General features: G+C 63.0%; 44 protein-coding genes and 1 pseudogene (2 of these 45 cut by a window edge). 26 read left to right on the plus strand and 19 right to left on the minus strand.

Going from position 1 to position 57,671, the window contains the following annotated elements; translation table 11 throughout:
• The 3 genes from IEX43_RS13385 to IEX43_RS13395 form a co-directional block, all read left to right on the plus strand.
• Positions 1 to 143 carry the 3' portion of an ABC transporter ATP-binding protein gene (locus IEX43_RS13385; RefSeq protein WP_229666455.1) on the plus strand. 1,582 nt of this gene lie to the left of the window's left edge, so the window shows 143 of its 1,725 coding nt (coding positions 1,583-1,725); its start codon lies beyond the left edge, outside the window; the stop codon is at positions 141 to 143.
• A gap of 105 nt (positions 144 to 248) precedes the next feature.
• Complete coding sequence (locus IEX43_RS13390) at positions 249 to 656, plus strand: chorismate mutase (RefSeq protein WP_066277345.1); 408 nt, start codon at positions 249 to 251, stop codon at positions 654 to 656.
• A 2-nt stretch (positions 657 to 658) separates the two neighbouring features.
• Positions 659 to 1,726, plus strand: a complete 1,068-nt coding sequence (locus IEX43_RS13395; RefSeq protein ID WP_188811928.1) for a uroporphyrinogen decarboxylase/cobalamine-independent methonine synthase family protein — start codon at positions 659 to 661, stop codon at positions 1,724 to 1,726.
• 24 nt (positions 1,727 to 1,750) lie between these two features.
• Here IEX43_RS13395 and IEX43_RS13400 read toward each other — a convergent pair whose 3' ends face one another.
• Genes IEX43_RS13400 through IEX43_RS13425 form a run of 6 tightly spaced genes read right to left on the minus strand, consistent with a single transcriptional unit; the run spans position 1,751 to position 7,662 of the window.
• Entirely contained in the window at positions 1,751 to 2,464 is a 714-nt protein-coding gene (locus tag IEX43_RS13400; protein ID WP_188811750.1) for a DUF4166 domain-containing protein, read from the minus strand.
• A 46-nt stretch (positions 2,465 to 2,510) separates the two neighbouring features.
• Positions 2,511 to 3,803, minus strand: coding sequence for a DUF58 domain-containing protein (locus IEX43_RS13405; RefSeq protein WP_188811751.1), 1,293 nt, complete (start codon positions 3,801 to 3,803; stop codon positions 2,511 to 2,513).
• On the minus strand, positions 3,803 to 4,798 hold the full coding sequence (locus IEX43_RS13410) for an AAA family ATPase (protein WP_188811752.1): 996 nt from the start codon (positions 4,796 to 4,798) through the stop codon (positions 3,803 to 3,805). Before IEX43_RS13410 ends, IEX43_RS13405 begins: the two co-directional genes overlap by 1 nt.
• On the minus strand, positions 4,795 to 5,988 hold the full coding sequence (locus IEX43_RS13415; RefSeq protein WP_188811753.1) for a DUF4350 domain-containing protein: 1,194 nt from the start codon (positions 5,986 to 5,988) through the stop codon (positions 4,795 to 4,797). The genes IEX43_RS13410 and IEX43_RS13415 overlap by 4 nt, the downstream gene beginning before the upstream one ends.
• Positions 5,985 to 6,662, minus strand: a complete 678-nt coding sequence (locus IEX43_RS13420; RefSeq protein ID WP_188811754.1) for a DUF4129 domain-containing protein — start codon at positions 6,660 to 6,662, stop codon at positions 5,985 to 5,987. Before IEX43_RS13420 ends, IEX43_RS13415 begins: the two co-directional genes overlap by 4 nt.
• The gene (locus IEX43_RS13425) at positions 6,652 to 7,662 is read right to left on the minus strand and encodes a DUF7847 domain-containing protein (protein ID WP_229666456.1); all 1,011 of its coding nucleotides are present in this window, start codon (positions 7,660 to 7,662) and stop codon (positions 6,652 to 6,654) included. Before IEX43_RS13425 ends, IEX43_RS13420 begins: the two co-directional genes overlap by 11 nt.
• Positions 7,663 to 8,176: 514 nt before the next feature.
• Here IEX43_RS13425 and mtrA point away from each other — a divergent pair.
• The 7 genes from mtrA to secA all read left to right on the plus strand — a co-directional run bounded on the left by mtrA (position 8,177) and on the right by secA (position 18,429).
• On the plus strand, positions 8,177 to 8,851 hold the full coding sequence (gene mtrA / locus IEX43_RS13430) for an MtrAB system response regulator MtrA (protein ID WP_104184998.1): 675 nt from the start codon (positions 8,177 to 8,179) through the stop codon (positions 8,849 to 8,851).
• 139 nt (positions 8,852 to 8,990) lie between these two features.
• Positions 8,991 to 10,736 (plus strand): MtrAB system histidine kinase MtrB, encoded by a 1,746-nt coding sequence (gene mtrB / locus IEX43_RS13435; RefSeq protein WP_192043853.1) that lies wholly within the window; start codon positions 8,991 to 8,993, stop codon positions 10,734 to 10,736.
• Positions 10,733 to 12,451, plus strand: a complete 1,719-nt coding sequence (locus IEX43_RS13440) for an LpqB family beta-propeller domain-containing protein (RefSeq protein WP_188811757.1) — start codon at positions 10,733 to 10,735, stop codon at positions 12,449 to 12,451. Before mtrB ends, IEX43_RS13440 begins: the two co-directional genes overlap by 4 nt.
• A 99-nt stretch (positions 12,452 to 12,550) precedes the next feature.
• A complete protein-coding gene (locus IEX43_RS13445) occupies positions 12,551 to 13,474 on the plus strand; it encodes a ComF family protein (protein ID WP_188811758.1) in 924 nt (307 codons plus the stop codon).
• 144 nt (positions 13,475 to 13,618) lie between these two features.
• Positions 13,619 to 14,344 (plus strand): ribosome hibernation-promoting factor, HPF/YfiA family, encoded by a 726-nt coding sequence (gene hpf, locus IEX43_RS13450; RefSeq protein ID WP_104184996.1) that lies wholly within the window; start codon positions 13,619 to 13,621, stop codon positions 14,342 to 14,344.
• Positions 14,345 to 14,376: 32 nt separating this feature from the next.
• Positions 14,377 to 15,606, plus strand: a complete 1,230-nt coding sequence (locus tag IEX43_RS13455; protein WP_188811759.1) for a winged helix-turn-helix domain-containing protein — start codon at positions 14,377 to 14,379, stop codon at positions 15,604 to 15,606.
• An 84-nt stretch (positions 15,607 to 15,690) separates the two neighbouring features.
• Positions 15,691 to 18,429 (plus strand): preprotein translocase subunit SecA, encoded by a 2,739-nt coding sequence (secA, locus tag IEX43_RS13460; RefSeq protein WP_188811760.1) that lies wholly within the window; start codon positions 15,691 to 15,693, stop codon positions 18,427 to 18,429.
• 92 nt (positions 18,430 to 18,521) lie between these two features.
• Here secA and IEX43_RS20315 read toward each other — a convergent pair whose 3' ends face one another.
• Together IEX43_RS20315 and IEX43_RS13470 are read right to left on the minus strand one after the other, a co-directional pair.
• The gene (locus IEX43_RS20315) at positions 18,522 to 19,019 is read right to left on the minus strand and encodes an Rv3235 family protein (RefSeq protein WP_229666458.1); all 498 of its coding nucleotides are present in this window, start codon (positions 19,017 to 19,019) and stop codon (positions 18,522 to 18,524) included.
• A gap of 41 nt (positions 19,020 to 19,060) precedes the next feature.
• Positions 19,061 to 20,035: a LysM peptidoglycan-binding domain-containing protein gene (locus tag IEX43_RS13470; protein WP_188811761.1), complete on the minus strand. Its 975-nt coding sequence runs from the start codon at positions 20,033 to 20,035 to the stop codon at positions 19,061 to 19,063.
• A 96-nt stretch (positions 20,036 to 20,131) separates the two neighbouring features.
• Between IEX43_RS13470 and IEX43_RS13475 the strand changes: the two genes are divergently transcribed.
• Positions 20,132 to 20,704: a hypothetical protein gene (locus tag IEX43_RS13475; protein WP_188811762.1), complete on the plus strand. Its 573-nt coding sequence runs from the start codon at positions 20,132 to 20,134 to the stop codon at positions 20,702 to 20,704.
• 40 nt (positions 20,705 to 20,744) lie between these two features.
• Here IEX43_RS13475 and IEX43_RS13480 read toward each other — a convergent pair whose 3' ends face one another.
• Positions 20,745 to 20,960, minus strand: a complete 216-nt coding sequence (locus tag IEX43_RS13480) for a helix-turn-helix domain-containing protein (RefSeq protein ID WP_045729765.1) — start codon at positions 20,958 to 20,960, stop codon at positions 20,745 to 20,747.
• 148 nt (positions 20,961 to 21,108) lie between these two features.
• On the opposite strand from IEX43_RS13480, the gene IEX43_RS13485 reads away from it, so the two are divergent.
• From IEX43_RS13485 to IEX43_RS13500, 4 genes are read left to right on the plus strand one after another with little or no spacing between them, the layout of a single operon-like run.
• On the plus strand, positions 21,109 to 21,753 hold the full coding sequence (locus IEX43_RS13485; RefSeq protein ID WP_188811764.1) for a hypothetical protein: 645 nt from the start codon (positions 21,109 to 21,111) through the stop codon (positions 21,751 to 21,753).
• Complete coding sequence (locus IEX43_RS13490; RefSeq protein WP_188811766.1) at positions 21,750 to 23,057, plus strand: AAA family ATPase; 1,308 nt, start codon at positions 21,750 to 21,752, stop codon at positions 23,055 to 23,057. The genes IEX43_RS13485 and IEX43_RS13490 overlap by 4 nt, the downstream gene beginning before the upstream one ends.
• Positions 23,058 to 23,114: 57 nt before the next feature.
• Positions 23,115 to 27,968 (plus strand): NAD-glutamate dehydrogenase, encoded by a 4,854-nt coding sequence (locus IEX43_RS13495; RefSeq protein WP_188811768.1) that lies wholly within the window; start codon positions 23,115 to 23,117, stop codon positions 27,966 to 27,968.
• Positions 27,969 to 27,996: 28 nt separating this feature from the next.
• Positions 27,997 to 29,463 carry a sensor histidine kinase gene (locus tag IEX43_RS13500; RefSeq protein ID WP_104184989.1) on the plus strand — a complete coding sequence of 489 codons (1,467 nt, stop codon included), beginning with the start codon at positions 27,997 to 27,999 and terminating at the stop codon, positions 29,461 to 29,463.
• Between the two features lie 122 nt (positions 29,464 to 29,585).
• Here the strand turns inward: IEX43_RS13500 and IEX43_RS13505 are convergent, their stop codons facing one another.
• Positions 29,586 to 29,834 (minus strand): WhiB family transcriptional regulator, encoded by a 249-nt coding sequence (locus tag IEX43_RS13505; RefSeq protein ID WP_015937605.1) that lies wholly within the window; start codon positions 29,832 to 29,834, stop codon positions 29,586 to 29,588.
• A gap of 347 nt (positions 29,835 to 30,181) precedes the next feature.
• On the opposite strand from IEX43_RS13505, the gene IEX43_RS13510 reads away from it, so the two are divergent.
• Entirely contained in the window at positions 30,182 to 30,553 is a 372-nt protein-coding gene (locus IEX43_RS13510; protein ID WP_377102681.1) for a hypothetical protein, read from the plus strand.
• A 20-nt stretch (positions 30,554 to 30,573) separates the two neighbouring features.
• Here the strand turns inward: IEX43_RS13510 and IEX43_RS13515 are convergent, their stop codons facing one another.
• Together IEX43_RS13515 and IEX43_RS13520 are read right to left on the minus strand one after the other, a co-directional pair.
• On the minus strand, positions 30,574 to 32,607 hold the full coding sequence (locus tag IEX43_RS13515) for a hypothetical protein (protein ID WP_188811771.1): 2,034 nt from the start codon (positions 32,605 to 32,607) through the stop codon (positions 30,574 to 30,576).
• An 18-nt stretch (positions 32,608 to 32,625) separates the two neighbouring features.
• A complete protein-coding gene (locus IEX43_RS13520; RefSeq protein WP_188811774.1) occupies positions 32,626 to 34,746 on the minus strand; it encodes an FtsK/SpoIIIE domain-containing protein in 2,121 nt (706 codons plus the stop codon).
• A 268-nt stretch (positions 34,747 to 35,014) separates the two neighbouring features.
• Between IEX43_RS13520 and glf the strand changes: the two genes are divergently transcribed.
• Genes glf through IEX43_RS13540 form a run of 4 tightly spaced genes read left to right on the plus strand, consistent with a single transcriptional unit; the run spans position 35,015 to position 39,824 of the window.
• Positions 35,015 to 36,202 (plus strand): UDP-galactopyranose mutase, encoded by a 1,188-nt coding sequence (gene glf, locus IEX43_RS13525; RefSeq protein ID WP_188811776.1) that lies wholly within the window; start codon positions 35,015 to 35,017, stop codon positions 36,200 to 36,202.
• Positions 36,199 to 38,220 (plus strand): glycosyltransferase, encoded by a 2,022-nt coding sequence (locus IEX43_RS13530; RefSeq protein ID WP_188811778.1) that lies wholly within the window; start codon positions 36,199 to 36,201, stop codon positions 38,218 to 38,220. Before glf ends, IEX43_RS13530 begins: the two co-directional genes overlap by 4 nt.
• Positions 38,217 to 39,098 (plus strand): ABC transporter permease, encoded by an 882-nt coding sequence (locus IEX43_RS13535; protein ID WP_188811780.1) that lies wholly within the window; start codon positions 38,217 to 38,219, stop codon positions 39,096 to 39,098. The genes IEX43_RS13530 and IEX43_RS13535 overlap by 4 nt, the downstream gene beginning before the upstream one ends.
• A complete protein-coding gene (locus tag IEX43_RS13540; protein WP_188811782.1) occupies positions 39,099 to 39,824 on the plus strand; it encodes an ABC transporter ATP-binding protein in 726 nt (241 codons plus the stop codon).
• 344 nt (positions 39,825 to 40,168) lie between these two features.
• Here IEX43_RS13540 and IEX43_RS13545 read toward each other — a convergent pair whose 3' ends face one another.
• The 6 genes and pseudogenes from IEX43_RS13545 to IEX43_RS13570 all read right to left on the minus strand — a co-directional run bounded on the left by IEX43_RS13545 (position 40,169) and on the right by IEX43_RS13570 (position 46,037).
• Positions 40,169 to 42,151, minus strand: a complete 1,983-nt coding sequence (locus IEX43_RS13545) for a DUF6541 family protein (protein ID WP_188811784.1) — start codon at positions 42,149 to 42,151, stop codon at positions 40,169 to 40,171.
• Between the two features lie 56 nt (positions 42,152 to 42,207).
• Positions 42,208 to 43,071 carry a glucose-1-phosphate thymidylyltransferase RfbA gene (rfbA, locus tag IEX43_RS13550; RefSeq protein WP_188811930.1) on the minus strand — a complete coding sequence of 288 codons (864 nt, stop codon included), beginning with the start codon at positions 43,069 to 43,071 and terminating at the stop codon, positions 42,208 to 42,210.
• Positions 43,072 to 43,126: 55 nt separating this feature from the next.
• On the minus strand, positions 43,127 to 43,999 hold the full coding sequence (locus IEX43_RS13555; RefSeq protein WP_229666459.1) for a glycosyltransferase: 873 nt from the start codon (positions 43,997 to 43,999) through the stop codon (positions 43,127 to 43,129).
• Positions 44,000 to 44,034: 35 nt separating this feature from the next.
• Complete coding sequence (locus tag IEX43_RS13560; protein ID WP_188811785.1) at positions 44,035 to 44,931, minus strand: glycosyltransferase; 897 nt, start codon at positions 44,929 to 44,931, stop codon at positions 44,035 to 44,037.
• Positions 44,932 to 44,933: 2 nt separating this feature from the next.
• On the minus strand, positions 44,934 to 45,320 hold the full coding sequence (locus IEX43_RS13565; protein ID WP_188728216.1) for a DUF2304 domain-containing protein: 387 nt from the start codon (positions 45,318 to 45,320) through the stop codon (positions 44,934 to 44,936).
• Positions 45,320 to 46,037: pseudogene (locus tag IEX43_RS13570) on the minus strand (glycosyltransferase family 2 protein). Before IEX43_RS13570 ends, IEX43_RS13565 begins: the two are co-directional and overlap by 1 nt.
• A 275-nt stretch (positions 46,038 to 46,312) precedes the next feature.
• On the opposite strand from IEX43_RS13570, the gene IEX43_RS13575 reads away from it, so the two are divergent.
• The 5 genes from IEX43_RS13575 (at position 46,313) to IEX43_RS13595 (ending at position 53,016) form a co-directional block, all read left to right on the plus strand.
• The gene (locus tag IEX43_RS13575; RefSeq protein ID WP_188811786.1) at positions 46,313 to 47,062 is read left to right on the plus strand and encodes a glycosyltransferase; all 750 of its coding nucleotides are present in this window, start codon (positions 46,313 to 46,315) and stop codon (positions 47,060 to 47,062) included.
• Between the two features lie 65 nt (positions 47,063 to 47,127).
• Positions 47,128 to 48,126: a dTDP-glucose 4,6-dehydratase gene (gene rfbB, locus IEX43_RS13580; protein WP_188811787.1), complete on the plus strand. Its 999-nt coding sequence runs from the start codon at positions 47,128 to 47,130 to the stop codon at positions 48,124 to 48,126.
• Between the two features lie 3 nt (positions 48,127 to 48,129).
• Positions 48,130 to 49,554: a sugar nucleotide-binding protein gene (locus IEX43_RS13585; protein ID WP_188811788.1), complete on the plus strand. Its 1,425-nt coding sequence runs from the start codon at positions 48,130 to 48,132 to the stop codon at positions 49,552 to 49,554.
• A 12-nt stretch (positions 49,555 to 49,566) separates the two neighbouring features.
• Entirely contained in the window at positions 49,567 to 51,747 is a 2,181-nt protein-coding gene (locus IEX43_RS13590) for a glycosyltransferase (protein ID WP_188811789.1), read from the plus strand.
• A gap of 15 nt (positions 51,748 to 51,762) precedes the next feature.
• Positions 51,763 to 53,016 (plus strand): oligosaccharide flippase family protein, encoded by a 1,254-nt coding sequence (locus tag IEX43_RS13595; protein WP_188811790.1) that lies wholly within the window; start codon positions 51,763 to 51,765, stop codon positions 53,014 to 53,016.
• Between the two features lie 712 nt (positions 53,017 to 53,728).
• Here the strand turns inward: IEX43_RS13595 and IEX43_RS13600 are convergent.
• A complete protein-coding gene (locus tag IEX43_RS13600; protein WP_188811791.1) occupies positions 53,729 to 55,786 on the minus strand; it encodes a lysozyme in 2,058 nt (685 codons plus the stop codon).
• A 683-nt stretch (positions 55,787 to 56,469) separates the two neighbouring features.
• On the opposite strand from IEX43_RS13600, the gene IEX43_RS13605 reads away from it, so the two are divergent.
• A protein-coding gene (locus IEX43_RS13605; protein ID WP_188811792.1) for a CpaF family protein crosses the window boundary here: on the plus strand, positions 56,470 to 57,671 show its 5' portion. It continues 22 nt past the right edge of the window; the window shows 1,202 of its 1,224 coding nt (coding positions 1-1,202); it begins with the start codon at positions 56,470 to 56,472; its stop codon lies off the right edge, out of view.

The raw sequence follows: 57,671 nt of genomic DNA on the forward strand, positions 1-57,671 counted from the left end.
TCGTGGAGCAGGGGATCGGCAGCCAGGTGATGGGAAACCCGCAGCACGACTACACCCGGCGGCTTATCGCGTCCCTGCCCGTACCGGATCCGCAGGAACAGGCGAAGCGGAGGGAAGCGCACCGCGCCCTGCTGGGCATCTGAGCGGCAGGACTCGGCGCCGCGTCGGAGCCCGAAGCGCCGGTGCCGGATACCGGCACCGGCGCTTAACACCCGGGTGATTCCGGTGCCTGCCCATAGACTTGAACCATGACGCAGCACAACCTTCACACTCCTGACGCCGATGACTACGACCCCTCAGCAAGTTCGCTGGCGGACCAGGTGGACCAGTCGGTGATGGCTGAACTGCTCTCCATCCGTTCAAGCATCGACAACATTGATGCCACCCTGGTCTACCTGCTGGCCGAGCGCTTCAAGGCCACCCAGAAAGTGGGCTTCCTCAAGGCCGCCCACCGGCTCCCCGCCGGGGACCCCGGCCGTGAGGCCGCCCAGATCGCCAGGCTTCGCCGCCTCGCCGAGGACGCCCACCTGGACCCTGCCTTTGCCGAGAAGTTCCTCAATTTCATCATCGGGGAAGTCATAAGGCACCATGAGGCCATCGCGGAAGACCACGAGGCAGCCTCGGGCCAGCACCCGCAGGCATCAGCCCTCGCGTGAGCATGGTCGAAAGGCATGAACCCCGTGGCGGTGCCTCCTCACCGGCGCCCGCTCCGCCGCGGGAAGTGACGGCCACTGCGCTGGGACCGTGGCCGGGCGAAGACCCCGTGGAGGCCGCCCGGATCATCCGGGGCGAACTCGGCAGCCCGCACCTGCCCTTCCTCGCCGAACTGCCGGACCGCGGAGTTGGTTCCGATGCCCTGGGGCGTACGGCCAGCCTCCTTGCCGAGCTGGCCGTCGACGTCCAGCCCTATGGGTGGCGGCTGGTCGACCGTCCCGGCAAGGACTTCCGCCGCGCCGCGTCAGCCCTGGCCACGGACATCAACGTCCTCGCCGACGTGGCCGGAGCCGAGGAACGGCCTGCCGCAGAGATCAAGGTCCAGCTGGTGGGGCCCCTGAGCCTGGCGGCCGGGCTCCACCTGCACAACGGCGAGCGTGCCCTCCTCGACTACGGCGCCCGGCGGGACCTTGCGGCCTCGCTTGCCGCGGGTGTGGGCGGGTACCTCTCCCGGGTGGCGGCCGCCGTACCGGGCGCGCGCCTGGTAGTCCAGGTGGACGAGCCGGAGATCGCCGCGGTGCTGGCCGGCACCATTCCCACCTCCAGCGGCTACCGCACCCTCCGGGCGGTGCCGGCGTCTGAAGCACGCGAATCGTGGCGGCTGGTCCTTGACGCCCTGCGGGCCGCGGGCGCCGCCGAAGCGGTGATCGCCGTTCCCGAGGTGGAAGCTCCCTTCGAACAGATCCTGGCTGCCGGAGCGGACGGCATAGCTGTTCCTTTGAAAGCCCTGACGTCCCGGCAGTGGGAGCAGCTGGCTGGAGCGGTGGAATCAGGCTCAAGCCTGTGGCTCGGCGCCGTGGAGGCAGCCGGCGGGGCGCTGCCCAAGGTCGCTGAATCGGTGGAGGCCGTGTGGCGGCCCTGGCGGCAGCTGGGCCTTTCGGCACACACTCTGGCCTCCATCCGGGTGACACCATCGGCCGGGCTCGCCGGCGGCTCGCCGTCGCAGGCCACAGCGGTGCTTGGCAGGCTTACCCAGCTTGCGGACGGGCTGAACCAGCTCGCCCAGGGCTAGCCGGCGCGGCTTTCGCCAGCGGCGTCAGACCCGGTTCTCCCAGCGGTCCGGCTGCGCGTAGCGCGGCAGGAAGCTTTGGGCTGAGCTGCCGCCGCTGTAGGGGCGCAGCCGGTAGTCGAAGCTGCCGGCGTAGACCAGGACCAGGCCGATCTGCGGCTGGATGACCTTCACCTGGATCCGGTGTTTACCGGCGGGACCTTCTGCCGGGTCCCACCACTGTTCTGCGTATGCTTTGGCGTCCAGGGCGGCAGGAAGGGGGATACGGAGGGGACCCAGGAGGAGCCGGGATGCTTCCGATACGCCCCGGAGCCGGCCCTCTGCCGTGACACTCAGGTTCAGGTCGGTGACCAGCCGCCGGTACCGGCCCACGTAATCCACCAGCTGGGGTGCACCGTTCCGGCGGGCGGCGCTTGTGGTGTCCTGGAAGATGCGGGTGCGCCCAGGGAACCGGATCTCACGGCGGGCCGTGAGGCTGGAGCGGCCAAAAGGGTCCTGGTGGGCGTGGTTCTCGATGCGGAACGGAATGTTCTCGCCGTACTCGGGAAAGAAGGCTTCCTCCCCGCTGGTCAGCCGCAGCAAAGGCCGGAGCCATTCCTGACGGCAGCCCACGACGTCGAACGTTCCTTCTCCCACGCCGTAGCGGCCCGAGCCCGGCACCAGGGAGAAGTAGTCCTGCAGCTCGGGCTGCAGGCGCGAAAAGTCCGCGCCGAGGGCCTGCTGGTAGATGGGAACGTTCATGGGGAACCTCCTGCTGGGAAAGCGGCTGGAACAAGGTGCTGTGACCTCACAATGTACCGGCAGCCTTGAGCCTGATGTACATGTCAGCGAGCCGCGGCGGCAGTTGGTGGGGTTCGGCGTCCACTACTGATACGCCGTGCTGCCGGAGCTCTGCGCTGATCGCCGCACGCTGCAGGAGCGCCCGCTCGGCCGCTGCGGCCCGAAAGACACCGGTGGCGTCGCCGCGTTCTCCCAGCATGGTTCCCAGCTGCGGGTCCCGGACCGCCGCAACCACCACCACGTGCTGCCGGGCCAGCTGGGCCGCGACGGGAAGCAGGCCTTCCTCGGGCGCGCCGCCGTCCAGCGAGGTGAGCAGCACAACGAGGGACCGGTGCGCGGAAACGGCGCGGACCTGCGCCGGGACGGCCGGCCAGTCCATCTCAATGAGTTCGGCCTCCAGCGGTGCCATGGCCTGGACCAGCTGGCCCAGGAGGTTTCCCTGCCCGGAGGATCCTGCCCTGGCGCGCGTCCGGCGGTCAAAGGCGAGGAAGTCCACCCGGTCCCCGCCCCGCTCCGCGAGGACACCCAGCAGGAGTGCCGCTTCCATGCCCGTGTCCAGGCGCGTTTCGTCGTCGATCCTTGCCGCCGATGTCCTGGAGGTATCGAGGACCATGACCACACGGCGGTCCCGTTCGGGCCGCCAGGTGCGAACCACCACCGCGGACCGGCGTGCCGTGGCCCGCCAGTCAATCGACCGGACGTCGTCGCCCCGCACATAGTCCCGCAGGGAATCGAACTCGGTGCCCGCGCCGCGGATCTGCACCGCGGCCTTGCCGTCGAGCTCGCGCAGTTTCCGCAGCTTGGACGGCAGGTGCCTGCGGGAGTGGAAAGGCGGCAGCACCCGCAGCGAGCCCGGGCACGGCACGGTCCGCTGGCGCGCCGCCAGCAGCAGGGGGCCAAACGAGCGGAGGGTGGCGTGCGGTGCCCGGAGGTCTCCCCGCCGGACGGGACGCAGCCGTACCGTGACGCGCCTGCTCTCATTGGCCGGAACCTCAATGTCCTGTACGGCGTTCTGCGCTCCCGCCGAGGGCTGCCAGGCGTCGCGCAGGACGCCGCGGAGCCGGCGCCCGCCGTCGTTCCGGACCGTGAGCACAGCATCCACCGCCGCGTGCAGGGTGACGTTTCCGGGCTGAGTGCGCAGCAGGCTGACCGTCCGCAGCGGGGCCGCTGCCAGAAGGTCGACGGCGGCAAGGGCTGCCAGCACCCCGGACACCAGCAGCACCGTTCCCCAGCCGGGCAGCAGGATGACCGGCACCACCCCCAGCAGCACCAGCAGCACGAAACGCCCGGAGATGGCCATCAGCGGGGAACGGGAACGGAGGCCAGGATGCTGCCCAGCACGTCATCCACCCGGACCCCGTCCATCTGGGCTTCCGGCTGAAGCGCCACACGGTGCCGCAGGCAGGGGAGTGCGAGGGCCTTGACGTCGTCCGGGGTCACGAAGCTCCGGCCTGACAGCCAGGCCCAGGACCGGGACGTGTTCAGCAGTGCCGTGGCCCCGCGGGGAGAGACTCCCAGCAGGAACGACGGGGCCGAGCGGGTGGCGCGCACCAGATCCACGATGTAGCCGATGATTTCAGGATCCACCGCCACTGACGCCACGGCCTGCCGGGCTTTCGACAGGTCTGCCGCACCTGCTACTGCCCTGACCCCCGCAGCCGTGAGGTCGCGCGGGTCAAAGCCGGCAGCATGGCGCCGGATGACCTCCATTTCGTCCTGGCGCCCGGGCAGCGGCATGGTCAGTTTGAGCAGGAACCGGTCCAGCTGCGCCTCGGGCAGGGGGTAGGTACCTTCATACTCAACAGGGTTCTGCGTGGCAGCAACCAGGAACGGTGCTGGCAGCGGCCGGGACACTCCGTCCACGGAAACCTGCCGTTCCTCCATGGCCTCGAGCAGGGATGCCTGCGTTTTGGGCGGCGTCCGGTTGATTTCGTCTGCCAGCAGGATGTTGGTGAACACCGGCCCTTCACGGAACGTGAATTCGGAGGTGTGGGAGTCGTAGACCAGGGATCCCGTGACGTCTCCGGGCATGAGGTCCGGGGTGAACTGCACGCGCTTCGTGTCCAGGCTCAGGGCCGCAGACAAGGCACGCACCAGCAGCGTTTTGGCGACGCCCGGAACCCCCTCCAGAAGCACGTGGCCCTGGGAAAGGAGTGCAATCAGCAGTCCCGTGACGGTGGCGTCCTGCCCCACGACGGCCTTGGCCACCTCGTGCCGCACGTCCAGAAGGGCCTGCCGGGCGGAATCATGATCCATGTGGTCCAGGACCCGGGGGCTGCTGCCTTGCTCGCTCATCGGCTCTTGACTTCTTTCTCTAGGGTGTCCAGCTCCCGGGACCAGGCCACAAGCCTCGCCTCGGTGCCGGGACGTTCGTTGATCAGTTCGCGGAGCTCCGGGGCGGGCTTGCCGAGGAGTTCGGCAGCTGCGTCGATGACCTGGCCGGCGGTGGCCCCTGGCCCGGTCCGCAGATGCCCGGAAAGCCGCACCAGGGTGCCGGCCCGAAGGTTGTCCCTCGCCTGGTCCACGGCGCGGGAGTCCTGATAGAGCCTCGCCCGGCCCTCTGCAGTCTCCGCTGCCTTCACCACAACCGGCAAGGGCTCAAACACCAGCGGGCCCAGGCGCCTGCCGCGCCAGGCTATCGCCGCCACGGCAACCAGGGCGAGCCACGGGCCCAGGAAACGCGCCCAGCCGGGGGCCAGTTCGTCGAGGCTGGCGGGGCTGCCCCCGGTGTCCAGGTCCTCAAGGGTAGGGATGTACCACACAAGGTCAGGAGACGGGCCGAGGGTCCGGATGGCCAGGGCGGCATGCCCCAGGCTGTCCAGCTGTCCGTTGCTGAAGACGGCGGTGCTGCCCACCACGGTGAGCTGACCATCGCTGCCGACGGCTACCAGCCCTGCGCTGGAGCCGTCCGGCCGGTAGCAGGTCGTCCCGCCGTCGTACAGGAAGCCGGACTCTCCGGAAACCGTACCTGCGGCCTGCGGGTCAGGCAGGCTGCAGCCGGGATCCAGCACTGGAGACGCTTCCGGCACAACCCCTGCCTGCCGGATGCCGGCGTCGAGTGCGTCCAGGGTCTGCAGCCGGGGCGATACCACCACCACCCGCTGGGCGGACGCCGCCAGGCTGCGGAGCCGGGGCCCGTCCAGGAAGCCGTTCCTGTCGTACAGCAGCAGTGTGGGCGAAGAACCGGCCTCCAGTGCTGCCATGGCTGCCCCGTAGTTTCCTGCATCGTGGACGGCCACTCCGTGCCGGCCCAGGATCTGCGCCACCGCGCGGGCGCCGTCGGGACCGGCGTTGTGGACCGACATCGGAACGGCGTCCCCCTTGGGACTGAGTTGCGCCCAGAGAACCAGGACCAGCGCGGCAGCCACCACGGCGGCACAAGCCACAAAGGCGCGGTGCCGCCGGAGCCACCCAGTCCTGCGGACGGATGCCTGGTCCGCATAAGTGCCTCCCTGCACCGCAGAAGCCGGAACCGCCCCGGTCATGGCAGTACCGCCGGGCGCGGTGCCTCATAGTCCTGGTGGCCCTCGTCCCGATTGCCCGGCCGGCGGACGGGCTTGAGGGCTTCGAGCGCGTCATCCAGGCCGGCCATCGCCCGGTAGTCGCCGGCGTCCGCCGTCCTGTTCCCGTAGCGGATGGCATCGAACATGCCCGCCGCCCTGTCCAGGCGCTGCCCTGCGGTGCTGAAGGGGAGCGCCAGGTCCCGGGCCACCTCATCGGCTGTCCGCCCGGGCTGGGGGTCCAGGATGGTGCGGTCCTCGGCAGAGCGGACCAGAGCCCGGAAACGGTCCACGACGGCGTCCCCCCACCTTCCAGCCGCCGCGGAGGTCTCCGCGCGCTGACGGTAGTCGCCGGCCGCCAGCTCGCCCTCGGGTTCGAACACCTCCTTGACCTGCCGCGCTTTGGGGTTCAGCCGGGGCTTGGCAATGATCACCGCGGCAGCGATGATCACGGCGATCACGAGCCCAATGACGGGGCTTGGCACGGTGCTGCCTGCATCCGCGGATCCGTCCAGGGTAGAAAGCCAGTCCAGGAAGTTCTCCCACAGCGTCTCGACCCATCCCGGGGCAGCGTCACGGTATTCAGGTTGGGAAAGCTCCTCTGCTGCCCAGCGGCGGGCTTCCTCCGCCCCGGGCAGCACCGGGGGTTCAGCGGCCATCCGGCCATGCCCCCGGCGCAGGCCCGGTGCCGGGGTTCCAGCCACCGGGGTAACCTCCGGGCCGGGCCGCCGCCTGGCCGCGGCCCGGGATGCCGTCCGGATCCGCACCGGACTCCATCATGCGAAGCAGCGAGATATCGAGTCCGTCCTTGCGCATCCGGAGGTCCATGTAGATCAGCGCCATGACAGACGTCTGGAAGGCATAGCCCAGCGCTCCTGCCAGTGCACCGAGGACGGCGGTGATGATGCCGACGGCGACGGCGATGGACACGTCCTGCCCGGCGCCCCCATGGGGCGAAAGGAAGCCTGCCATCAGCGGGGCTACAAGGCTCACCGGGATCATGACCACCTGGCTGATGACGCCCACCATGATCCCCACCACCACGGTGATTCCAAGGATCCGCCACCAGTTGGCCCGGGTCAGATCCCAGGACCGGCGCAGGGCATCGAATGCGCCCAGTTCCTCAACTACTACGGCGGCCGGGGCCACCAGCAGTTTGACGTAGATCCACACGGACAAGGCAACAAAGCCCAGGAACATGGGAATGAGCAACAGGACGCCCATCCGTTCCATGCTGGCGATCAACGCGACGGCAGCCGCTGCCGGGACGAGGATGGCAACCAGCCCGGCAACCATCAGTAGCGCCGCCAGCCGCATCAGTGCCCCGACCCGCGGCCTCGCCAGGACCCACATCTGCTTGAAACCGGTAGGGCGGTTAAGGATGGACCGCGCCACCGGCACTACCATGGCTCCCTGCAGGACGGAGGCGATGAAGATGGTCAGGACGGCAACCAGCACAATGGCGGCAACGAAGCCCAGGCCGAGCGACGTGAGATCGGCGGGGCTGGCGCTCTCCGCCCAGGCTTCGATGGAGCCCATCGACGTTGCCGTGGCTGCTGTAAGGACAGCCGTCAGGATGGCGGCGAGGGACTGCGCCAGCAGCGAAGCGCCCAGCATGGCTTTGGCATTCCGCCTGATGGTCTGGAACGAACCGTCCATGATCTCCCCGAACATCAGGGGGCGCAACGGAACAATGCCCGGTTTGGGCGGAGCGACATATCCTGGCTGGCCGTACGGGTGGCCCTGGGAGGGATACCCGGGGCTGGGGTACTGAGGGCCCTGCGAGCCCGGATATGACGGACCCGGCTGGCCCCATGGCTGCTGCCACGCCGGCGGCCCCCAGGGACGCTGCTGATCCGCCGGCGGCGGCCAGCCTGGCGGCTGCTGCTCCGGGTGGTGCCCTCCCGGGGGCTGGTGCTGCGCTGGAGTTTGCCCCCAGGCAGGCAGGCCCGGCCCTCCGGGCTCCTCCGCGTCGTAATCCTTTGGTGACACGATGTTCCTTCCCCCCATCCAGTCCGCCGTCGGCCTGGCGCCGGCTTCGCAATTCCGGCGTGGCGCTCGAAACGTCCGGCGTGGCACCAGCCTATAGTTCCGGCGTCGGGCATCCTAGCGCCCCGCCATGCCGGAGGGCGCTGAACAGGACAAAGCCATCCTGATAAGGGAATATATAACTATGAAGGCACGCATTCTGGTGGTAGACGATGATGAAGCGCTGGCCGAAATGATTGGAATTGTCCTCCGCAATGACGGCTTCGAGCCGGTCTTTTGCGCGGACGGCGCCCAGGCGCTCGACATTTTCCGGTCATCGCGGCCGGACCTGGTTTTGCTGGACCTCATGCTTCCGGGCGTGGACGGCATCGAGGTCTGCCGGCAGATCCGGGGAGAGTCGGATGTGCCCATCGTCATGCTCACCGCCAAGTCGGACACGTCCGACGTCGTCCGCGGACTTGAGTCCGGCGCCGACGATTACGTGCCCAAGCCCTTCAAACCCGCTGAACTGGTGGCGCGCGTCCGCGCCCGGCTCCGCCCCGGCGACCAGAAGGCGCCGGAAACCCTCCGCATCGCGGACATCACCATCGACGTCGCCGGACACACGGTCAGCCGGGGCAGCGACCGGATTTCGCTGACGCCCCTGGAGTTCGACCTCCTGGTGGCCCTGGCACGGAAACCATGGCAGGTGTTCACCCGGGAACTGCTGCTCGAGCAGGTCTGGGGCTACCGTCATGCTGCTGACACGCGCCTGGTGAACGTCCATGTCCAGCGGCTCCGGTCCAAGATCGAGCAGGATCCGGAAGCTCCGGAAGTCGTGTTGACGGTGCGTGGTGTCGGCTACAAAGCAGGGGCCTGAACCCGCGGCACAGGACGGTGCGCCCGGTTCGGGCGCGCCCGCTCCCGCGGGCAAGTCCGCCGCCGGACATCCCGGCGGGTCCGGCCTGCCCCCTGGCCCCGAACACACCGCCGCCGTCAGTGCCCGTCTCCGGGACCTGATGTTCCGCGCCCATCTCTGGCAGCGGCGCGCCCTGATCGTCAGCCTGCGCGTTGCACGGCTGGTGAGGACCGGATTCCGGCGGTTCCTGCCGGCGCTGCGCTTCATCGGCCGGTCCCTTCACCGGCGGTGGCGCCGGTCGCTGCAGTTCCGCACCGTCCTCACCACGCTCCTCCTGGCCGTCACCTCGTTCGCGGTTGTGGGCGCCTACCTGTCCAACCAGATCGCCAACAACCTTTTCCAGGAGCGGCTGGCGCAGGCCGAGTCCGAAACCAGCTACCACGTCAAGCAGGTGCAGGACACGTTCGACGGCGCGCAGGTCACCGACCAGGCCAGCGTCATCACCCTGGTGTACGACACCCTCAACGCGGTGGAAGGCCGCGGTTCGGTCATCCAGCGCAGGTACGTCTTTGAGGCCATGCCCGAACAGACGAAGCCCAGGAACCGCTGGGTCGAATCCCGGGCCTCGGACCAGCTGACGGTCAGCGTCATCCCGCCCGAACTGCGCAAGGCCGTGCAGGAGTCGGGGAAGGACCAGTATTGGGCCTCCACCGTCATTCCGGTGGGCACCGAAGACCGCCCCGGCATTGCAGTGGGCAACAAGGTGACGTTTAACGGCACCGTCTACGAGCTGTACCTGATCTACGACCTGAACACCGCGCAGCAGACCCTGGACGAGATCCAGAGCGTCCTCTGGGCCGGCGGCGCCGTGCTGGTCCTGCTGATCGGTGCCGTCGCCTGGTACGTCACCCGCAACGTGGTCAGCCCGGTCAGCCATGCGGCCATGGTGTCGGAGAAACTCGCTGCCGGCCAGCTGCAGGAACGGATGGTTGTCAGGGGAGAAGACGAAGTTGCGCGCCTGGGTGCATCCTTCAACCACATGGCAGCCAGCCTCCAGGAGCAGATCACCCAGCTGGCAACCCTTTCGCAGATGCAGCAGCGATTCGTCTCCGACGTCTCCCATGAACTGCGCACACCGCTGACCACAGTCCGGATGGCGGCGGAAGTCCTGTACGACGCGCGCCACGACTTCGACCCCATTAACAAGCGCTCCGCCGAGCTGCTCTACAACCAGGTTGAGCGCTTCCAGTCACTGCTGTCGGACCTGCTTGAAATCTCCCGCTTCGATGCCGGTGTGGCAGTGCTCGACGCCGAAGCGGAAGACATCCTGCAGGTGGTCGCACATGCCATTGAGGGTGCTGCGCCGGTAGCTGCTGAATATGGTTCGGAGATTGTCCTCAGGGCGCCGGAAGGTGCCGTCATCGTGGAGATGGACGCACGGCGCATCGACAGGATCATGCGGAACCTGATCCTCAACGCCGTGGAGCACGGCGAAGGAAAGCCCGTCACCGTCACGGTCGCAGCCAGCCAGACCGCCGTCGGGATTGCCGTCCGGGACCACGGAATCGGAATGGCTCCGGCAGAGGCAGCGCGCGTCTTCGACCGTTTCTGGCGGGCCGACCCCGCCCGCGCCCGCACTACCGGTGGAAGCGGCCTTGGCCTGTCCATCGCCATGGAGGACACCAAGCTGCACAACGGCTGGCTCCAGGCGTGGGGCAAGAAAGGCAGCGGGGCCAACTTCCGGCTGACGCTGCCCCTGCGCCAGGGGGAAGAAATCGACAAATCGCCGGTCCAGCTCGAGCCGGAGGACATCGTGATGCCCGGAGAGCCGGGGAACAGCAACATGCTGGTCCTGGGAACAGGCGCCGCGGCCGGAACGGTACCTGCACAGGAGGAGAGAACATGACGGGCCATGCCGGCCGACAGGCGAAACTGTCCGCTTCCCTGCTGGTCCTCCTGCTCGTCCTGCTGGCCGGCTGCGCCAGGATTCCCACGTCAGGGCCGGTGGGCAAGAGCAGCGAGGGCAGCGCAGGGAACCTCAGCGCGCCGGTTTTCCTGCCGGCCGCACCACAGCCGGGCGCCTCACCCGAGACCATCATCGATTACTTCTACCGGGCCGGCAGCGGCTACGAAGACGACTACGCGGTGGCGCGACAGTACCTGACGCAGGCATCCTCCGTGTCCTGGAAACCGGATCAGCGTGCCCTCGTCTACCGGGAAGCGCGGGTGGTGGCAACCGGCACGGAGAACGTCTACAACTACGAGCTGGACGTCGCCTACACGGTGGATGCTGACGGCATTGCCACGCAGTCGCCGGAGGGGACGATTGAAAACATCCCGGTGACCGTCACCCAGGTGGACGGTGAGTGGAGGATCTCCGCCATCCCGGACGGCACCGCCATCGCGGAGGAAACCTTCAAGGTAATCTACGGCGCGTTCCCCATCTACTTCTACGATCCCTCCTTTACGTTCGCGGTCCCGGATGTCCGCTGGTTCATCAAGAACAAGACGGTCAAAGCGATGACCAGTGCCCTGCTGGCCGGGCCGGCACCCTACCTGCGCGGCGCCGTCGCAAGCGCCTTTCCCTCCGGCATCAAGCTGGCCCGCGAGTCGGTCCCGGTGGTTTCCGGTGCCGCGCAGGTGGACCTGACGGCCAAGGAACTCATGGAGACGTCGCCGGAGGACCGGCTGCGGATGCAGATGCAGCTGACGTTGACGTTCCGCAGCCAGCCCGACGTCGTCAACGTCGAGCTGCGCGCCAACCAGGACCTGGTGCGGGTGGAAGACAACGGGTCCGTGCTTCCGCCGGTGCAGGACAAGAACGTGCCGTCCCGCCAGATTGCCATCAGCGGCAACGACCTGGTGCGCTACGAAAACAACAGGGTTTCACCGCTGCCCGATATGCAGCCCGTGTCCTCCCTCAACCCCAGGCTTCCCGCAGAATCTCCCGTGTCGCAGACGGCTGCCTTCCTCAATGAGAGCCGCACCACGCTGTACAGCATCAGTCCCGGGCAGCCGGCCAGGGCGCTCACCACCAGGAGCACCCTGAGCCGGCCATCCTTCGGGCTCAATGAATGGGTCTGGTCGGCCGGGCCGGGAGGTTCGGGGGACACCGAAGTGGTGGCTTACCGCCCGGCCGGGATCGCCGAGGGTGCCACCGTACCTTCGGTCACCCTGACGCCGGCCTGGCTGGCCGGCCGGACAGTCAAAGAGTTCCGGATTTCGAGGGAAGGAGTCCGAGCGCTGGTGATTTCGGAGCAGAACGGTAAGACCCGAGTCCAGGTGACCGGCATTATCCGCGGCGGCGACGGGACACCCCGGGAGCTGACGCCGCCCATCACCCTGGCAACCGGCAGTGACCCCGACCAGGGCGCGTGGGTCACCGATACGACCATCGCGGTCATGAAGGGCTCAGCGGCGTCGAACGTCACGCCGGAGCTGCTGTCACTCGCCTCCGGGCAGCCGCAGCAGCTGGCGCCCTGGCCTGGCCTCGTCGCCTTGAGCGCCGGGAACGGGCCCGAGGACATTTATGCCCAGTCGGCAGAGGGCATCTTCCAACGCCTCGGCAACGGGTGGTCTCCACAGATCAAAGGCCCCACCGACCCCTCGTTTCCAGGCTAAGAAACCCTCTCCCGGAGGCTTGGTCCTGCAGTCAGGGCTTTGTCCACATGTGGCAGCCGGGTGTTGTGATGGCACCGCCGCAGGGCGGATAGTCGGGGAGTGGCCACCAGAACAGGATCGCGTGACAGGGCAGCAGCACCTGTCCGTCTGGACCCCGATCTCACCCCGCCTCCCGGGTTCAGCGCCAGGCACCGCGGAGAACACGGCAGCACAGTCTTTGGCATCCTGGAGCAGCTCGCGGGGGCGGCGGCGGACCTGATGTCCCTGGCAGTTCCCGTGGACTGCGTGTGCTGCGGAGCCGAAGACCGGGCGCTCTGCATCCGGTGCGACCGCCACATCCGGCGGCTCACCGCGGCGCCGTTCCGCGCGGAAAGCGGAGCCCCCGCGCTGATGGACGTGACGGGGACGGTGCTGCTTCCGGTGGTCGCAGCCGGCGTGTACCGCGAAGAGCTGGCCCAGGCGCTGCTCTCCTTCAAAAGGCATGGGCAGCACCAGCTCAAGGGAAGCCTGGGACGAGCTCTGGGCGGAGCGGTCCGTGCGGCCACGGAAGGTTCAGGAGAGTTCCTCCTGGTCCCTGTCCCCACCAGCACCAGGGCGTATCTGAACCGTGGCTTCAGCCCCGTCCATTTGCTCCTGCGCGGCGCGGCAGGACGGCTGCCCGGGCTGGATGTTGCAGACGTCCTCACGAAAGCACGCGGGGCAGGGCTGCAGCTGCCCGGCGGGCAAAAAGGCCTCGGCCGGGGTGCCCGGGCACAGCGCGTACGCGGGTCCATGCGGGTCCGCCGGCGGGTCCGGAGCATCGTCGCCGGACACCCCTGCATCATCGTCGACGACGTGCTGACCACCGGAGCCACGCTGGCTGAAGCAGCCCGGGCACTCCATGCGGCGGGGGCACAGGTGGCGGGTGCCGTCGTGCTCGCGGCGACACGCCCGCCGGATGCCGATGGCGGCACCGCTGCACCCGCGCAGGCCCGCGGATCCTGCCATGACTTAGAAAAAAATAAACCGGGAAAGGATGAATAACGGGTGCCTATGAACTAACGTCGGTGGTGGGTACCAAGAACAGAATGTACCTTTCGATGGCGGCTCGGAGAGGGGCTCGACTGTCAGGCAGATCGGCCCAGGGAAGCGCCGCCGTCGTGTCACCGAAGTCATTTGGAGGGCACCATGGAGTTTATGATCAGCGGACGAAATCTGACAGTTTCAGACCGGTTCCGCGAATACGCCGGGGAAAAGATCTCGAAAATCGAATCGCTTGGGGACAAGGTCCAGCGGGTCGATGCGAAAGTCTCCAAGGAGACCAATGCCCGGCAGACCGGCGATCAGCTGACCGTTGAGGTGACAGTCCTGGGCAGGGGGCCCGTGATCCGCGCTGAGGCCAGCGCCGCTGACAAGTTTGCAGCATTCGACCTCGCCTACAACAAACTGCTGGAACGGCTCCGGCGCGCCAAGGACCGCAAGAAGGTCCACCATGGACGGCACACACCCAAGGCTGTCCGCGAAGCTACCGCCTCCCTCGAACCCGCCAGCCCGAACGAGCCCCTCTACGTCGAGGCAAGCCACCGGAACGAGGCCGTGGCCGCCCCCGAAGACAAGTCTCCCTACGATGTCGACAACGACATCCCGGCCGGAAATTCCCCGGTCCTGATCCGTCGCAAGGTCTTCCCCGCCGCTTCGCTCTCCCTCGACGACGCCGTGGACAACATGGAACTTGTGGGCCATGATTTCTACCTTTTCGTGGATAAGGCCACCAACACGCCGTCCGTCGTGTACCGCCGCCGCGGTTGGACCTACGGGGTGATCACCCTGGACCACGAGTGCGAACCCGGAGACACCGTGGTGGAGGAAAAAGTCCTGGCGTACCGCTCGGACGACACCCCGGCCAACGCCTAGGCTGGTGAAAACCATCAACAGAGAGGACTGATGTGCCGGCGACGCTGAGCCTGGACCAGGCACGGCGGATCGCTTTGGCAGCGCAGGGACTCGACAAAGGACGGCCCGCCGGCCCCGTGACATCACGGACGGTGGGCCGCACCTTTGCCCGGATCCAGCTCGTCCAGATCGATTCCGTCAATGTCGTTTCCCGGAGCCACTTCCTTCCGTTCTTTTCCCGGCTCGGCAACTACGACCGCACGATCCTCCAGCGGATGTCCGCCGTCAATCCGCGGCGCATGGTGGAGTACTGGGCGCACGAGGCAAGCTACATCCGGCCGGAACACTATGCGGATCTCCTGTTGTGGCAGAAACGGACCTGGGTGGGTGCGTCCCGCATGGACCCCGGGCTTCGTGCTGACATCACCGGGCGTATCCTCGACACCCTCGCACGGTCCCGCCCCCTGACCGCTGCTGAGTTGACCGCCCGGATAGGCCACGTCGAGGAAACGCAGACGGCGAACTGGGGGTGGAACTGGAATGCGGTGAAGAGGGTCCTGGAACACCTGTTTGAGGACGGCACGGTCTGCGCTGCATCTCGGACGGAACAGTTCGAGCGCAGGTACACGCTGGCTGCCAAGGTGCTGCCGCAGCTTTCCTTCGGTGAAACAGGCGCCGACGCTCCGGCCGAGGCGATGCACCGCCTGATCGATGCCGCCGCGCAGGCCCACGGCATCGGAACCGTACGGTGCTTCGCAGACTACTTCCGCACGCCCGTCAAAGCGGCAGCGGACGCCGTAGCGCATCTTGTGCAGCAGGGAAGGCTGGAACCGGTGACTGTGCCGGGCTGGGACCGTGCCGTCTTCCGCCATGCCGACGCAACTTTGCCCCGGCGGGCCACGGGCCGCGCGCTGCTGAGTCCCTTCGATTCACTGGTCTTCGAACGCCGGCGGCTTGAGGAACTGTTCGGCTTTCACTACCGGATCGAAATCTATACTCCTGAGCACAAAAGGCGGTATGGCTACTACGTCCTTCCCTTCCTCCTCCGGGACAGGATCGTGGCGCGGGTGGACCTCAAGGCTGACCGAAAGGCAGGGAAACTGCTGGTGAGGTCTTCCTTTGCCGAACCTGGCGCGCCGCCGGACACCGCCGTCGAACTAGCTGCAGAGATCCGCCTCATGGCCGACTGGCTGGGCCTGCCCGACGTTGAAGTTTTCCCCGTTGGCGACCTGGCCGGCGGCCTCGCCCGTGCCGTACGCACCGAATCGGACTATCCGCTCTGAGGGAACAAGCGGGCACCTCGGCGGTGTCTCTCCCGTAGACTAAAAACGCCAGAATTCGGCGGCAAAGACTGGGAGCATCTTCACGTGGCATCACTTATCGAAAAACTTCTCCGCACCGGTGATAAAAAAACCCTCCGGCAACTGCGGAACTATGCCGACTCCATCAATGCCCTGGAAGATTCCTTCAAGACGTTTACGGACGCCGAACTCCGGGAGGAAACCGACCGGTTGAGGGAACGGCACCAGGACGGTGAGAAGCTGGACGACCTGCTTCCGGAAGCGTTTGCCGCCGTCAGGGAAGCTTCCTCCAGGACCCTGGGGATGCGCCACTTCGATGTCCAGATGATGGGCGGCGCCGCCCTGCACCTGGGCAACATCGCGGAAATGAAGACCGGTGAAGGCAAGACCCTGGTGGCGACCGCTCCCGCCTACCTGAACGCGCTCACCGGCAAGGGCGTCCACGTGATCACCGTGAACGACTACCTCGCTGAGTACCAGTCGGACCTGATGGGACGTGTCTACCGTTTCCTGGGCCTGAGCAGCGGGTGCATCCTCTCGAACCAGGATCCTGCGGTCCGTCGCCAGCAGTACGCCGCTGACATTACATACGGCACCAACAACGAATTCGGATTCGACTACCTCCGCGACAATATGGCCTGGGACAAGAACGAGCTTGTCCAGCGCGGACACCACTTCGCCATTGTTGACGAAGTGGACTCCATCCTCATTGACGAAGCCCGCACACCGCTCATCATCTCCGGGCCGGCGCAGGGGGACACCAACCGCTGGTACAGCGAATTCGCCAAGGTGGTCCTCCGGCTCCAGCCTGACAAGGACTACGAGGTCGATGAAAAGAAGCGCACCGTCGGCGTCCTGGAGAGCGGCATCGAGAAGGTGGAGGACTACCTCGGTATCCAGAACCTGTACGAGTCGGCCAACACACCCCTCATCGGGTTCCTCAACAACGCCATCAAGGCCAAGGAACTTTTCAAGCGGGACAAGGACTACGTCATCCTGGACGGGGAAGTCCTGATCGTCGATGAACATACCGGCCGCATTCTTGCCGGCCGCCGCTACAACGAGGGTATGCACCAGGCGATCGAGGCCAAGGAAGGCGTCGAGATCAAGGCCGAGAACCAGACCCTGGCCACTGTGACGCTGCAGAACTACTTCCGTATGTACCAGAAGCTTTCAGGCATGACCGGTACTGCCGAAACCGAGGCAGCGGAATTCATGAGCACCTACAAGCTGGGCGTGGTGGCCATTCCCACCAACCGCGACATGCAGCGCATCGACCAGCCGGACCTGGTCTTCAAGAACGAAACGGTAAAGTTCGACGCCGTTGTGCGGGACATCGCAGAACGCCACGAAAAGGGCCAGCCGGTCCTGGTGGGCACCACCAGCGTCGAGAAGAGTGAATACCTGTCCCGCCTCCTTGCCAAGGAAGGCATCCGGCACGAGGTGCTCAACGCGAAAAACCACGCACGCGAAGCTGCCATCGTCGCCCAGGCCGGACGCAAGGGCGCCGTCACGGTGGCAACCAACATGGCCGGCCGCGGTACGGACATTATGCTCGGCGGCAACGCTGAATTCACCGCCGTGGCCGAGCTGGCCAAGCGCGGGCTGGATCCTGAGGAGAACTCCGAGGAGTACGAGTCCGCCTGGCCGGCAGCACTCGAAGCCGCAACGCAGTCAGTCAAGGACGAGCACGAGGAGGTGCTGAACCTCGGCGGACTCTACGTCCTTGGAACCGAGCGCCACGAATCACGTCGCATCGACAACCAGCTTCGCGGACGTTCCGGCCGCCAGGGTGACCCTGGCGAGTCGCGCTTCTACCTGTCGCTGACCGATGACCTCATGAGGCTCTTCAACTCGGGCGCCGCGGAACGGCTCATGAACAGTTCCGTGCCCGACGACGTCGCCCTGGAATCAAAGCTCGTGTCCCGGGCGATCGCGTCAGCGCAGGGCCAGGTTGAGGGCCGCAACGCCGAACAGCGCAAGAACGTCCTGAAGTACGACGACGTCCTCAACCGCCAGCGTGAGGCAATCTACAGTGACCGGCGGCGGATCCTCGAGGGAGACGACCTCCACGAGAAAGTTCAGTTCTTCGTCGAAGACACCGTCACTGCGCTCATCGACGCAGCAACGGCAGAAGGCAACGGCGATGACTGGGACTTCAACCAGCTCTGGACCAATCTCAAGACCCTCTATCCCGTGAGCGTCACGCCGGAAGAGATCATCGAGGAGGCCGGAGGCAAGTCCAGGCTTACGGTGGAGTTCCTGAAGGAGGAACTGCTCTCCGATGCGCGACTGGTGTACCAGGCGCGGGAGGAAGCCCTGGGCTCGGAAAGCATGCGTGAACTTGAGCGCCGAGTGGTCCTCTCCGTCATTGGCCGGAAGTGGCAGGAGCACTTGTATGAGATGGACTACCTCAAGGAAGGAATCGGGCTGCGCGCCATGGCCCAGCGTGATCCGCTGGTTGAATACCAGCGTGAGGGCTTCATTCTCTTCCAGGGCATGATGGAAGCCATCCGGGAAGAGAGCGTCGGATTCCTGTTCAACCTTGAGGTTGAGGTCACGCCCGCCCAGGACGTGGTGGTCGCGGACGACGCCGGCGAACACACCGAGCATGTGCAGCCGCAGGTTCACGCTGCCGGGCTCGAAGCGCCCGAGAAGCCGGCCCAGCTGCAGTACACCGCACCCAGCGAAAGCGGTGGAACGCAGACCCGCGTGGAGACGCGCTCCTCGGGCAGGTCAGGGAATCCGGCCAAGGCGGCAGCCCAGGACGCGGCCAAACGTCCCGCGAAGAAGAAGCGCCGCTGACGGTGGTTTGAGCTGCCCGTCGCGGCTTGGTAAAAGATGGTGAGGGCAGGGCCGGGAACAGTGTTCCCGGCCCTGCCGCGTTCTGTTGCCTTTCAGCCGATGACAAGTTCAGTCACCCGCCACACCTGTTTGCTCCGCTCCAGCCGGACGGCTACTGCACGTGCGCGCACGTCGTCCACCACCACCGCGCTGGCTTCGTAGACACCATCGCGGACTTCGCAGACGCGGACGGAGCGGACCGCGGAGTTGCGGTGGAGCCGGGCGAGCGCCGGATTGCCGGTCCGGGTGATTTCCCGCCTGATCAACGCGGCTCGGTGCTGCAGTGCGGCAAGGCAGCGGGGGTCTAGTCGTCGTGCGAGCTGATGGATCGGCCTGATGCCGGCAAGGACTTCCATTGCCGCCTGGACTGTGCCGCGGGTGACTGCGCGGACTTCCGCCATGGGGTCCACCGGGCGCAGAGGCGCCGGACCTCCGTCGCGGAAAGGCACCACGGGCGCAGTTGCCGACTGCGCGTTAGGTGGCTGGTCCGGCTCTGCTGCTCCGGGAGCAGTCCTGCCCCGAACCGCGTGTAGTGGTATTGCTGCAGTCATTGGTCTTCCCCTTACTTTGTTGGCGACTGGTCCGGGCTGGGCTATTTTCGTCCAGCCAGCGGTGGCTGAAGAATCTGCCCTGGGAGCAGCACATCGGGATCCTGTCCGATGACTTTCCGGTTGGCCTCGTACCAGCGAGGCCAGTGAAGTGCGATGTCCAGGTCGGACACGCCGGGTCCCAAATATCGGGCCGCTATGTCCCACAGGGTGTCTCCGGCGTGGACGGTGACACCCTCGTCCTGCGGCCCGTGTCCCCCTTCAGCGGCACGGTGGGCCGGAGCCGCGAGCATTCCCGGGTCCGTGACAGGTGTGGCAGGCTGCCAGCCGGGGTGGAGGGTTGACGGGGGAGTTGCTTCCATCGCTCCAGCCAGTTCCGGTACAGAGGCGTGTTCCGGTGCGGTGGTCAGCTCCGGTTCAGTGGCGTGTTCCGGTACGGTGGCAAGTTCCGGTGCGGTGGTCAGCGGCTCACCGCTGGCCCGCGGGCTATGGCCCCGAGTAGGGGCTGCGCCGGGTGTGCCCGATTCCCCTTTTCCTTCGGTGGCAGGGACGGCAGGAGCCGAGGAGGATTGCCTTTGCGTCGGAGCCCATTCAGGCCCCGGGCCGGTGACTGCGGCATGGGCTGCCGGTCCCGCCAGAAGGTGGACGGACAGTGCGCCCAGAACCAGTCTCTGCATGAACGCAGGTGAAAGTCTTCGGGTGGCTGCTGCTGCGCGGGGACGGCCCTTCCGCTCCAGAATGGCCGTGACGGCAGCACATGCCAGTGACAGGATCCACCACGCCACAAGGCCTGCGCCGGCAGCAGCTGCGCCCACCCCGAGGAGTTCCTCGACACCCGTTTCCTGCTTCCGGGCGGAAGCGTCCCCCAGCTGCCCAAGGAGGCCTGACCCGATGAAGCATAGAAGAAGGCCCAGGAGCAGCACGCCCAGCGCTGTCAGGAGATCAACGGACTGCCCGGGAGCCCCTGCCTTGGCGCTGATGACGTCATTTGATGTAGTTTGACGCTGTTTGGTTCGCATAGACTTATTTTGGAGTCGATGGCTGAGGTTTGTCCATACGCTGGAGAGAAGTTTCTTTGGGTTGACCGGCCTCCCGCAGGGTCCTACGCTGACGCAATGCGCTGGGATTCCCTTTTCAATGACATGGAAAGCCAATTTGCCGAGTCAGAGCGGTTGGCGCTTGACGCAGAAATCAATGACCGCACGAGGGCCGAGATGGTGGCTACGGAACTCGCAGATCGGCTGCGGGGAGCGCTTGGCTGCCGGCTGGCCGCGCATCTCGGCTGTGGGGAAGTCGTCCGGGGCGCACTGAGCCATGCAGGCGCGGATGCCCTTGTAGTAGACGAGGAGCAGCACCAAGTACTTATTCCGTACGCATCGGTTATGTGGTACGAAGGGCTGGGCCGGATAGCGGTGGCAGAGCCGTCACAGGTGCGCAGGGGTATTGGACTTGCCCACGCACTGCGCGGTCTCGCAAGGGACCGCGCGGAACTGTCAGTGACATTGAGGGGGCAGGGTTCCGGACCTGTCAGGCTCACGGGAGTGATCGACAGGGTGGGGAAGGACCACCTGGACCTGGCCGTCTACACTCCCGGGGAGTCGCGACGCAGCAGTCAGGTCAACCAGGTATCCGTCATCCCCTTGACATCCCTGGCTTCCATCAGGTCCCGGCGGTCCGGCGAACTCTAATGGCCTCGTCCACTGGGCCAGTGAATGGTCCAGGCGGGTATCAGACGGACTTGGACTTCGACTCCTGGATCATCCGGCTTGCCTCGGCGTAGCGCTCCTCGATGTACTGCTCCAGCATCTTCTCTTCCACGCGCCACTGACCCCTGCCGCCAACCTGGATGGCTTTCAGTTCACCGCTGCGGACCAGTGCGTACGCGGCCGGAGAATTGATCTGGAGCTGCTCGGCAACATCTGCGAGCGTAAGGAACCTGGGCATGCTTCCATTTTGCCATCGAATGGCCGCAGGTGCTGTTGTTATCCACAGATTGGCCTTGTTTGCAGTGATGACTTTTGTTCCGGCGTCCCGGCGGTAACAATGAGGGTGAAACGGCGAGCAGGGCCGGCTTACGGGGGGAGAAAACTAGATGGTGCCTGAAGTATCTGCCACAGCGGCACGGCTGAAGCGGCCGTCCTGGAAGGATCCCCGGCTGCTGGCGGGAATCCTCCTGGTCCTGGTTTCCGTGGCCGGTGTCGTCTTCCTCGTCGGCAGCGCGGACCGGACAACCGAAGTTTTCGCGGCGCGTGATGGTATCGCAGTAGGGGAGCGGCTGACCCAGGACAACCTGGTGCGTGCGAAAGTGCGCCTGGGGGACACCGAGAGCCAGTACATCACGGCAGAGTCGGGGCTCCCGGAGGGCGTCGTGGCGGTTCAGCGCATCGGAAAGAACCAGCTGGTTCCCCGTGCCAGCCTTGGCGCGGTAGACGAACTCGACCGAAAGCCGGTGGCGCTTTCCATCGATGAAGCGCTCCCGGGGCAGGCAGTAGCCGGAGCCAGGGTGGACGTCTGGGTTGCCCAGGCGGACGCCCGAAACGGCTTCAGCGAGCCGAAGCTCCTCCTGTCCGGTGCTGAGATCGCCGAGGTAACAGCCGGCTCCACGGCATTGGGATCATCGAGGAAAACCGTCCTCATGGTGCTGGTGGAGGACAGTCACATGCCTGCGCTGCTGGGAGCCCAAGCAAACGGGGCAAAGATCTCGGTGGTCTGGAACCCGGGCGGCGGCGCCAAATGAGCATACCGGTGGTCACCGTTGGCCAGAGCCGGGAAGATCTGGTCGGTGGGCTGGAACGGTTGCACGGTCCTGTCACTGTGGTCCGGAGATGTACGGAACTTACCGAGCTTCTTGCTGCATGCCAAAGCGGGCTGGCGCGGGCGGCGGTCGTAGCGGAGGGGTCTGAGGGGCTGACGTCCTCGCTGGTGGACCGGCTCTCAGCTGTTGGGGTGGCCATTGTTGCCCTGACTGACAACGCCGATGAAGCGGCCAGGCTGCGGGCGATAGGGGTAGATTCCGCGCTGACCGGCGTGGAGTCCGCTGCACTGTCGGACCGGATTGCCGAGGCCGTGTCCCAGCTGTCGGGATCGGGACTGCGCACTGCCCCCAGGAGCAGTCCGGCTGATCCCGGCGGTGCTCTGAAGCCGGTCCCGGTGGGGCCGCTTCCAGGCCCGGAGGAACCTGGGCAGGGGAGGATCATTGCCGTCTGGGGTCCGGCTGGAGCGCCCGGCCGGACCACCCTGGCTGCGAACATGGCAGGCGAACTGGCGGTGGATGGAAAAGGAGTGATTCTTGTCGACGCTGACAGCTACGGTGCCAGCATTGCAGCCGTGCTCGGGCTCCTCGATGAGTCCGCTGGCCTGGCGCAGGCCTGCCGCCTCGCGGACCAGGGCCTGTTGGATCGGGAGGCACTCGAAAAGATTGCAGCTCCGGTGGCAACCAAGTCCGGCACTTTCAGGGTGCTCACGGGCATCACGCGTGCGGACCGATGGACGGAGCTTCGCGCCTCAGCCCTCGCGCTCGTCCTCGACCGCGCGCGGGAATTAGCTGAAGTGGTGGTGGTGGATGCCGGGTTTTGCCTTGAAGCGGATGAGGAGCTCAGCTTCGACACGATGGCGCCGCGCCGGAATGCGGCAACCCTGCGGTCCCTGGAACTTGCCGATACGGTTTACGCGGTCGGCGCCGCCGATCCGGTCGGGGTCCCACGGCTGGTGCGCGGCCTCACCGAACTGGACGAGGCTGTCCCAGGTGTTTCGCCCATTGTTGTGATGAACAGGGTGCGTGCTTCGTCCGTGGGCAGGGGGCCGGAACGCCAGTTGAGGGACGCCTGGGAACGATACGGCCCGGCTTTCGAACTGAAAGGGTTCCTGCCCCATGACCCTGCGGCGGCGGACGCCGCCCTCCTGGGTGGCTCGCTGCTGCTTGAAGCTGCCCCCGATTCCCCGCTCCGCCATGCCATCCGCGAACTCGTTTGTGCACCCGCCCAACAAAAGCGAAAATCCTCTGTCTTTTCTTCCACAGCAAGGCGCCGGGCGAAGGACTAGGCTCGCCATAAGAGCTGCAATGGTGCAGCAAATATTTCGTGATGGAGGCGTTTGTCGATGTCGTCTGGATCCAGCGTGGAGGATCAGCCCCTTTCCATTGAAGGCGATGAGGGTTTCATTGGGGACTACTACCAGCACCTAGCTGAAGAGGACGCCCGGGCCTACCCGCGGGACGTGCTGGTGGCACGGGCGGACCATCACCGGGACGTTGCCTCGGTCCGGCAAAGGGGCCAGGCGAAAATTGCCATCATGGACGAGGAAGACAGCAGCGTCGTCTTCGTTGTTACCGATGACATGCCATTCCTGGTCGATTCCGTGAATGCCGAGCTTGTCCGGCAGCATGCCGCCATCAAGCTGGTACTCCACCCACTGTTCGTGGCGACGCGTAACCGGGAGAGCGGCGAGCTCGCCAAGGTCAACAGGGTCCCTGCGCACCTCGGGATATCCAGCGGCGACACGGCTGCCATGCCCAACCTTTCGCACCTGATTGCCCAGGGCGGGAATGCCTCCCACATGGAGTCCTGGATCGCCGTCGAGATTAACCGTGTCTCACAGGAGGCAAAGGCAGCCCTCCTCGAGGGACTGGAACGTGTGCTCAAGGATGTGCGCGCCGCCGTCGAGGACTGGCCCAAGATGCGCCAGAGGGCCGTCCAGATCGCCGAAAGCCTGGACCAGATCGCAAATCCTGCACAGATCGCGGAGCTCCGGCAGGCGAAGGACCTGCTGCGCTGGCTCGACGACGGGAACTTCACGTTCCTTGGCTACCGGGAGTATGACCTGGTGAACGTCGACGGCGAAGACGTCCTGGAGCTGCGCGACAACAGCGGCCTGGGGCTGCTTAGGGACTCCGAAGACTCGCCCCACATCCAGCACCTCACGGATACAGGCCGGAAAAAAGCGCGGGAAAAGCGTGCCCTGGTCATCACCAAGGCAAACTCCAGGTCAACCGTCCATCGTTCGGCGTACCTGGACTACATCGGGGTCAAGAGCTTCGACGCCGAGGGCAACGTCAATGGCGAGCGCCGCTTTATTGGACTCTTTGCCACCAGCGCCTACACCGGCTCCGTCCGGGACATTCCCATCGTGCGGGAAAAGGTCGATGCGGTGCTCCAGAGCGCCGGCTTCCCGCCGGACTCCCACTCCGGGAAGGACCTGCTGGGGATCCTGGAAACCTACCCCCGGGATGAGTTGTTCCAGATCGAGATCCAGGATTTGGCCGCAACGGCCCTAGGGATCCAGAAGCTGCAGGAGCGCCGCCGCACCAGGCTCTTCCTCAGGCCGGACATCTACGGCAGGTTCATGTCCGCTGTGGTCTACCTCCCCAGGGACAGGTACACCACCAACGTCAGGCTCCGCATCGAGCAGGAACTCCGCGAAACGTTCCAGGCTGTTTCCATCGACTACGAAGCCCGCATGACCGAGTCGGCCCTCGCGCGGCTGTTCTTCCGCATCCGGCTGCCCAAGAATGCCGACGTCAGTGGCGTAAATACCGTGGAACTCGAGAAGCGCCTTGTCCGTGCCGCCCGTTCGTGGAGCGAAGGCATCGCAGAGGTGCTGCGCGAGAGCCGGGATGTTGCCGACGCCAAGGAGCTTGCCGCCATCTGGTCCGAGGCATTCCCGGCCGGCTACCGCGTGGACTACGAAGTGGAGGACGCCCTCGAAGACATTGCGCGCTTCGAGAAGTACGGCGCCGCCGCGGAACGGGCCGAAGGTACTGTCCAGGAGCGGCCCGGCGTTCACGTCTACCTTCCGGAAGGGGCGGGTGCAACGCTGGAGGAGGACGCACGCGTCAAGCTCTACATGCTGGAACCCAAGAGCCTCAGCCAGATCCTCCCGTACTTCCACAACCTTGGCCTGGAAGTCCTTGACGAGCGGCCCTTCGAAATTGAAACCGCGGACAGCCGCGACTTTTTCCTGTATGACCTGGGCCTGAAGTACCCGGCCAAAGTGGATCCGCTCTCAACCGGGCAACTGCTGGCCGATTCCTTCGGCGCTGCAGTCACGGGCGCATCCGAATCGGACAGCTTCGACCGGCTGGTCCTGAGGGAGGGCCTGCACTGGCGGCAGGTCACCGTGCTGCGGGCCTATGCGCGGTACATGCGCCAGATGGGCAACACCAACTCATTTGGGTTCATGGCAGACACCCTTCTGGCTAACCCCCGGGTGACCAAGGGGCTTAACGCCCTCTTCGCGGCGCGCTTCGACCCGTCCCTGAGCGACGACGAGCGGGCCGAGGCCCAAGCCTCCGTCCGCAAGGACCTGGACGTGTCCATCGAGAAGGTGGCAACGCTCGACGCCGACAGGGTCCTGCGCACGTTCGTCAACCTGATCGAGGCGACGCTCCGGACGAACTACTACCAGGACAGGGCGCACCTGAGCTTCAAACTCGATCCATCACGGATCGAGGGCCTGCCGTTCCCGCGCCCCATGTTCGAGATCTGGGTCTACTCGCCGCGCGTCGAGGGCGTCCACCTCCGCTTCGGCAAGGTGGCCCGAGGCGGGCTGCGCTGGTCCGACCGCCGCGAGGATTTCCGCACCGAGATCCTCGGGCTGGTGAAGGCGCAGACAGTGAAGAATGCGGTCATCGTGCCCACGGGCGCCAAGGGCGGGTTCTTCGCCAAGCAGCTGCCGGACCCCACCGCAGACCGTGCCGCCTGGATGGCGGAAGGGATCGAAAGCTACAAGACCTTTATCAGGGGCCTGCTGGACATTACCGACAACCTCATTACGGAGGGTGACAGCGAAAGTCTCGTGCCGCCGTCGGACGTTGTCAGGCATGACGACGCCGATTCCTACCTCGTTGTGGCTGCCGACAAGGGCACTGCGACCTTCTCGGACATTGCCAACGGCCTGTCTGCGGAGTACGGATTTTGGCTTGGGGACGCGTTCGCGTCCGGCGGCTCCGTGGGGTACGACCACAAAGCCATGGGCATCACCGCCCGCGGCGCGTGGGAGTCGGTGAAGCGACACTTCAGCGAGCTCGACCTTGATACGCAGACCCAGCCGTTCACCGTGGTCGGCGTGGGTGACATGTCCGGCGACGTGTTCGGCAACGGCATGCTGCTCTCCCGCCACATCCGTCTCCTCGCCGCCTTCGACCACCGGCACATCTTCCTCGATCCCAACCCCGACGAGGAAGCCTCTTTCGTGGAACGGCAGCGTTTGTTTGAGCTGCCCAGGTCCTCATGGGATGACTACAACAAATCGCTGATCAGTGAGGGCGGCGGCGTTTTTGCCCGACAGGCCAAGTCCATTCCTGTATCGACCCAGATTCGTGCCGCGCTGGGCCTGCCGGCCGATACAACCGAACTCAGCCCGCCGGAACTCCTCCGCGCGATCCTCCTGGCCCCCGCGGACCTGCTCTACAACGGCGGCATCGGTACATACGTCAAGGCGAGCACCGAAACAAACGCGATGGTCGGGGACAAGGCCAACGATGCGATCCGCGTCGACGGCCGGGACCTGCGCGTCAAGGTGGTGGGCGAAGGTGGAAACCTCGGCATGACGCAGCGCGGGCGCATTGAGGCGGCGCTGCAGGGAGTCATCCTCAACACCGACGCCATCGACAACTCCGCCGGCGTGGACTGCTCCGACCATGAAGTGAACATCAAGATTTTCGTGGACCGGATGGTGGCGGCCGGAAAGCTGTCTCCCGAGGAACGTGCAGGCTTCCTGGCGTCGATGACTGACGAAGTGGGCCGGCTCGTGCTCGAAGACAACATCGACCAGAACATCCTGCTGCTGAATGACCGGACCCGGGTTGCCGAGTGGAGCCCCAGCTACGAACGGCTGATGGACTGGCTGGAAAAGAAAGCCGACCTGAAGAGGGACCTTGAGGCGCTTCCCACCACGGAGACCCTGCACGAGAGGCTGCAGCAGGGGCAGGGACTGACATCACCGGAACTTTCGGTGCTGGCCGCTTATGCGAAGATCGAGCTGGCGACGGCGCTGCGGGAAAGCGACCTGGCCGATGACCCTTGGTTCAGGCAAACGCTGCGCGCCTATTTCCCCGCGCAGCTGCGCGAACGCTTCGACGCCGAACTGGACACCCACCCGCTTCGCCGCGAAATCATTGCCACAGTGGTTGCCAACGACATCATCAACCTCGGCGGCATTACGTTCGCCTTCCGGGTGATGGAGGAAACGTCCGCCAGCGAAGTGGCCGTGGCCAAGGCGTTTGTTGCGCTGAGGGAGGTCTACGATCTGGACACCATGGTGGGGGAACTGAACAACCTCCCGGCGTCCTTCCCCACGGAGCACTGGAGCACTGTCCACTTGGACGTCCGGCGGCTGCTGGACCGGGCCGTCCGCTGGCTCCTGGGACAGGGAACGCTGTCGCGGCCCATCGCAGACGTGGTCTCGGAGTTCAAACCGGTGATGGAACCGATGCGCGCGCGCCTGCTGGAGTACCTGCGCGGCGATGACCGGGAACGGGTTGCCAGCTGGCTGGAGAACGCACGCGAGTGGGAGCTGCCGGAAGGTCTGGCCTTGCGCTGGGCAGAGCTTTTCGAAAGCTTCGTGCTGCTGGACATCGCCAAGATTGCCCACGTGCGCAAGGACCCGGTGGAAGAGATCGCCGCCGTTTACTACACCGTGTTCAACCGGTTCCATGCAGATTCACTGCTGGAACGGATCAGCAGCCTCCCCCGGCAGGACAGGTGGCAGGCGCTGGCCAGGGCAGCCTTGCGGGATGACCTGTACTCCACCATCTCGGACATGACGACGGCGGTGCTGGACGCCACTGCCGCCGCTGACTCGCCGGAAGCGCGGCTGAAGGACTGGGAGGCCCGGAATGCAGAGCAGCTCACCAGGGCGAAGAGCATGTTCGACGAGGTGAATTCGCTCGAGGCCGACGATATGGCGTCACTGTCGGTAGCATTGAGGCTCTTGAGGTCAATCGTCCGACGCTAGCAAGTCCGGCGTCGAAAATGGAGGTGCAGTGGCAATCTTTACGGACCCTATCAGGGAACACGCTGATTTTGGGCCGGGCGATGCCGAGTGGCTGCACCTCCTGGTGGGGGACTGGCAGATGGTTGCGGACCTTGCTTTCGCCGACCTGGCCCTATGGTTTCCCCACCCTGAGCTTGGTTACGTGGCGCTCGCCCACGTGCGGCCCTCCACCACGCACACCGTGTTCCACGGGGACTTCGTGGGGGAGGGCATCCGCTCAGACCTTCAGCCCCTTGTGGACAAGGCCTGGAACAGCCGTTCCATCGAGCGCTCCAGCGAAACCAACTGGAGCAGCGATATGGCCCTCCGCGTGGAGGCCGTTCCCATGGTCCGCAACGGGCGCACGCTGGCGGTGGTCACCACCCACATGGACCTCTCCAGCTCGCGGATGCCTTCGCGCCTTGAACTGACCTACCGACAGTGTGCATACGACCTCCTCCGGATGGGCACGCTGGGGCTGTGGCCGGACTTCGCCTCGCCCACGGGTTCCCGCCGCGGTGCACCCCGGGTTGGGGACGGACTCATCCGGCTGGATGCGGAGGGAATCGTGCAGTACGCGAGCCCCAACGGAGTCTCTGCGTTCAGGCGGCTCGGTGACGGGGAGTCCTTGGAGGGCCGCTCACTGGCCGAGGTGACCGCCAGCCTGCTGAAGGACCGCCGCATGGTTGATGAGACGTTGCCCTTGGTGGTTACCGGGCGGATGCCTTGGCGCAGTGAAATTGAATCCCGTGGCGTGAGCCTTTCCCTGCGCGCCATTCCGCTGCGGGACGAGCAGCAACGGTTCGGTGCACTGGTCCTGTGCCGTGATGTGTCGGAGCTTCGCCGGCGTGAAATGGAGCTGGTGACCAAAGACGCCACAATCCGCGAGATCCACCACCGGGTCAAGAACAACCTGCAGACTGTCGCGGCGCTGCTGCGCATGCAGTCCCGCCGCATGGTCAGCGACGAAGCAAAGCAAGGGCTGGAGCAGGCCATGCGCCGGGTGGCCACCATTGCGCTCGTCCACGAGACACTGTCCCAGGGGCTCACCCAGAGCGTTGACTTCGACGAGCTGATCGGGCGCCAGTTCCGGCTGTCGGCCGAAGTCGCCTCACCCTCGCAGCAGGTCCGGACGGAACGATCCGGCACTTTCGGAGAGCTACCGAGCGATCTTGCCACCCCGCTGGCCTTGGTCATCAATGAACTGGTGACCAACGCTGTGGAGCACGGGCTCGAAGGCAGGGCCGGGACTGTCTGGCTCATCGCTGACCGCTCCGAGGGGGATGACGGTGAGGAACTCACCGTCACCATTGCCGACGACGGCGTGGGACTTCCGGATACGCCTCACGTTGAGGGGCTGGGGCTTCAAATCGTACGGACCCTGGTGACCAGCGAGCTCGGCGGGACTATCCAGTGGCGGCCGCGCGAAGGCGGCGGCACCGCAGTGGAGATCCGGATCAGCCTGGCAGGCAAGTAGGTCCACGGCAAGGAAAGCTGCTGGTCGGCCCGACCTCCAGGTCGGTCAGGCCGAACAAGCAACAGCCCCGGCTGCAACCTTGTGGTTGCAGCCGGGGCTGTTGCTTGTGCTTTGCGGTGTGCCTAGGAAGCGCGGCGGGCGCGGGCAGCGCGGCGCTTCAGCGCACGGCGCTCGTCTTCGCTCATGCCGCCCCAGACGCCTGCGTCCTGGCCCGACTCCAAAGCCCACTGCAGGCACGTGTCCACGACGGGGCAGCGGCGGCAGACGCTTTTTGCTTCTTCGATCTGCAGAAGGGCTGGCCCGGTGTTCCCGACGGGGAAGAAGAGTTCGGGGTCCTTTTCAAGGCACGCTGCGCGGTTACGCCAATCCATGCTGATCAGTTGCTCCATTTCTGGGAAGAGCCCTTGTGAAATTATTCACTAGTGGCTACAAAGGAAAAGGGCCCGGCAGGGCCCCCTTGGTCATCTGGATCAAGCCTGTCATGTTAACGGCGTGTAAACAAGAGGTAATAACGCTTGATATCCGCGGAAAGCTGAGCGATGCGTCACACTGGCGGTGATGGCCCCAACCACTGTCCGACTATGTCCGGTAGGGTGCCAGTGTGTCAAGACCCCCAATAAACCCAGCGAACCCGCCTTCCTCTTCCGAAGAACCCGGCCAGGGGCCGCAGAGGCCTGATGGGGGTGCCCAGGGTCCCCGGCCACCGGCGGTGATTGTCGTGACTTTGGTGGTTGCCGTGGAAGCCACGGCCCTTCTGCTCGCTGCTTGCTGGTACGGGTACCAGCTGGCCATCGGAAGCCCGGTCCTGTCCTTCTGGGGAGCGGTTTTCACGTTGGGGTTACTGCTGGCTTTTTCGGCGTGGCTGTACGCGGTCGGCGTCTATCTTTACCGGGGCTACCGCTGGACCCGTGCTGCTGCCCTTGTTGCGCAGCTGTTCGTTCTGACCATCGGGTTGCCAACCCTTAGCGGTGGCCTCGTGCTCGCCGGCCTCGCAATGCTGCTTCCCGCGGTCGCCGCGATCGTGCTCCTTTTCCACAACAAAGTGATCAGCTACGCTTCCCGCACCGGAGGATCCACCCCGGCGCTGTGACCGGCTGCCACGTCGTGTCACTACGTGCCTGTCCAGGCCACCTGAACCGCCGACGACTTGCCTCGGGCAATCAGCACACCCCTGCCTGCGGGCGGATTGGGTTCTATCTCGAAGCGGACTCCGTAGAGGTCTCCCTCCGACGTTGACCGCGGGGACAGCAGGAGTCCAGTCCCGGCGGCGCGCGCGTCCATGGCCAGCGGGACGCGCTGGATCAGCAAAGGACTGTAGTTGGCCGTGAAGATTACTGCATGGCCCAACGCGTGCAAGTCAGAGATGTCCCTCAGGGGCCCCGCAGCCAGGAGGTCGATGTCGTCCACCAACAGCACTGCTTTTCCGGGCAGTGTTCCCTCCCTCGCCTTTTTCAAGGTTCCCTTCCATAACTCGCCGGGGTCACTCATCCTGCCTGGGTGAATCCAGGGGTCCGCATCGGGATTCAGCGTCTGCAGGGCCTGCAGGAAGTTCGTTTTCCCGGACCCTGGTCCCCCCAGGACGGCGAAGGTGCCGCCTGGCGGGACGTGCACAAAGACGGGGTCCAGCTCGTCACCACCGACGCCGAAAAGCACGTTCCGCGGCATGGAAGGACAGGCCTTCCGGCGCTGTGGAACCCGAACCACGCCGGGCGCCGATAAGCCTTCTGGAACATCCGTCCCGGCCTCCCCGGCCTCCCCGGCCTCCCCGGCCTCCCCGGCGTCGACTGTCCCGGTCCCCGCTTCATGCGTGACTGCATTCATGAACGAAGACTGTCCCGGGTCCGATTCCGCTCCCGGATCCTCCATTCGTTCCACTGCCGCCCTGACCTCCGCGGCTGTTACCAGTGCGGGCAGCGGTTCAATGCGGAACGGCCGCTTCCCGGACTGCTGCGTCGCCTTGCTGCCGGCGCCGGGGGGCCCGGAAACGTCAGGAGCGGGTTCGTAAAGTTGGCACACGGACGCGGTGCCGCAGGCGATGGAACCAAACGCTACTCCCCGGCCCTTGACCGCGGCCGTGGACGGCATCCTTGGCCAGGCTATCCTGCTGTCCTCATTTGAACCGGTGGGGAAATAGATGCGGTTGGGCAGGGACCCGCAGAACCTGGCGGTGACGAGTTCCCGCTCCCCGGAAATGATGACGGTGATACCCGCCCTGGCGCCGTCGCGGACAAGATCCTGCACCAGTTCCTCGGCCCAGGCCAACGGGCCGGCACGAAAAGCCGAGACCCAGGAACCCCATCCGGAGATGGCGAGAAGCAGCGGAACGCCCCCGTGGTCAGTCCGGCTCAGCCGGGCGGCCATTTCCCGGCCCAGCCGTTCCAGGACGCGGACGCCGCGCCGCAACTCATGCAGCCCGGTGTGGGCTCCGGTCCGAGGGTGCACCGCCAGCCCATTGAAAACCGCGGCCGCGTCCAGGAAGTAGCAGTGTGTTTCGTCCTCATGTTCTGCCACGTCGTGGACTGCCAGCTCGAGAGCTTCGGATGCTCCTGATACCGGACTTCCTATCAAAGCAAGATGGCCGTCTTTTGACGGGTTCCAGACCAGCGATCTGATTTCCTGCTGGTGGGGCACATCGAGCAGGCCCAAAGCACCGGCCTTCCCTTGTGTCCCGCCGGGTTCCGGGAGCGCCCCGGCCGGACCTGTTTCGGGCCGGGCGGCCTTGAGCGGCAGCGGAGGGGCTACCGGAAGCCGGGGTGCAGATCCTGCCTGCGACGCCCAAAGATCCCGAACCATCGCAACGAGAGGGGCTGCTGCCTGTGCCGGGGTCCGGCCCGAGGCGTCTGTTCCGGCAGGGTTGTCTTGGTCGCGGGCCGAGAGGAAATCAGTGGTGAGCTGAACGGTGACTTCATCTACGTCACTGTCGGGTGCGGGGAGCACGGCGGATGCAGATTGGAACTCCTGGGGCGGCTCCGTGCCTCGGGCAAGGAAAGCGCGGCCCGGCGTGCTGAGGCTTATTCCGGCAGCGGCCTTGGTTTTGAGGATGTCGTGGGACTCCAGGTCGGATTGGACCCGGAGCGCAATGCTGGAAGTAACGTTTGCCCGGATATCCGCGGTCAGTGCTCCCTGGGGCCGCTGGGTGGCCATGACCAGGTGCAGTCCAAGCTAGCGGCCGATGGAGGCGATGCGCATCAGTTCGCGGAGCGCTTCGGGGGCGTCGTCCACGAGCATGCGGAACTCGTCGATGACAATGACCAGGTGGGGAAGGGGACGATCCCCGGAGGCTGGTGTTTCCCGGTAGGCGGCAAGGTCCGGGACCTGTGCAGCGGCGAGGATTTGCTCACGAAGCCTGATTTCAGCCGTAAGTGAGGTGAGCGTCCGTTCGAGCTCATGGGCGGACAAATCGGTCAGGACGCCGACGCAATGGTCCAGGCCGGCCAAGGGGCCGAGACCGGCACCGCCTTTGAAATCGACAAAGAGGAAATTGACCCGGTCCGGCGGATGGGTGAGGGCCAGTGCCAGCACCAGAGTGCGGAGCAGCTCCGATTTGCCTGAGCCCGTTGTCCCTGCCACCAGCAGGTGCGGGCCATCGGTTTGCAGGTCCAGGACCAGGGGGCCCGCTGCCTGCATGCCCAGGGGGACTGCCAGGGTTCCTGCGCTGGCAGGCGAGTTCCAGCGGGCAGCAGTGTGGGCGGGGGAAGGCGGGAGCAGGTCGTCAAGGGTGCAGGCGGAGGGAACTGAGTTCTCCGCGCGGTTAAGCAGTCCCGGGAAAGCTGCCAGTCGTCTGCAGTAGCTGCTGAACACGTCATCAGGTGCCAGGTCCGGGACGAACGTAACCTCCCTGCCCGGTTCCCGCAGGCGTGATTGCCCCTCGGTCAGTTTTATGTCGGAGACGCCGGGTGGGCTGTCAGCCGCAGAAAACTCGAGCACTTGCCAGTTCTGCTGAGCCGCCGTTTCGCGCAGCCCTGCCGCATCCTTGCCCAGGGAGGCCGTGAGCAGGAGGATGCCATGGTCAAAGTCACGAGTAAAACCGTCGGTGATCGCGCGCAGGCACGCCTGCCGGGACACGGCGAAAGTCACACTATGGAGAAAACGGGCAGGCAGGGGAAGGCTTACTGGACGGCCGCAGATCACCATGCGTGTCCTGCAGCCTCCTGGATACCCGGCCAGTTGCATGACGAGTGATCGCAGCATTCCGTCCAGCATGGTGCGCGATCCCCGCAAGGTGGTGGGGCTATGCGCCGGGTTCAACATCACGGGCACTTCCCCGACAGACGGAATGGCGTGCTGAGCGCTCCCTGATTCAATCTTCAGGTTGGCCGTTTGGGGAGCCAGTCCCAGCCGCAGCCACACCCTGGCCTCCGCGCGTGCTGTAGAAGGCGCAACCTGGGCGTGGGTCGCAGCAAGCACCAGCAGCGCCAGTGACGGACCGGCGCGGTTCCGCCGCTTCTGGTCATCCTTGACCGCGGCGCTGATCCTTTTCGTGAATTCCCGCCGCTGGCGGCGCCCGGAGGTCAGCGGGATAAGCACGGATACCGCCGAAACCGCAGCGAAAGCAAGGAACATCCACATGCCTGTGAGGACTGCGAGTCCGATGCCGACGGCCAGGGGGAGCACGGCAGTAAGCAAAAGGATGCCACGGTTGCCGGACTCTGGACGCCCCGCAACGGTGAGGGGATCCTGGACTGAAGTGCCGGCGTCGGCAAGTGCTTTGTCCGGGGCATCCAGAAAGACCAGGGACATCATCGAACTGCCGCAGCGGATGGAGGAAACCGTCGAGATCAGTGCATGGCGGACCCGTTCGCCGTCGATGTACGTGCCGTTGGCACTGCCCAGATCGACGATCATGATGTCCTTTTCGGTGACTACCAGGCGGGCATGTTCCCGGGAAAGTTCAGGGTCCGGGATCACGATGCGCGTATTGCTTCTGCCGATGGTGTACGTGCCGCGCTGCAGGGGGATCAGGGTGCCGGCTCCGGCGCCGCTGTGAACAGCCAAAGCGATGGGGGCGGCGGGATCGGAGTCGGGCCGCCGCCGGGATCTCCGGCCAGCGGGCTGGCTTCCGCCGTCAACCAGCACGGCGCCCGGGACCAGGGGCGCCGTTCCGAGGCTCAGGGAGCAGAGGTCCTCCCCGCCAACAAAGACAGCTCCCGTGCCGAACGTCCTGACAAGCTCAGCGTGGATCCGCGCACCGGACGTGCCGGGAGGGGCCGCGACAGTGAGTTCCAGGGGCGGTCCGGGCTGCGGCGACTGCGGGCCTCGGACCAGGGTGCAGTGAAGCGTCATGGGTGCAGATCCTTTGGTGCCTTTATACCCACGCTAGCCAGAGGCGCTGAATGCGCGCACTCCGTCATGTCCTATGTGGATAAGCCCCCTGGGTGCGCTGGCAGCCATGTTGTGGACCGCCCCAGTGCTCAGCCGGGACCCCCAGCAATGCCCAGTGAGTCGAGGGGTGACAGCAGCCGGATTCGACGGGCGCCACAATCACTCGGGTAGGCTAGAGCAGCAGACAATGCGCACCATTGCGCTGCCCGCATTCAAACCAGGAGATTTTGTGACCGCTGACCTCGTCATTGTAGGGTCCGGCTTTTTTGGCCTGACAATCGCAGAACAGGCCGCTACCGAGCTCGGCTTGAAGGTCGTCGTCATCGACCGCCGCCACCACATCGGCGGCAATGCATACAGCGAGATGGAAGAGCAGACCGGCATCGAGGTGCACCGGTACGGTGCACACTTGTTCCACACGTCCAACGAGCGCGTGTGGGAGTACGTCAACCGGTTCACCACCTTCACGAACTACGTCCACAAGGTGTACGGCGTGTATAAGGGCGAGGTCTACTCCCTGCCGATCAACCTGGCCACCATCAATCAGTTCTTTCGCGCCAACCTCACCCCCGGCCAGGCGAGGGAGCTCATTCAGGAACAAGCCGGCGAACTTGCTGGAACTGATCCCCAGAACCTCAACGACAAGGGAATCCAGCTCATCGGGCGGCCTTTGTATGAAGCGTTCATCAAGCACTACACCGGCAAGCAGTGGCAGACGGATCCCAAGGACCTGCCCGCCGGCATCATCTCCCGGCTGCCTGTGCGTTACAACTACGACAACCGGTACTTCAACGACAAGTACGAGGGCCTCCCCACGAACGGCTATACGGCCTGGATCGAAAAGATGGCAGAGCACCCGAACATCGACGTGCGGCTGAATACCGATTTCTTTGACGAGTCGCACGAGTACAGCAAGAACAAGGTTGTCGGCAACATCCCCGTCGTGTACACCGGGCCGGTTGACCGCTACTTCGACTACGCCGAGGGCGACCTCTCGTGGCGCACCATTGACTTCGAGGAGGAAGTCCTCGATATCGAGGACTTCCAGGGCACGTCAGTGGTGAATTACAACGACGACGACGTCCCCTACACCCGGGTTATCGAGCCCCGCCACTTCCACCCGGAGCGCGACTACCAGACGGAAAAGACCGTCATCATGCGTGAATTCTCACGCTTCGCCGAGAAGGGCGACGAGCCGTACTACCCAGTCAACACCTCCGCCGACAGGGAGCGCCTACTCAAGTACCGCGACCTCGCTGCTGCAGAGAAAGACGTCCTGTTTGGCGGCCGGCTTGGCACCTACAAGTACCTGGACATGCACATGGCCATCGGATCGGCGCTGAGCATGTTCGACAACAAGATCCGGCCGCATTATGAAAGCGGCGCAGAGCTCGAAAGCGGAGGCGTGGACGCATGAGTGTCTCAACCGAAAGCCCAAAGAACACGACGGCTGCTGCGGACAGGGTTGCCTCTGAACGATGGGACACACTGCAGCGGGTGATACTACCGAGTGCAAGCCAGATGGACACGGTCCCCCTCTACATGGATATGGGGACTGCCACCGGCATTCAACTGCCCACCGTGGGTGACCGGGACGGTAAGCCTGCGAGTGCCCGGACTATTAGCAGCCCGACAAAGGAAGCCCACGTTGAGGACTTCCTTTCCCGGCATTCCACGTCCGTACGTGCAGGCGAGCGGGTATCGTTTGGCAGCTACTTCAATGCATTCCCCGCCAGCTACTGGCGACGCTGGACGACCGTGGACAAGATTCGTCTCCAGGTCCGGACCCAAGGCACGGGTTCAGTCATCGTGTACAAGTCCAATGCCCGGGGCTCTCTGCAGCGCGTGGACACGCGCCGTGTCGAGGGGATTGCAGACAACCACTTCGAGCTTTCCCTCGCACCCTTCGGTGACGGCGGCTGGTACTGGTTTGACCTTCTCGCTGGCACGGAGCCGCTCATTATGCTCGACGCCGAGTGGCAGGGGCCCGCTACGGAGAGCAAACCGGGATCTGTCACTCTTCAGATCACCACTCTTAACAAGACTGACTTTTGCCTGAACAATCTCCGCCTGCTTGCCGAGAGCGAGGAAGCGCTCGAGCATGTTCAAGAGATCCTCATCGTCGATCAAGGCACCCAGAAGCTTTCCGAGGCAGAAGGCTTCGACGACGTCAAGAAGTCGCTGAACGGGAAACTGCGCATTATCAACCAGACCAACCTCGGCGGGTCCGGCGGGTTCGCCCGGGGCATGTTTGAAGCGGTGGAAAACGGCAGCGACTACGTCCTGCTCATGGACGATGACGTCGTCGTCGAACCTGAAAGCATCATTCGACTCCTGACCTTCGCTGATCGCTGCAAGACGCCCACCCTCGTGGGCGGCCACATGTTTGACCTGTACAACCGAACTGTGCTGCACACCTTCGGCGAGATTGTGAACCCGTATAGGTTCCAGCCGTCCCTGCCCAGCGAGGACATGATTCTGGGTCACGACTTCATGTCCTCGAATTTGCGTCAAACGTCCTGGCTGCACCGCCGCTGCGATGTAGATTACAACGGCTGGTGGATGTGCCTGATCCCCACCCAGGTGATCCGGGAGATAGGACTTTCGCTTCCGCTGTTCATCAAATGGGACGACTCTGAATACGGCCTGCGGGCCAAGGCCCACGGTTATCCGACTGTTTCGCTTCCCGGCTCCGCCGTATGGCATGTTTCCTGGATTGACAAGGACGACCTTGTCGGCTGGCAGGCGTACTTCCACGCCAGGAACCGGGTGGTGGCGGCTCTCCTGCACAGCCCCTACGAATTTGGCGGCCGTGTGATCAAGGAATCCCAATACGCCGACGTAAAGCATCTGGTGTCGATGCAATACGCAACAGCAGAGGGACGTCAATGGGCGCTGGAAGACGTCCTTAAGGGCCCGTCGGCCCTGCCGGACCTGCTTGACACAAAACTGCCCAAGATCCGCGAGATGATGTCAGGACACTCGGACTCTGTCTTCCGTCCGGATCCGGAGGACTTTCCCTCGCCAAAGATGGACAAGCCGCCCCGCCGCGGTCATGGACCTTCGCAGCCGTCAAAGATCACGTTGTTGCCGTGGGCAGCCAAGACCGTTGTCCGGCAGTTGGCAAGCCCTGTCAAAGGCAGCACTGCCGAACGGCCCCAAACCACGGTTGCCCACCAGGACAACCGTTGGTGGCGCATGGCACAGTACGACAGTGCCGTCGTCTCGAACGCCGAAGGAACCGGTGCGTCCTGGTACCGGCGCGATCCACAGCAGCTCCGGAAAATGTTGGCGGAAAGCGCTCGGGTTCACGCTGCCCTCCTCAAGGAGTGGCCCGCACTCAGCAAAAAATACAAGGCTGCCCTGCACGACCTCACCTCCATTGAGTCCTGGAGGAAGACGTTCGAGCAGCACACCCAGAACGAGATCAAGTGAGCGCAATTTCTCCAAGCGAACTGACCACGCCTGGGCTGGGGAGCGGTCTGCGCGACATAAAGCAGTCGAGCTTCCTTCTCAAGCTGTTGGTGCGCAAGGAACTCAAGGTCCGCTACCGCGGCTCCGTTCTCGGGCTGTTGTGGTCGTACGTCAAGCCTGGAGTGCAATTCGTCGTTTTCTACGTGGCCTTGGGCGTTTTTCTAGGGCTGGAGCGCAGCCCAAGAAATCCCGACGGGCTGGCCAACTACGCCGTTTACCTTTTCTCCGGCATAGTTTTGATCAATTTCTTCTCTGAAGCTCTGGGAAATGCTGCACGGTCGATCGTCAATAACGGGAACCTGATCAAGAAGATCTATCTGCCGCGGGAACTCTTTCCTGTGGCTTCTGTATGGGTTTCGGCAGTCCACTTTTTCCCGCAGTTGGTGGTGCTCGTAGCCGGCTGCGTCATCGCCGGCTGGAAACCTAACTTCGTTCAGTTGCTTGCTGCTGTGGCCGGATTTCTCATCGTAGGGCTGCTCGCCACGGGCTTGGGGCTTCTCTTCGGAGCCGCCAACGTTTACTTCCGCGACTCGGAAAACCTCGTGGACATGTTGTTGATGGTGGCTACCTGGGCCTCGCCCGTTATGTACGCCTGGACCATGGTGCACGAGAAGTTGGGCCCAGGATGGTTCGCCATTTATCAAGCCAATCCGATCACCATCGGGGTCGAATTGTTCCACTACGCCTTCTGGTTCCCCACCACGGACGGCTCGGCTGCGATGCCCCCTGATCTTTTTAGCCTGTGGCTGCCAGTTGGCCTCGCGGTCGCCTTGGCAGTAGTCACACTGGGCCAATTCACCTTTCGGCGCCTCGAGGGCCGTTTCGCGCAGGAGCTGTGAGTGGTAAACGCAATTGAAGTTTCGGATATCAGCAAACAGTTCGTGCTCCGGCACACCCGCTCCATTAAGGAAGCAGTGGTGTGGCTGGTGAAAGGCCGCAAGGGCGACCTTTCGGAAAAGTTCCATGCCCTGAAGAACGTCACTGTCGAGATCAAGACCGGTGAAACTGTGGCACTCCTGGGGTTGAATGGATCCGGGAAGTCTACATTGCTAAAACACATCTCGGGTGTCATGCTGCCGGATACGGGATCGGTGAAGACGAGGGGGAGAGTAGCCGGCCTCATAGAGGTCGGGGCAGGCTTCCACCCGGACCTCTCTGGCCGGGACAATGTCTTCCTGAACGGGGCCATTCTGGGAATGACTGAACAGCAGGTCAAGGACCGGTTTGATGACATCGTCGAGTTCTCCGAGATCGGTCAATTCATCGACACGGAAGTCAAGTTCTACTCATCGGGCATGTACCTGCGGCTTGCATTCTCGGTGGCCGTGCATACCGATCCGGAAGTATTCCTGATCGACGAAATCCTTGCTGTCGGCGACGAGCCGTTCCAGCGGAAGTGTATCGACAAAATCCAGGAACTGGCCCGCGACGGGAAGACCCTCGTCGTGGTCAGCCATGACCTCGATCTTGTGTCCCGGATCTGTGAGCGCGGCATCCTGCTGGAGCATGGCAATGTGAAGTTCGATGGGTCCATCCATGAAGCAGTTGCTCTTCTGCGGTCCTGATCCCGGCCGCAGGAGCAACGAACCTCAATCCATGGTTGCGAACTCGCTCTGGCCCTGCAGCGTTAGCTTGGTTCTGTGCGCCCTGGCGCCCTCAAGCGCGTGCTTATTGCGCAAAGATGGCCCAGTGGCTTGTGACTGTTATTCGTGGCCCCGCCTTCAACGTTGGATTCATCAGTGGATGGATTGGCGGAGGCCCGGTCTTGATGGAGTCGAGAGTGGAGTTGTCCGCACGTATCCAAAGGGATGCCTGGGTTGAAGCCTGTCCGGTTCGTGCGCTATGGTCCGGCACGGGTTCATAAGAGGACGGTGAGGCAGGCCCTGGAACCGGCTGCAATATGTCGGCGTCAGTCGCAGGCGGTAACCTCAAACAACTTGGCCTCGCCATGCCGGGCCAGAAGCTCGAACCCCGGTGTCGCATCGGGAATCTGCAGCCCTTGGAAACCGTGGTTTCCCCCATGGACCTCCCGTGTCCCGAAGTCCAGTACATAGCGAACGTTGTTGACGCGCGCAGCAGGGCACACGGCCGGGTCGCTTGCTGCTTCCCGAAATTTGTCGTTCAACAGTTCGGTGGCCTTTGTATACGTTGTGAGTGTGTGCTTGGATGTTGTGTTGCGGTCGGCCATGGCAAACGCCATCGCACCTCCGGTCCAGGGATTGACCGCGATAGTGGCTTCCGGCGGTACATACTGATCGAGTTCTTCGATCAGAGCCATTTCATCGGAACTGACCAAGGGGGAGTCAGGCGATGTTGAGTAATTCGCTTGTGCGGACCGGACCGGCGTAAGCATTGGTGGTGCCTGGAGGATTCCCAGCACAGCCAAGAAGGCAAGGGGTCCAACAGTGTACATAGCAACCGGTGCTCGCAGTGTGGAAGTGAAGGCAGTCTGTTGGGAAATCGATGTGATGCCGTTCTGCAGTGATTGAATGGCCCACGCCGCACCGATAGCTCCCAGGGCCACCCCGGCCACCGGGAGCAGTGCGGCTAGGCGGTAGCTGTCGTTGTACCAGACCCCGGTCAGAGTGTCGCGAAGCGTCCCTGCAGGGCCAGCGGAAACCATGACAAAGAGTCCCGCAATGACCGCGAAGGAAGCGGAGAGCCATGCAGAGGAAGGACGCTTCAAGACATAAATTAGGCCTGCGATGACGAGGACGCTGACAAGCCAAGCCGGGGGCCGCTGCATGGCGGAATTAGTCAGTATCTCCCCGACTGCCTGTCCGGGAGTCTGTACGGGCAGCCACGTTGCGGCCGCGGCCGGTGGACGAACGTACATCCAAAGGACAGCAATAATGGCGAGAATTATCAGCAGTCCCGCGCCCGCGAGGACCGTTACGCCTGCTGGCCTACCCGCCCTACGCTGCCTTATCGCGAAGGTTGTGAAGGCAGCGAGAAGGATTGGAACAGACATGGCTGCCAAAGACATCACACCGTTAGGGTGAGCGACGGCAACGCCGAGGGCTGAAAGTGGGGCCAGCGAGTACCTTGCAAGCGGGCCAACGTTCGCAAAGATACTTGTTCCGAAAAACACGTTTACGCAGGCCAGTGCTCCCGGAAGCATGCTTACAGACAGGAAGTTCGGGTACAGGACCCCAAAGTCCAGCAACAGGATGGGAAAGGATCCAAAGCCGGCTGCCAGAACGCCTGCCGCGCCGATGGCATAGGCGTTTGAGCCCATTATCGACCTCACCAGGAGCATGCAGCCCAGGGTCCAGACGGTTGTAGCGACACAAAGGTTGAGTACGTTGACCGCGACTGGCAAGGGGAGGCCCGTCACTTGTATAAAAAGCGATGCCAAGCCATGCCAAGCAGCGGGATAAAAGTATGGAGGATTGTCGCCGTTCGTCATCCCCGTAATCGTCATCGAAGAGGCGTTTCCAGTCTCCAGGACGTAACGGATGGCATTCAGGTGGAAGACATTGTCGAAGGTCTGGGAGATGTTCTCAGGCCGGCCAAACGCCGCGCGCAACTGCAGCCCTATCGAGACAGCGCCGAGAGCAAAGCCCACTATTGCGAGAACCAGCATCCGTCTGGAAGTTCCGATGGCGGTCCGCCATGGCTGGTGCGGCTGCCGTAGTTTCGGAATTCTTCGGGCTGCAAGGAAAACTGCGGCAAGCGACAGTGATGCAACTGCTACTGGCAGGACCGACCAGTCCACTCCGAAATATGGTGTCAATATGGCGGTGACGGCCACAATACTTACTGTCAGAAGGGGAGCAACAGCAATAAAGGCAGGGTTGCGAAGGCCGAGAGCCAGGATGAGTAGCGTGCCAGGCAGAAACAGCAGGGCTAAGCATACGGCGGCCATGGGAATGACAGAAAACCAACTCATGAAGACTCCACGGAAAGACGGCAGGTAGACGGCAGGTGCGGCTCACGCCGCGGACCTTAGTCCTCCAGAAGGCCCAAGAGGTAGCTTCCGTAACCGCTCTTGACAAGCGGTTCTGCCCGGGAGCGGAGTTCGTCGTCGGTCAGGAAGCCCTGGCGCCAAGCAATCTCTTCTGGAGCCCCGATCTTAAGACCTTGACGGTTCTCGACAGTGCGGATGAAATTCGATGCGTCGCTGAGGTCGTTGAATGTTCCGGTGTCCAACCACGCGGTTCCGCGTGGGAGGATCTCAACCTGAAGCTTGCCTCGTTCAAGGTAAATCCTGTTGACGTCCGTAATTTCGAGCTCCCCGCGCGGGGAAGGCTTGAGACTCTTGGCTATGTCCACAACGTTGTTGTCGTAGAAGTACAGCCCGGGCACCGCGTAGTGGCTCTTTGGCTTCTCCGGCTTCTCTTCGAGCGAGAGGGCCCTGCCGTCATCATCAAATTCAACGACTCCGTAGGCCTTGGGATCTTTTACCCAGTAGCCAAACACGGCGCCGCCGTCTATGTCCGCATGGCGTCGGAGCTGCGTGCCCATCCCTTGGCCATAGAAAATATTGTCCCCTAGGACGAGGGCGACAGTTTCGTCCCCGATGTGTTCCGCACCCAAAATGAAAGCCTGGGCAAGGCCATCGGGGGAGGGCTGCTGCACGTAGGTCAGATTGATGCCGAACTGCGACCCGTCTCCCAGGAGACGCTGAAACTGGTCTGCGTCATGGGGAGTGGTAATGATGAGAATATCCCTGATACCCGCGAGGATGAGTGTGGACAGCGGGTAGTAGATCATTGGCTTGTCATACACCGGGACGAGCTGCTTGCTGATGCCAAGGGTGATCGGGTGCAGCCGCGATCCAGTTCCGCCGGCCAGAATAATTCCACGCATGGCTTCAATCATTCACCACTCTGCATCCAGTGCCAAAACGGCAGTTGCACGAGGCCTACTGTTCTGGTCGTGGACCGCTGCGTCCCAGGAGGCCGTCACGAAGACCAAGCCGGGCGTAGGAGAGCCGTTCACGTCTACCCGGTGCCAGAACGCTCACCAGTAAAAGATGCCGTAAGTCCAGCACCAGCCCTCTCATGCTCCAGTACGGTTCCTGAAGCGCGAACCTCCTGGCCAGCAGGACGCGGTTACGGACGATGAAGTAGTAGCGCCAAGGCGCTGCTGTTCTCACCATCAGAGGTTTGCGGCCCCGCCTCAGATGCCAACTGCCGATTCTGGCCGGAACCATGGCTCCCAGTGAATGAACCAGTTCGGGTCCGGGGGCAATGATGCAAAGTAGCTTGTTGGCCTTTGCCCGCAGGTAGAACTCACTGTCGACGCCATCTATAAACAGCTTCTCGTTAAATTGGCCCACTTTGTCCAGGGAAGCAACGGGTATCAGTAGTCCTGATTGGACTGGCTCATCACCGATGACCACGCCTTTATGTGTTGTTAGTGGCCGGCTTGGCAATCCGCTGACCTTGCCGGGCGAAACCATTCCAACAGAAAGTCCAGCAGCGGCAGCAGCGGCAGCAGCGTGTTCAAGAGCATGAACGAAGCCCGGCGGTACGAGTGAATCCTGATCCATGGTCAGTACGAATTCAAGAGCGGCATTACGCAAGCGGGCCACTTCAACGCCCTTGTTGAGTGCCGCGGCGATGCCCATGTTGCTCTCAAGGCGCAGAACGACACAGCCAAGCGCGCCCAGCTGAGCGTAGACAGCTTCGTCAGGGGAAGTACTTCCATCATCTACGACTACCACCTCGGAGCACTGTTCAAGGAGCGCGAGACAGTTTCGAATGAGGTTGGCCTGAGGATTGAAGGTGCTCACGACGGCAGCCGTCACTGTACTTTTAGCCCTGCCCATTATGTTCCCAGCCCGTGACGGACCATGGTGCGAAAAGCGCCGCTGTCGCGGGACCTCAGCAGGGCAGGTATCAGCGACAAAGCGTGCAGTCTGGAAGTGAGACGCAGCCGCGCAGCCAACTCCGCCCGTCGCCACCCCTGAGCATGGGCAAGGCGCGCGGCCAAAGAGAAATAGTCTCTTTCGCCGGTAAAGCGAGACCCATCCACAATGAGCCGCGAGGATGCGCTTTCCGTGTGTCGGCGGTATGCGAAGCTTTCCGACGGCACCAGCAGCAGAGATCTTCCCTGCAGGATCATGTCCACAATGAGGGCAAGGTCTTGAATAATGGGGAATTCGTCACGGAAGTCAACTGTTCGCACCGAGTCGGTCTTGAAGGTGAGCGAGGGCCAATACAGCCAGTCGCCGTGCAGGAGACTGCTGGCCAGCTTCTCGCCCGAAAGCAAGAGCGGTGACGTAGACCGGGGTTTGAGGATCCGTTGTTTAACAGTGTCCACGAGGGTCTTCACTCGTTGGCCTGCCGCATCGATGACGCGTACGCCCGGCTGGATAATGTCGGCGTCCGGATAGGCGTCGTGTGCTTCCAGAACGGTTTTCACGTAGTTGGGCAGGAGGACGTCATCGCAACCAACCACCGCAACCAGTTCTTGCCGCGCCATCTGAATGGACGTCCTGAAACTCTCAGTGATGCCTTCGTTTTTAGGCTTCTTAAAGTAAGTGATCCGAGGGTCCGCAATTCCGGCCACATATTCCTCAATGGTCGGATCCGGGTAGGCGTCGTCCACAATGGTGAGGAACCAACGTGGGTCAGTCTGCGCCAAGACACTGTCGACAGTCAGCTTCATGTAATCAGGGTCGCCCCAGTATGGAACAAAAATATCCAAGGAGGTCTCAGTCACTGCTACTGACCTTCCGGATCTTGGCTGCCGTTACCCCCACTGACCGGCAATAGGCCGGTAAGCCGCTCCACCTGGATGCGGAGTATTGCAACCTCCTCCGCCAAGGCACGGGTTTCCTCCTCTACCACGGATATTTCCCACGAAAGGTGCAGGCAAACACCGAGAAGCATGAGGATGCTGAGGATAAACAAAAGGTTGGAAGGCAGCTGGACGCCAACGACCCTTGCTATATACACCAGAAGCTGGGGAAACGCAGCCAGAACAAGCGTGGCGACTCCAACGACGAGCCACCATATTGCGTATTTTTCGCGCAGTTTCTTCCGGCGGAGCATCTCAGCTACCAGCCCGACAATTGCCAGAGCCAGAAGAAAAGCGGCGATGTTCGGCATCATTTCTGTCCTGCCATTGTCTGAAGTGGCAATGCCACGTGGGACCGCCGGCGAGTCAGCGCAAACGCCAGCGCAAAGAACGAGCGACCCAGGTACACCGCCGCCTTAATGGGATGGTGACTGGGAGTTCCGCCTTGCCGTGGGCGCATTTCTACCGGCACTTGCGTGACTGAGAGTCCGGAACGAATGGCTACCACCAAGGAGTCGATCGTGTCGCCAAGGTACTCCGCCGGGTTAGTGGTCAAGGTACTGGACAATCGCCCTGCTGTTGCCTGCGCGGAAGCCCGAGGTGACGTCCGTGAGAGTCGTTTTGGCCAGTTTGGAGAGGACAGAGGCCAGAAGTTTCATGGCCCATTTTCGGGGACCCTTCACTGTGTAATCTCCGCGATTGGCGAAACGGGCGCCAATCGAAATGTCCGCTGATTCCAGGCCGTTGAGTACTTCTCGGATGTTTCTGGGATCGTGCTGCCCGTCCGCGTCAACTTGAATAACCTGACTGTATCCAAGGCGCTGGGCGTACCGGAACCCGGCCCGCATGGCGCCGCCAACTCCAAGGTTGAAAGGGAGGTTGAGGACTGTAGCGCCCGCGGACGCCGCTATACGAGGGGTCTCGTCGGTGGAGCCGTCATTCACCACCAGCACATCGTAGGGTTCGTCGAGGGTCAGCACTTCGGCCACAGTTGCCCCTACGCAATCAGCCTCGTTCCACGCCGGCATGATGACAAGCACACGGTTGTTTTCCAAATTGCGCATATTATCCCAACTATATCAACGCTGCGATTGGGGCCCGAACCGGGGCCCCGCGCGGACAGTGCGGGCATCTTGGGCTGTCATCTAAACGGATCCAGCGTCCCAGCGTCTCGCATCCTAGCGCGAGCATGGCGGTACGAGCGAGTCGGTCCCGTCCGCAGCTTTGCTGCCGAGCGCCCGGAAGGTGCCGGCCCAATTCCTTCAGTAATGCTTCAATCCCCGAATCCGTTAGTGTCGGGTTCATGACGAGCGATCAGCCTCTACCGCCTTATGCCATCCGAGTCAGCGTCTGCATGGCAAGCTACCGCGGCGCGCCATACATCGCGGAGCAACTGCAGTCCATACTCAAGGAGCTTGGCGCGAACGATGAAGTTGTCATCGTCGACGATGCATCCCCGGACAACACCATCGAAGTCATCCGCTCGATCACTGACCCGAGGATCCGGCTCATCGAGAGTCCGCAGAACCGTGGGTACGTCCGCTCGTTCGAAGCGGCGGTCGCAGCAAGCCGGGGCGAGTACATCTTCCTTTCAGACCAGGACGATGTCTGGATCCCGGGAAGGGTCGCAGCCATGGTCGTAGCCCTGGAGTCAGCCCGAGTCGTTGCCTCGAATTTCGAAATGCTTGGTGGCGGTCCGCGGCCATGGATTCCGCGGCTGCTCCCCGCATGGGACAGGAAACCCATTGCAAATCTGCTTGGCGTGATGATCGGTTACCGCGCCTACTATGGATGCGGGATGGCATTCCGGCGGGACATGGTGCCCGTCTTCACTCCGATTCCTTCCTACGTGCACGAGTCGCACGATCTCTGGCTGGCTATCTGCGGCAATCTCTCGAGATCCATAACGCACTTGGAAAAATCCACCTTGTTAAGGCGGCTGCACGACAGCAATGAAACCCCCGCCGGATTCCGTTCGCTTGGCCGGATCATTGCCGCGCGAGTTATGCTCGCGCGGCTGATCCTGGAGGCTAGGCGGCGGCTAAAACGGTAATCCAACCCTGGGCCGCATGACGGGAACCCGCCAACCGCCCACTCGGCAACCGGTAAGCTGGCACAATGCAGAATCTCCTTGTCACCGGCGGTGCCGGCTTCATTGGTTCCAATTTCGTCCACTATGTTCTGGAAAATACCGACGACCATGTCACGGTATTGGACAAGTTGACGTATGCGGGGAACCTGGAGTCGCTGCGGGGGCTGCCAGAGGAGCGGTTCACGTTCGTGCAGGGCGACATCGTTGACGCTGGCCTGGTGGAGGGACTGGTTGCGCAGGCAGACGTTGTGGTCCACTACGCGGCGGAGTCACACAACGACAACTCCCTGCATGATCCCCGCCCATTCCTGGATACCAACATCATTGGCACGTACACGCTGATCGAGGCCGCGCGGAAGCACAACAAGCGTTTCCACCACATCTCCACCGATGAGGTGTACGGCGACCTGGAACTGGATGACCCGGAGCGGTTCACCGAGCAGACCCCTTACAACCCGTCCAGCCCGTACTCCTCCACGAAGGCCGGCTCTGACCTGCTGGTCCGCGCCTGGGTCCGTTCCTTCGGGCTGCAGGCGACCATTAGCAACTGCTCCAACAATTACGGCCCATACCAGCATGTGGAGAAGTTCATCCCGCGCCAGATCACCAACGTGATCGACGGAATCCGGCCCAAGCTCTACGGCAAGGGCGAGAACGTTCGCGACTGGATCCACGCCAACGACCACTCCTCGGCCGTACTGGCCATCATCGGCAAGGGCAAGATCGGCGAGACCTACCTGATTGGAGCCGACGGGGAGAAGAACAACAAGGACGTTGTTGAACTGATCCTGAAACACATGGGCCAGGCCCCGGACGCGTATGACCATGTGGTGGACCGCCCGGGCCACGACCTGCGCTACGCCATCGACTCCACCAAGCTCCGCGACGAACTCGGCTGGGAACCGAAGTTCTCCAATTTCGACGCCGGCATCGAGGACACCATCGCCTGGTACCGCGAGAACGAAAACTGGTGGCGCCCGCAAAAGGCCCAGACCGAAGCCAAGTACAAGGAACAGGGCCAGTAGACGATGCAGATCGCGTTCTCGAAAAAGCTGACCGCGCACGAAACGCCGATTCCCGGCGTCGTCCTTTACGATCTGCCGGTACATGGCGACAAACGTGGTTGGTTCAAGGAAAACTGGCAACGGGAAAAGATGGTGGCCCTTGGGCTGCCGGACTTCCGCCCCGTCCAGAACAACGTCTCCTTCAACGAGAAGGCCGGTACCACGCGCGGCATCCACGCCGAACCGTGGGACAAGTTCATCTCGGTGGCCACCGGGCGGATCTTCGGCGCATGGGTGGACCTCCGCGAAGGCCCGTCGTTCGGTGCAGTTTTCACCGCTGAACTGGACCCCAGCCAGGCGATCTTCATTCCGCGCGGCGTGGGCAACGCTTTCCAGACCTTGGAAGACAACACGGCCTACACCTACCTGGTCAACGACCATTGGTCAGCGGATGCCCAAGGCCAATACACCTTCCTGAACCTCGCGGACGAGACGGCGGCGATCAGCTGGCCAGTGCCGCTGGAGGAAGCAGAACTGTCCGAGAAGGACAAGGCGCACCCCCGCCTCTCGGATGTTGTACCGATGCCGCTCAAGAAGATCCTCGTCGTAGGTGCAGACGGTCAGCTGGGCAAGGCGCTGCGGAAACTGTACGACGCAGACGCAACCGTTGAGTTCGCCGGGCGCGCCGGCTTCGATCTGGACAGCGAAGCGTCCTTCACGGAGCGGAACTGGAAGAACTACTCGACGATTATCAATGCCGCCGCCTACACCGCGGTCGACACCGCGGAAACAGCGGAGGGCCGGGCGGCCGCCTGGTCCGTCAACGTTGCCGCCGTCGCAAGGCTGGCCCGCGCCGCCGTCGAACATGACCTTACCCTGGTGCACGTCTCATCCGACTACGTCTTTGATGGTGCCCGGGAGCGCCATGGCGAAACTGAACCCTTCACCCCTCTGGGTGTGTATGGCCAGACCAAGGCCGCAGGGGACGCCGTGGTCAGTGTGGTTCCCCGCCACTACATCGTGCGGACCAGCTGGGTTATCGGTGAGGGCAACAACTTCGTGCGGACCATGGCATCCCTCGCTGGCCGAGGCATCGAGCCGTCCGTGGTCAACGACCAGGTTGGCAGGCTCAGCTTCACCGAAGACATCGCAGCGGGCATCCGACATCTCCTGGAATCCGAGGCAGAGTACGGAACGTACAACCTCAGCAATGACGGGGAACCGCAGTCGTGGGCTCAGGTAGCCCGCGATGTTTTCGAGCTGTCGGGGCGTGGGCGTGATGCCGTTACAGGTGTCAGCACGGAGGAATACTTCCGCGGCAAGGCTGCAGCTCCTCGACCACTCAACAGCGCTCTGGATCTCGGCAAGATTAAGGTGTCTGGTTTCGAGCCCCGACCTGCCCGGGATGCCCTGAAAGCGTATCTCGGCCAGCAGGCACGGGCGGAATAGCGGTAAGACCTCATGCCCTTTGATGCCAATTCTTTCGGCGTGGTCGCACTCGCGGCTTATCAGCCTGACCTGGAGCTCTTCGCTGCCCAGCTGCGGTCGATTCAGCAACAGACTCATTCGAATTTTCTGTGCGTCATCTCGGCAGATGGCGGATCAGAGCAAATCCGCGACTTCGTTGACCAAGAGTTGCCTGGCGACGAGCGCTTCCAGGTCATTGGCTTCGAGGACAGGCTGGGCTTTTTTGGAAACTTCGAGAGGGCACTTCGGAATGTCCCTTCCGAAGCCGAATGGGTGGCGCTTTCTGACCAGGACGACTATTGGTATCCATCCAAGCTCGAGGTGATGCTTCCGCACCTGCAAAACGCAAGCCTCGTGTCCGGGCAAGCACGGGTGATCAGACTTCCCGGTAATGAAGTGATCACCTCCTCCACCCAAAGGAAGAATGTTGATCTCGACGCGCTGCTGGCCCAGAACCAGGTGACAGGCAGCTTGGCTGTTTTTCGGTCTGATTTGTTGGACTTGGCGCTGCCTTTTCCGCGGCTGAACACTGTCTCCCAGGTTCATGACCACTGGCTGGCGGTTTGTGCGAAATCCTCGGGGGGAGTCGCGATCCTGGGTGACGTTGTCCAGGATTACGTACAACACGGAGGAAACGTGTTAGGCGAGGTGGGCGCACAGAAAAGCATTTTTGCCTCCTTCCAACACCTGGTTGCTCTTTCCAGAAAATATGAAGGCAGCGCAAGCCCAATTTCGATCCTGAAAACAGCGCATGGGTTGAGCTTCGGGTGGCGCAGGGTGATGGCGGACACTCTCTTTGCGCGGGTGACGCCAGCTGTCCGCGGATTTGAAGCAGGCATTGCCCCTTTCCGAAGCGGACATCGGTGGACGACGACGTTGAGGACCCTGGTCACAGGGCTGCAGCGAGGGGATATCGCCGTGCCCTGTTTCGTAGAGTTCCTGGCGGGCATGCCACTAGAGTTGGTCAACCGTGGCAAACGCTTGGTGACCCGCCCAGGCCAAACTGGGAAAGCTGAGAAGAATGTGTTGTTGACAAAGCTATTACGGAGAGAAGTGCCGAACGATAAGAAGCAGTCCCAAGTTTCAAATTTGGGTGCCACGTCGTCCTATCGAGGAAAGATAGCGATTGTTCTCCCCGGGTTCAGTAAGTACCCTATCGGCGGCTACAAAGTGGTCTACGGCTACGCGAATTTCCTGGCCGGGCGGGGATATGAGGTGACGTTGATTCACGCATTACTTCTGTGGGGCGCCAAGCGCCGGGACAAAGACTTCCGGCGACCTATCTCATCCGTCATTTCTGGGCTGCGCCCGTTTCGCAAGCCGAAATGGGTGGACTTGGACACGAGGATCCGATCCTATACGCTGCCCTATTTGATGCCCGCAATGCTGCCCAGGACTGACTACCTCGTGGCCACGGAAGTTCAGACGGCGAAGCTTGTTGAAAAAGCAGCGCGGCGGCAGGGAATTCCTGCGTCCTACTTCATCCAACACTATGAGGACTGGTCCGCTGATCCTGAATTTATTGATGCGACCTGGAAACTCCCCATAAGAAAAATCGTTATCGCTCCTTGGCTGCAAGCCCACATGAGGTCATTGGGGGAGGAATGCGATCTCGTTCCGAACGGTATCGACCCCGAGGAATTCCCGGCGGGGCCTCCGCTCAGCGAACGTGCCTACGACATCTGTGCCATGATTTCCGATGTTCCCTGGAAGAGGGCGGACCTTGTGGTCCAGGTTCTGAACTCGCAAGTCAGCAACAAATCAGGAGTCCGCGCTATAACTTTCGGTACGGGTGAAAGGCCCATTTCTCTTCACTCGGCCGTGAAGTACATCAAGAATCCGACTAAAGCGGAGATTCGATCTGCGTATCAATCATCCAAACTTTATCTCTGCGCCAGCGACGGAGAAGGTTGGCACCTGCCGCCTGCAGAAGCGATGTCCAGCGGATGCGCAGTGGTCTCCACTGATATTGGTGGCGTGAGGGCCTATGCGGAGAACGGTGCTCTGTTTTCTCGCGTGGGTGATGCTTCCGGCCTTGAACAGAACATTGAGCTCCTTCTCAATGACCACCAGCTGGCTGAGAAGTTAGCCGCACGAGGTCTGTCTGACATGAGAGAAAACAGCCCAACGAAGGCGGCAGCTAATTTTGAGGCAGCGGTAACCCGTGGCGCCTAGGGGTTGGTCCTCCCAATGAGCAGGACTTTACTGCTAAAGCGTTTCGCAGGCTTCACATTCGTGCCGTTGGTGGGAACTCTTGCCCCCTTGCTCCTATTGCCAATTGCTGCGCGCGTCGGTGGAGTAGACGGATGGTACAGCTTGTCTGTTGGGCAGGCGGTTGGCACTTTTGGAAGCATTGTTATCACCTACGGCTGGAATGTCCTCGGCCCCGCCCTAGTTGCAAAATCAAGTGACGAGGCTTTTAGGCACAAGCTGTGGGCCGAGTCGCTCGGCGAGCGGCTACTTCTTTCTACAGTTGTTCTCCCGGTAGCTGGTGTTATCTCGTGGGCCTTAGGTGCGGAGGGTTACAAACCCTTTACGGTCGCCATGGCGCTTGCTTTCTGCCTAAATGGCTTGACGCCCAACTGGTTTTTTATTGGTGCTGGAGATCCCAGGGGACTCGCTCTTTATGAGATGTTTCCCCGCTTGGTAGCCACGCTGTTGGCGGCTGTGCTCATCTTCATCACCCAATCACTTTGGTCGTACCCTGTCCTGTGGATATTGTCGTCCATTGTGGGCCCGATTGCGGTACAGCGGAAGTTCCAATGGCCCTCGCTTTATGTGGGGCGGAGTTTTACCGAAATCCTCCGTGGCCTGCGGGCCAGGCTGGGTGTAGCAGGTATCGACGCCCTTGGTGGAGTATACGTATCTGCTCCCGTTCCGGTGGCAGGAGCAACAGGGAGTGCGTCAGTCGCCGGCAGCGTCGCCTCTTCTGACAAGCTTTACCGCTTCGCGCTTATCACGGTGACAACACTCGGAAATACTTTGCAAGCATGGACTCTGGACCCTGCCGCGGAGAGTCCCAGACGGCGACATATGGGAGCAATTGGCGCTCACTCGCTCCTGGGATTATTTGGAATGCTTGGATTGGGACTTTTGGGTGAATTCGGTACCGAAATTCTGTTCGGCGAGGCCGTCAAGGCTGATTCACTAACCATGTGGTTCTACGGTGGTGCGTTCTTTGCTGTGTCTGTGTCAACGCCCCTGATCAGAAACATACTGGTCCCGTCCCTAAAGACCCGTTTCGTTCTTGCCGGGACGGCCGTTGGAGCATTGTCGGGAGTTATAGCCATGTATTTGCTCGGTCAGATGTTCGGAGCCACGGGAGTAGCTGCAGGATTCATGCTAAGCGAACTGCTGTTGGTGATGGTTATTTTGCCCCCGTCCCTCAGACACCTTTCGCGCATTCCACGTACTGGTTCCAGGCCATCCGTGATTTCAGGGTAACTCGTCAGGCCCACGAAGGTCCCACGTCGACTTTGACCTCCCTGTATTTCGAGTGCGTTTGTGGTCGGCGTAATCTGCTTTCCAGGGGTCCGGTTCCCTGGACTGTACGGGTCACCCCTAAGAGGAGTTCCTCATCACCGTTGCAGCCCTCGCCGACGTTCTCCGCAGGTGTAGCGGGTTTAGATCCGCCCTGCGCCTCTGAGGGTTTCAAAGGGCTGGTGGTCATTCTAGCGTCTGTGAGAGCCCTGCGGGGCGGAGAAATCGCGGGTCAATTCCAAGGTAGTCAGCGGACCGAACATTCAATGAAGCATTTTCGGACGAACAGCAAGTCCCTGGCGCGCTTGTTGTCCGGTTCTGTACTCGGGCGCGGACCGGAATCGGAGTACATCAATGCGCAGCAGCTGGGGATGACTGCGTCCACAAACGAATCCCGCAGCCCGCTCTTGGAGCGGGCACGGGCCTGCACCCGCGGGGTGGGTCCGAAGAACGGTGACGGCCGTGCGCTGACTCTTCGCTATCCCGTGGCTTGTGAAACAGGGCACGGCCACCGGCAACAGAGAGATCACGAAGGCCGTCCTACTCCAGGCTTACTCAGGCGCCATCCCAGCAGAGCTATTGCGCCCCTTTGGCTTCGACACCACGAAGTCAAAGGGGCGCCGCCACAAAGGCAGGCATGGGAGGGAATTATTGACCACACCCTTAGCAGCTGTAACTAGTACGTCAGTGACCGGCAACCCAACTGCGAGTTGTTGGTACTGAAGACAGAAACCGCGACCCCATAGGCGCAAACGGTATATTGGCCTCGGGCTGATATAGGCACAGCAGTGACGAAGCCATGGTTTCCAATGGTCTGCAGCGAGCTGTTTACATCTGGGCGACTGCCGCTAGCAGTAAACGGGTAACCTCTTGTGCTTCCATCTGGATACTTGACATAAACGTGAACTGGAATGGATGAGCCTGGAAACGACGGATCCAACGTCCAGCCCTGTGACACGAGAGAAGCTTGACCGTTGGAAACCTGCACGGCGGCGCTGTCCAAATGGCCCATTGTGGGTGGTGTGGAGTTGACGGTGATGTCCCTGCAGCCCAAGAGTGTCGGCCCAGTGGAAAGTGGCGCAGCCCCAAGGGCCTGAGCACATGCCGTGTAGCTGCCGGCGGCGCTGATGCCAATCGAGGCCTGGAAACCATGATCGCCGACTGTTGCCAGCGCAACGTTCACGTCCGGCCTCTTTAGGTTTGCGCTGAAAACGGTGCCCGGATTGACACCGCCTGAGCCGTCTTTGGAAACCAAGTAGACACTTACGGATGAACTGCTGGCAGGCAGAGTGGGATCAAGCGCCCAGCCCGTCAGCTGTAGAGACGCGGCATTAGGAGTTTGTTTCAGGGTGAGGGCATCGTAGCTACCCATGGGTGGCGGGCTTGGAGCCACCGTAAGGGTCTTGCACGACAGAAGGACATTTGAGTTTTGGCCGATTGCATAAACGCAAGCTTTGTATGTTCCAGCCATTTTTAGGGGTACTTGGTAGTCAAAACCGTGTGACGAGCCCAGGCCGGTAACTTGATTTACGTCAGGCCTGGAAATATTGGCGGCCATGCGGAATCCCGTTGTGGCTCCGTCAGGGCCTGTGACGTATGTATCTGCATATGTGCTTGCTGCCGGATTGGCTAGATCAATCGCCCAGCCTTTTAGGTGAAGCGAGACGTTCTGGGCCGTCCTAACCTGGCCTATGTTGTCGAAAGAACCGATGGGAGCTTCCACCCCAGATGCCGCGATGCTCTTGCAGCCGAGCGCAGTATTGCCGAACGCGCCGATGGAGTGGGCACACACCCTGTAGGTCCCCGAAGTAGCGATGCCGATGCTGCCGTCGAATCCGTGGGAGGACCCATAGCCGAACGACTTGTCAACGTCCGGCCGGTATGCATTCGCCTTCCAGGGGTAACCTGTCGTTCGTCCATCGGGCCCGGTGACATAGATATGTGCTTCGTTCGCCGCCGGCGAGTTAGCCAGATCGACAGACCAGCCGCGTACCCGAAGCGAGACATTGCTCCCATCCCGGCTGACCGCAAGATCGTCGAAGTTGCCGACGGGCATCCGGACGCCGGCGAACCGTTGGAGGGAGGCGTAATCCCCGTTCCAGACATTGGAGTCACCAGCGAAAGGTCCGGTGCTGCTGTACTGCCACATGCTGTAGGTGCTCCAGCTGGCTGTCGGAACCGGTCCTGCATTGTTAGTGGGGGAGTTGGGGTAGGCCGCAACCCAAAGTGGGTAGTCACCAAAACCAGCAGGGTTGCCCAGGCACTGGTTCCACCAGCTCGTGTTGGTGTAGATGACAGGCAACCGGCCCGTCATCGTTTGCATTGTGTTGCCGAAATCCCGCACCCACGACGTGAGCTGGGAGGGGGACATGTTGTAGCAGGTGTTGCCGAAATAGAAACCGTTGATCGTCCGGCCCTCGTAAGGGTTGAACTCAAAGTCGAGCACTGGCGGCATGGTGTATCCGTCGGAGGACCAACCTCCGCCGTTCTGCACGAAGTAGCGTGCCTGGTCCGCCCCTGAAGACCAATTGGGAATGGCGAAGTGGTACGCGCCGCGGATCATCCCAACGTTGCGGGATCCCTGATACTGGGAGCTGTAGGAGGGGTTCTTGTAGTAATTACCTTCAGTGGCCTTCACATACGCGAACCGTGAGCCCATGTTCCACTGCTGCTGCCAATCCACGGTTGGTTGGTGGCCGCTAACGTCCAGTCCCTGGACGCCGAAAGTTGGCATCCAGGTGCCTTCGCTAGACAGCGACTCCGTACTTAGCCTCTTGAAGGAATTGGAAGGAGCCGACGCGGTGACGCGAGCGGACCGTTGCCCCATCTCGGCCCCGCCGACGCCAACTGCTTCCGCCATTGACTGCGTAGGCTCGGCACTAGGCTCAACAGACGGTGCATCCGCGGGGGCTGTTTCTTCGGGGGACGGCGGTGCCGAGGGAACCGTCGGAGAGGGTGCGACAGCAGGCGAGGATTCACGCGTCGGTGACGACGTTGTCGGCGTTGGAGCGGGCTCAGCGGCGGACGCGATACCCGCCAAACCTGGGCCGGCCACAAGGGAGGCAGTCAGAAGGGCTATCCCGAGGGACTTCATGACGGGGCGACGGGACTGAGACAGGTTCCGCTTCATTTTGGCTCCGGAAACAATGAGGAGCTCCTGCGAGTCCTCATCTGGGTTGCTGCTTCGGATGGTTCCCCCAGGAATCAGCCGAACAGGGATTTGACACTTAACGCGCTCACCATAGCACCGTGTTGCTGGTGAAAACAGAGGTGCTCCTGGTGCATGTGATGATCCTGTGGCAATCCTGCGTTTATCCACAGACGATCCTTGTGACTTGGCAGGCTACTGTCTGGTACCTAGTCTTTATCCCAGTTGCACTGCCTCCGCCGGGGGGCGGCAGTTGTATTGGGGAACACATGGACGCGCTGGGAATAGTCGAGGATGAAGTCCGCGAGCTTATCCGTCGCCGAGGGCTTGATCCGCTCCATCAGGCCGGTGAGGTCCGCCGACTGGTGGAGGCGGCGGTAACGGATTATGACGAGCGGGCGCTGATGGGTCCGCTTCCTCCGCTCGGGCCTTTGGATGCGGCCCGCAAATTCCTCTTCGACGCCGTCGCCGGGTTCGGCGTCCTGCAGCCCCTCCTGGACGATCCAGCCGTTGAAGAGATTTGGCTGAACGCTCCCAACGAAATTTTTGTGGCCCGGAACGGTGAGTCCGAGCTGACTTCGCTGAGCCTCAGTGAGCAGCAGGTCCGCGATCTGGTTGAGCGGATGCTGAAAAGCTCCGGCCGACGGCTGGACATGTCCTCTCCGTTCGTGGACGCTGCCCTTCCCGACGGGTCCAGGCTCCACGTGGTCATCCCGGACGTGACGCGCAGGCATTGGGCCGTCAATATCCGGAAGTTCGTGGTGAAGGCCAGCCGCCTCGAGCATCTCGTCGACCTGGGCACGCTGACGCCCCAGTCAGCCCGCTTCCTTGGCGCAGCCGTATCCAGCGGGCTCAACATCCTGGTCTCGGGCGCTACCCAGGCCGGCAAGACCACTATGCTCAACTGCCTGGCGGCCAGCATCGGCAGCCGGGAGCGTGTCATCACCGTGGAGGAGATTTTCGAGCTTCAGTTTCCCCTGCGCGACGTCGTCGGCCTTCAGTGCCGCCAGCCAAACCTTGAAGGCGAAGGCGAAATACCGCTGCGCCGCCTCGTCAAGGAAGCGCTCCGGATGCGTCCGGACCGTCTGGTCGTGGGGGAGGTCCGTGAAGCGGAGAGCCTGGATATGCTCATTGCTTTGAATAGTGGCCTGCCAGGCATGTGCACCGTCCACGCAAATTCAGCGCATGACGCAGTCACCAAGATCTGCACGCTGCCCCTGCTCGCGGGCGAGAACATCTCGTCAGCCTTTGTCGTTCCCACCGTCGCATCATGCATAGATCTCGTAGTCCACTGCAGCCGGCAGGCCAACGGCCGCAGGGAGGTAACTGAAATCCTCTCACTGGGCCGACGTGTGGAGAACGGCATCATCGAGTCGTCCCCGGTCTTTGCGGTGGTGGACGGCGCCCTGCAGCCCCGGGCCAACTCGATGCCGGCCGCAGAAAAGTTCAGCCGGGCAGGGTACGACGTCGC

Source organism: Pseudarthrobacter polychromogenes (assembly GCF_014644495.1).
In the GTDB taxonomy this organism is placed as follows: domain Bacteria; phylum Actinomycetota; class Actinomycetes; order Actinomycetales; family Micrococcaceae; genus Arthrobacter; species Arthrobacter polychromogenes.

What these genes read in the sequence shown, in the direction of transcription:
- IEX43_RS13390 (WP_066277345.1), top strand. Translation starts at nt 249, where the DNA reads ATGACGCAGCACAACCTTCACACTCCTGACGCCGATGACTACGACCCC.
- IEX43_RS13395 (WP_188811928.1), top strand. Translation starts at nt 659, where the DNA reads ATGGTCGAAAGGCATGAACCCCGTGGCGGTGCCTCCTCACCGGCGCCC.
- IEX43_RS13400 (WP_188811750.1), bottom strand. Translation starts at nt 2,464, where the DNA reads ATGAACGTTCCCATCTACCAGCAGGCCCTCGGCGCGGACTTTTCGCGC.
- IEX43_RS13405 (WP_188811751.1), bottom strand. Translation starts at nt 3,803, where the DNA reads ATGGCCATCTCCGGGCGTTTCGTGCTGCTGGTGCTGCTGGGGGTGGTG.
- IEX43_RS13410 (WP_188811752.1), bottom strand. Translation starts at nt 4,798, where the DNA reads ATGAGCGAGCAAGGCAGCAGCCCCCGGGTCCTGGACCACATGGATCAT.
- IEX43_RS13415 (WP_188811753.1), bottom strand. Translation starts at nt 5,988, where the DNA reads ATGACCGGGGCGGTTCCGGCTTCTGCGGTGCAGGGAGGCACTTATGCG.
- IEX43_RS13420 (WP_188811754.1), bottom strand. Translation starts at nt 6,662, where the DNA reads ATGGCCGCTGAACCCCCGGTGCTGCCCGGGGCGGAGGAAGCCCGCCGC.
- IEX43_RS13425 (WP_229666456.1), bottom strand. Translation starts at nt 7,662, where the DNA reads ATGGACGGTTCGTTCCAGACCATCAGGCGGAATGCCAAAGCCATGCTG.
- mtrA (WP_104184998.1), top strand. Translation starts at nt 8,177, where the DNA reads ATGAAGGCACGCATTCTGGTGGTAGACGATGATGAAGCGCTGGCCGAA.
- mtrB (WP_192043853.1), top strand. Translation starts at nt 8,991, where the DNA reads ATGTTCCGCGCCCATCTCTGGCAGCGGCGCGCCCTGATCGTCAGCCTG.
- IEX43_RS13440 (WP_188811757.1), top strand. Translation starts at nt 10,733, where the DNA reads ATGACGGGCCATGCCGGCCGACAGGCGAAACTGTCCGCTTCCCTGCTG.
- hpf (WP_104184996.1), top strand. Translation starts at nt 13,619, where the DNA reads ATGGAGTTTATGATCAGCGGACGAAATCTGACAGTTTCAGACCGGTTC.
- IEX43_RS20315 (WP_229666458.1), bottom strand. Translation starts at nt 19,019, where the DNA reads ATGACTGCAGCAATACCACTACACGCGGTTCGGGGCAGGACTGCTCCC.
- IEX43_RS13470 (WP_188811761.1), bottom strand. Translation starts at nt 20,035, where the DNA reads ATGCGAACCAAACAGCGTCAAACTACATCAAATGACGTCATCAGCGCC.
- IEX43_RS13475 (WP_188811762.1), top strand. Translation starts at nt 20,132, where the DNA reads ATGCGCTGGGATTCCCTTTTCAATGACATGGAAAGCCAATTTGCCGAG.
- IEX43_RS13480 (WP_045729765.1), bottom strand. Translation starts at nt 20,960, where the DNA reads ATGCCCAGGTTCCTTACGCTCGCAGATGTTGCCGAGCAGCTCCAGATC.
- IEX43_RS13485 (WP_188811764.1), top strand. Translation starts at nt 21,109, where the DNA reads ATGGTGCCTGAAGTATCTGCCACAGCGGCACGGCTGAAGCGGCCGTCC.
- IEX43_RS13490 (WP_188811766.1), top strand. Translation starts at nt 21,750, where the DNA reads ATGAGCATACCGGTGGTCACCGTTGGCCAGAGCCGGGAAGATCTGGTC.
- IEX43_RS13495 (WP_188811768.1), top strand. Translation starts at nt 23,115, where the DNA reads ATGTCGTCTGGATCCAGCGTGGAGGATCAGCCCCTTTCCATTGAAGGC.
- IEX43_RS13505 (WP_015937605.1), bottom strand. Translation starts at nt 29,834, where the DNA reads ATGGATTGGCGTAACCGCGCAGCGTGCCTTGAAAAGGACCCCGAACTC.
- IEX43_RS13515 (WP_188811771.1), bottom strand. Translation starts at nt 32,607, where the DNA reads ATGGCCACCCAGCGGCCCCAGGGAGCACTGACCGCGGATATCCGGGCA.
- IEX43_RS13520 (WP_188811774.1), bottom strand. Translation starts at nt 34,746, where the DNA reads ATGACGCTTCACTGCACCCTGGTCCGAGGCCCGCAGTCGCCGCAGCCC.
- IEX43_RS13530 (WP_188811778.1), top strand. Translation starts at nt 36,199, where the DNA reads ATGAGTGTCTCAACCGAAAGCCCAAAGAACACGACGGCTGCTGCGGAC.
- IEX43_RS13545 (WP_188811784.1), bottom strand. Translation starts at nt 42,151, where the DNA reads ATGAGTTGGTTTTCTGTCATTCCCATGGCCGCCGTATGCTTAGCCCTG.
- rfbA (WP_188811930.1), bottom strand. Translation starts at nt 43,071, where the DNA reads ATGCGTGGAATTATTCTGGCCGGCGGAACTGGATCGCGGCTGCACCCG.
- IEX43_RS13565 (WP_188728216.1), bottom strand. Translation starts at nt 45,320, where the DNA reads ATGCCGAACATCGCCGCTTTTCTTCTGGCTCTGGCAATTGTCGGGCTG.
- IEX43_RS13575 (WP_188811786.1), top strand. Translation starts at nt 46,313, where the DNA reads ATGACGAGCGATCAGCCTCTACCGCCTTATGCCATCCGAGTCAGCGTC.
- rfbB (WP_188811787.1), top strand. Translation starts at nt 47,128, where the DNA reads ATGCAGAATCTCCTTGTCACCGGCGGTGCCGGCTTCATTGGTTCCAAT.
- IEX43_RS13585 (WP_188811788.1), top strand. Translation starts at nt 48,130, where the DNA reads ATGCAGATCGCGTTCTCGAAAAAGCTGACCGCGCACGAAACGCCGATT.
- IEX43_RS13590 (WP_188811789.1), top strand. Translation starts at nt 49,567, where the DNA reads ATGCCCTTTGATGCCAATTCTTTCGGCGTGGTCGCACTCGCGGCTTAT.
- IEX43_RS13595 (WP_188811790.1), top strand. Translation starts at nt 51,763, where the DNA reads ATGAGCAGGACTTTACTGCTAAAGCGTTTCGCAGGCTTCACATTCGTG.
- IEX43_RS13600 (WP_188811791.1), bottom strand. Translation starts at nt 55,786, where the DNA reads ATGCCAACTTTCGGCGTCCAGGGACTGGACGTTAGCGGCCACCAACCA.